The organism is Bradyrhizobium sp. SZCCT0231 (assembly GCF_018130245.1).
Lineage (GTDB): Bacteria > Pseudomonadota > Alphaproteobacteria > Rhizobiales > Xanthobacteraceae > Bradyrhizobium > Bradyrhizobium japonicum_F.
Genome location: NZ_JAFCKP010000001.1, coordinates 1,364,989 through 1,422,074, shown reverse-complemented (window position 1 = coordinate 1,422,074; position 57,086 = coordinate 1,364,989). Strand labels below are relative to the sequence as shown.

Annotated in this window: 51 protein-coding genes (2 of these 51 only partly in view); 27 read left to right on the top strand and 24 right to left on the bottom strand. The window is 65.9% G+C overall.

Annotated features, from left to right (window positions below):
• Window positions 1–1,082, bottom strand: the 5' portion of a protein-coding gene (locus JQ566_RS06450; protein WP_212371092.1) for a leucyl aminopeptidase. Its footprint begins 418 nt before the window's first position; 1,082 of the gene's 1,500 nt are visible here — the first part of the coding sequence; it begins with the start codon at window positions 1,080–1,082; the stop codon falls past the left edge of the window.
• Between the two features lie 339 nt (window positions 1,083–1,421).
• On the opposite strand from JQ566_RS06450, the gene lptF reads away from it, so the two are divergent.
• From lptF to JQ566_RS06390, 12 genes are all read left to right on the top strand, one after another.
• The gene (lptF, locus tag JQ566_RS06445) at window positions 1,422–2,591 is read left to right on the top strand and encodes an LPS export ABC transporter permease LptF (RefSeq protein ID WP_212371091.1); all 1,170 of its coding nucleotides are present in this window, start codon (window positions 1,422–1,424) and stop codon (window positions 2,589–2,591) included.
• Entirely contained in the window at window positions 2,588–3,685 is a 1,098-nt protein-coding gene (gene lptG / locus JQ566_RS06440) for an LPS export ABC transporter permease LptG (RefSeq protein ID WP_212371089.1), read from the top strand. The genes lptF and lptG overlap by 4 nt, the downstream gene beginning before the upstream one ends.
• Entirely contained in the window at window positions 3,685–6,171 is a 2,487-nt protein-coding gene (locus JQ566_RS06435) for an LPS-assembly protein LptD (protein ID WP_212371087.1), read from the top strand. The genes lptG and JQ566_RS06435 overlap by 1 nt, the downstream gene beginning before the upstream one ends.
• Before the next feature lie 61 nt (window positions 6,172–6,232).
• Entirely contained in the window at window positions 6,233–7,168 is a 936-nt protein-coding gene (locus JQ566_RS06430) for a peptidylprolyl isomerase (protein ID WP_212371085.1), read from the top strand.
• Window positions 7,168–8,193: a 4-hydroxythreonine-4-phosphate dehydrogenase PdxA gene (pdxA, locus tag JQ566_RS06425; RefSeq protein ID WP_212371083.1), complete on the top strand. Its 1,026-nt coding sequence runs from the start codon at window positions 7,168–7,170 to the stop codon at window positions 8,191–8,193. The genes JQ566_RS06430 and pdxA overlap by 1 nt, the downstream gene beginning before the upstream one ends.
• Window positions 8,193–9,053 carry a 16S rRNA (adenine(1518)-N(6)/adenine(1519)-N(6))-dimethyltransferase RsmA gene (gene rsmA / locus JQ566_RS06420; protein ID WP_212371081.1) on the top strand — a complete coding sequence of 287 codons (861 nt, stop codon included), beginning with the start codon at window positions 8,193–8,195 and terminating at the stop codon, window positions 9,051–9,053. Before pdxA ends, rsmA begins: the two co-directional genes overlap by 1 nt.
• 16 nt (window positions 9,054–9,069) lie before the next feature.
• Window positions 9,070–10,128, top strand: coding sequence for an alcohol dehydrogenase (locus JQ566_RS06415; RefSeq protein ID WP_212371079.1), 1,059 nt, complete (start codon window positions 9,070–9,072; stop codon window positions 10,126–10,128).
• A 76-nt stretch (window positions 10,129–10,204) separates the two neighbouring features.
• Complete coding sequence (locus JQ566_RS06410; RefSeq protein ID WP_212371077.1) at window positions 10,205–10,444, top strand: hypothetical protein; 240 nt, start codon at window positions 10,205–10,207, stop codon at window positions 10,442–10,444.
• Window positions 10,445–10,807: 363 nt separating this feature from the next.
• Window positions 10,808–14,053, top strand: coding sequence for an autotransporter domain-containing protein (locus tag JQ566_RS06405; RefSeq protein ID WP_212371075.1), 3,246 nt, complete (start codon window positions 10,808–10,810; stop codon window positions 14,051–14,053).
• A gap of 559 nt (window positions 14,054–14,612) precedes the next feature.
• Complete coding sequence (locus tag JQ566_RS06400) at window positions 14,613–15,956, top strand: caspase family protein (RefSeq protein ID WP_212371073.1); 1,344 nt, start codon at window positions 14,613–14,615, stop codon at window positions 15,954–15,956.
• Between the two features lie 25 nt (window positions 15,957–15,981).
• Window positions 15,982–16,458, top strand: coding sequence for a hypothetical protein (locus JQ566_RS06395; RefSeq protein WP_212371071.1), 477 nt, complete (start codon window positions 15,982–15,984; stop codon window positions 16,456–16,458).
• A gap of 129 nt (window positions 16,459–16,587) precedes the next feature.
• Complete coding sequence (locus JQ566_RS06390; protein WP_249139208.1) at window positions 16,588–17,838, top strand: hypothetical protein; 1,251 nt, start codon at window positions 16,588–16,590, stop codon at window positions 17,836–17,838.
• Here the strand turns inward: JQ566_RS06390 and gmk are convergent.
• The 9 genes from gmk to JQ566_RS06345 form a co-directional block, all read right to left on the bottom strand.
• A complete protein-coding gene (gene gmk, locus JQ566_RS06385) occupies window positions 17,771–18,430 on the bottom strand; it encodes a guanylate kinase (protein WP_100234218.1) in 660 nt (219 codons plus the stop codon). The two genes, JQ566_RS06390 and gmk, sit on opposite strands and share 68 nt — an antisense overlap.
• Before the next feature lie 3 nt (window positions 18,431–18,433).
• The gene (locus JQ566_RS06380) at window positions 18,434–19,321 is read right to left on the bottom strand and encodes a YicC/YloC family endoribonuclease (protein ID WP_212371069.1); all 888 of its coding nucleotides are present in this window, start codon (window positions 19,319–19,321) and stop codon (window positions 18,434–18,436) included.
• A 114-nt stretch (window positions 19,322–19,435) separates the two neighbouring features.
• Window positions 19,436–20,719, bottom strand: a complete 1,284-nt coding sequence (mltG, locus tag JQ566_RS06375; protein ID WP_212371067.1) for an endolytic transglycosylase MltG — start codon at window positions 20,717–20,719, stop codon at window positions 19,436–19,438.
• Between the two features lie 126 nt (window positions 20,720–20,845).
• Window positions 20,846–22,111: a beta-ketoacyl-ACP synthase II gene (fabF, locus tag JQ566_RS06370; protein WP_212371065.1), complete on the bottom strand. Its 1,266-nt coding sequence runs from the start codon at window positions 22,109–22,111 to the stop codon at window positions 20,846–20,848.
• A gap of 107 nt (window positions 22,112–22,218) precedes the next feature.
• Window positions 22,219–22,458: an acyl carrier protein gene (locus JQ566_RS06365; RefSeq protein ID WP_008551805.1), complete on the bottom strand. Its 240-nt coding sequence runs from the start codon at window positions 22,456–22,458 to the stop codon at window positions 22,219–22,221.
• Between the two features lie 309 nt (window positions 22,459–22,767).
• Complete coding sequence (fabG, locus tag JQ566_RS06360) at window positions 22,768–23,505, bottom strand: 3-oxoacyl-[acyl-carrier-protein] reductase (RefSeq protein WP_027574176.1); 738 nt, start codon at window positions 23,503–23,505, stop codon at window positions 22,768–22,770.
• Window positions 23,506–23,516: 11 nt separating this feature from the next.
• Window positions 23,517–24,476, bottom strand: coding sequence for an ACP S-malonyltransferase (gene fabD / locus JQ566_RS06355; RefSeq protein ID WP_212371514.1), 960 nt, complete (start codon window positions 24,474–24,476; stop codon window positions 23,517–23,519).
• Between the two features lie 173 nt (window positions 24,477–24,649).
• Complete coding sequence (locus JQ566_RS06350) at window positions 24,650–25,675, bottom strand: fatty acid desaturase family protein (RefSeq protein ID WP_212371063.1); 1,026 nt, start codon at window positions 25,673–25,675, stop codon at window positions 24,650–24,652.
• A 3-nt stretch (window positions 25,676–25,678) separates the two neighbouring features.
• Window positions 25,679–26,380 carry a TetR/AcrR family transcriptional regulator C-terminal domain-containing protein gene (locus JQ566_RS06345; protein ID WP_212371061.1) on the bottom strand — a complete coding sequence of 234 codons (702 nt, stop codon included), beginning with the start codon at window positions 26,378–26,380 and terminating at the stop codon, window positions 25,679–25,681.
• Window positions 26,381–26,725: 345 nt separating this feature from the next.
• Between JQ566_RS06345 and rpsF the strand changes: the two genes are divergently transcribed.
• From rpsF to rplI, 4 genes are all read left to right on the top strand, one after another.
• Complete coding sequence (gene rpsF / locus JQ566_RS06340) at window positions 26,726–27,193, top strand: 30S ribosomal protein S6 (protein ID WP_025035823.1); 468 nt, start codon at window positions 26,726–26,728, stop codon at window positions 27,191–27,193.
• Window positions 27,194–27,198: 5 nt separating this feature from the next.
• Complete coding sequence (rpsR, locus tag JQ566_RS06335; RefSeq protein WP_212371059.1) at window positions 27,199–27,438, top strand: 30S ribosomal protein S18; 240 nt, start codon at window positions 27,199–27,201, stop codon at window positions 27,436–27,438.
• Window positions 27,439–27,571: 133 nt separating this feature from the next.
• A complete protein-coding gene (locus JQ566_RS06330; protein WP_212371057.1) occupies window positions 27,572–28,552 on the top strand; it encodes a DUF2232 domain-containing protein in 981 nt (326 codons plus the stop codon).
• Between the two features lie 47 nt (window positions 28,553–28,599).
• The gene (gene rplI, locus JQ566_RS06325) at window positions 28,600–29,199 is read left to right on the top strand and encodes a 50S ribosomal protein L9 (RefSeq protein WP_212371055.1); all 600 of its coding nucleotides are present in this window, start codon (window positions 28,600–28,602) and stop codon (window positions 29,197–29,199) included.
• Window positions 29,200–29,315: 116 nt separating this feature from the next.
• Here the strand turns inward: rplI and JQ566_RS06320 are convergent, their stop codons facing one another.
• From JQ566_RS06320 to JQ566_RS06310, 3 genes are all read right to left on the bottom strand, one after another.
• On the bottom strand, window positions 29,316–29,783 hold the full coding sequence (locus JQ566_RS06320; RefSeq protein WP_212371052.1) for a PaaI family thioesterase: 468 nt from the start codon (window positions 29,781–29,783) through the stop codon (window positions 29,316–29,318).
• Between the two features lie 12 nt (window positions 29,784–29,795).
• Complete coding sequence (locus JQ566_RS06315) at window positions 29,796–30,392, bottom strand: TetR/AcrR family transcriptional regulator (RefSeq protein WP_212371050.1); 597 nt, start codon at window positions 30,390–30,392, stop codon at window positions 29,796–29,798.
• Window positions 30,393–30,502: 110 nt separating this feature from the next.
• Window positions 30,503–31,402 (bottom strand): hypothetical protein, encoded by a 900-nt coding sequence (locus tag JQ566_RS06310; RefSeq protein WP_212371049.1) that lies wholly within the window; start codon window positions 31,400–31,402, stop codon window positions 30,503–30,505.
• A gap of 277 nt (window positions 31,403–31,679) precedes the next feature.
• Between JQ566_RS06310 and JQ566_RS06305 the strand changes: the two genes are divergently transcribed.
• The 3 genes from JQ566_RS06305 (at window position 31,680) to alr (ending at window position 36,517) form a co-directional block, all read left to right on the top strand.
• The gene (locus JQ566_RS06305) at window positions 31,680–32,930 is read left to right on the top strand and encodes a cyclopropane fatty acid synthase (protein WP_212371048.1); all 1,251 of its coding nucleotides are present in this window, start codon (window positions 31,680–31,682) and stop codon (window positions 32,928–32,930) included.
• Window positions 32,931–33,693: 763 nt separating this feature from the next.
• Window positions 33,694–35,205: a replicative DNA helicase gene (locus JQ566_RS06300; RefSeq protein ID WP_212371047.1), complete on the top strand. Its 1,512-nt coding sequence runs from the start codon at window positions 33,694–33,696 to the stop codon at window positions 35,203–35,205.
• 46 nt (window positions 35,206–35,251) lie between these two features.
• Entirely contained in the window at window positions 35,252–36,517 is a 1,266-nt protein-coding gene (gene alr, locus JQ566_RS06295; RefSeq protein ID WP_212371513.1) for an alanine racemase, read from the top strand.
• A gap of 160 nt (window positions 36,518–36,677) precedes the next feature.
• On the opposite strand, the gene JQ566_RS06290 is transcribed toward alr, so the two are convergent.
• Window positions 36,678–36,896 (bottom strand): cysteine rich repeat-containing protein, encoded by a 219-nt coding sequence (locus tag JQ566_RS06290; protein WP_212371046.1) that lies wholly within the window; start codon window positions 36,894–36,896, stop codon window positions 36,678–36,680.
• Window positions 36,897–36,936: 40 nt separating this feature from the next.
• Here JQ566_RS06290 and JQ566_RS06285 point away from each other — a divergent pair, with 40 nt between their 5' ends.
• Window positions 36,937–37,707, top strand: a complete 771-nt coding sequence (locus JQ566_RS06285; protein ID WP_212371045.1) for an exodeoxyribonuclease III — start codon at window positions 36,937–36,939, stop codon at window positions 37,705–37,707.
• A 256-nt stretch (window positions 37,708–37,963) separates the two neighbouring features.
• A complete protein-coding gene (locus JQ566_RS06280) occupies window positions 37,964–38,689 on the top strand; it encodes a sulfite exporter TauE/SafE family protein (protein WP_212371044.1) in 726 nt (241 codons plus the stop codon).
• A 12-nt stretch (window positions 38,690–38,701) separates the two neighbouring features.
• Here the strand turns inward: JQ566_RS06280 and JQ566_RS06275 are convergent, their stop codons facing one another.
• Both JQ566_RS06275 and JQ566_RS06270 read right to left on the bottom strand, forming a co-directional pair.
• Complete coding sequence (locus JQ566_RS06275) at window positions 38,702–40,768, bottom strand: putative bifunctional diguanylate cyclase/phosphodiesterase (RefSeq protein WP_212371042.1); 2,067 nt, start codon at window positions 40,766–40,768, stop codon at window positions 38,702–38,704.
• Window positions 40,768–41,916 carry an ABC transporter substrate-binding protein gene (locus JQ566_RS06270; RefSeq protein WP_212371040.1) on the bottom strand — a complete coding sequence of 383 codons (1,149 nt, stop codon included), beginning with the start codon at window positions 41,914–41,916 and terminating at the stop codon, window positions 40,768–40,770. Before JQ566_RS06270 ends, JQ566_RS06275 begins: the two co-directional genes overlap by 1 nt.
• Before the next feature lie 197 nt (window positions 41,917–42,113).
• On the opposite strand from JQ566_RS06270, the gene radA reads away from it, so the two are divergent.
• From radA to JQ566_RS06245, 5 genes are all read left to right on the top strand, one after another.
• Window positions 42,114–43,559, top strand: a complete 1,446-nt coding sequence (gene radA, locus JQ566_RS06265; protein ID WP_212371038.1) for a DNA repair protein RadA — start codon at window positions 42,114–42,116, stop codon at window positions 43,557–43,559.
• A 167-nt stretch (window positions 43,560–43,726) separates the two neighbouring features.
• Window positions 43,727–44,356 carry a CvpA family protein gene (locus JQ566_RS06260; protein WP_158668178.1) on the top strand — a complete coding sequence of 210 codons (630 nt, stop codon included), beginning with the start codon at window positions 43,727–43,729 and terminating at the stop codon, window positions 44,354–44,356.
• Window positions 44,357–44,385: 29 nt separating this feature from the next.
• Window positions 44,386–45,909 carry an amidophosphoribosyltransferase gene (gene purF / locus JQ566_RS06255; RefSeq protein WP_212371036.1) on the top strand — a complete coding sequence of 508 codons (1,524 nt, stop codon included), beginning with the start codon at window positions 44,386–44,388 and terminating at the stop codon, window positions 45,907–45,909.
• 141 nt (window positions 45,910–46,050) lie between these two features.
• Window positions 46,051–46,791, top strand: a complete 741-nt coding sequence (locus JQ566_RS06250) for an SDR family NAD(P)-dependent oxidoreductase (RefSeq protein WP_212371034.1) — start codon at window positions 46,051–46,053, stop codon at window positions 46,789–46,791.
• Window positions 46,792–47,170: 379 nt separating this feature from the next.
• Window positions 47,171–48,397, top strand: coding sequence for an ABC transporter substrate-binding protein (locus JQ566_RS06245; RefSeq protein WP_212371032.1), 1,227 nt, complete (start codon window positions 47,171–47,173; stop codon window positions 48,395–48,397).
• A 117-nt stretch (window positions 48,398–48,514) separates the two neighbouring features.
• Here the strand turns inward: JQ566_RS06245 and JQ566_RS06240 are convergent, their stop codons facing one another.
• From JQ566_RS06240 to JQ566_RS06210, 7 genes are all read right to left on the bottom strand, one after another.
• On the bottom strand, window positions 48,515–49,771 hold the full coding sequence (locus tag JQ566_RS06240) for a TCR/Tet family MFS transporter (protein ID WP_212371030.1): 1,257 nt from the start codon (window positions 49,769–49,771) through the stop codon (window positions 48,515–48,517).
• Window positions 49,768–51,150: a ribosome biogenesis GTPase Der gene (der, locus tag JQ566_RS06235; protein WP_212371028.1), complete on the bottom strand. Its 1,383-nt coding sequence runs from the start codon at window positions 51,148–51,150 to the stop codon at window positions 49,768–49,770. The genes JQ566_RS06240 and der overlap by 4 nt, the downstream gene beginning before the upstream one ends.
• 50 nt (window positions 51,151–51,200) lie before the next feature.
• The gene (locus tag JQ566_RS06230; RefSeq protein ID WP_212371026.1) at window positions 51,201–51,755 is read right to left on the bottom strand and encodes a hypothetical protein; all 555 of its coding nucleotides are present in this window, start codon (window positions 51,753–51,755) and stop codon (window positions 51,201–51,203) included.
• Window positions 51,756–51,787: 32 nt separating this feature from the next.
• Window positions 51,788–52,441, bottom strand: a complete 654-nt coding sequence (locus JQ566_RS06225; protein ID WP_212371024.1) for a tetratricopeptide repeat protein — start codon at window positions 52,439–52,441, stop codon at window positions 51,788–51,790.
• Window positions 52,442–52,610: 169 nt separating this feature from the next.
• Complete coding sequence (locus JQ566_RS06220; RefSeq protein WP_212371022.1) at window positions 52,611–54,203, bottom strand: class I adenylate-forming enzyme family protein; 1,593 nt, start codon at window positions 54,201–54,203, stop codon at window positions 52,611–52,613.
• Between the two features lie 155 nt (window positions 54,204–54,358).
• Window positions 54,359–54,943, bottom strand: coding sequence for an NnrU family protein (locus tag JQ566_RS06215; RefSeq protein ID WP_212371020.1), 585 nt, complete (start codon window positions 54,941–54,943; stop codon window positions 54,359–54,361).
• A 65-nt stretch (window positions 54,944–55,008) separates the two neighbouring features.
• Entirely contained in the window at window positions 55,009–55,806 is a 798-nt protein-coding gene (locus JQ566_RS06210; RefSeq protein ID WP_212371019.1) for a queuosine precursor transporter, read from the bottom strand.
• 1 nt (window position 55,807) lies between these two features.
• Here JQ566_RS06210 and JQ566_RS06205 point away from each other — a divergent pair, with 1 nt between their 5' ends.
• Entirely contained in the window at window positions 55,808–56,764 is a 957-nt protein-coding gene (locus JQ566_RS06205; protein WP_212371017.1) for a TIR domain-containing protein, read from the top strand.
• Between the two features lie 50 nt (window positions 56,765–56,814).
• Here JQ566_RS06205 and JQ566_RS06200 read toward each other — a convergent pair whose 3' ends face one another.
• Window positions 56,815–57,086, bottom strand: the 3' portion of a protein-coding gene (locus JQ566_RS06200; RefSeq protein WP_212371015.1) for a hypothetical protein. The gene runs 307 nt beyond the window's last position; the window shows 272 of its 579 coding nt (coding positions 308–579); the start codon falls outside the window, past its right edge; it ends in the stop codon at window positions 56,815–56,817.

The following is a 57,086-nucleotide window of genomic DNA, read 5'->3' as shown; positions in this document are numbered from 1 at the left end:
GCGACGTACCAGAGCACATCGGCCAGCACGAGGCGGCCCTCCGCGTCGGTATTGATGATCTCGATGGTCTGGCCGGACATCGAGGTGACGATGTCGCCCGGCCGCTGCGCGTTGCCGTCGGGCATGTTCTCGACGAGGCCGATGGCGCCGACCGCGTTGACCTTCGCCTTGCGCGCGGCGAGCGCATGCATCAGGCCGACGACGCAGGCCGCACCTCCCATGTCGCCCTTCATGTCCTCCATGCTGCCGGCCGGCTTGATCGAGATGCCGCCGGTGTCGAAACAGACGCCCTTGCCGACGAAGGCGACCGGTGCCTCGCCCTTCTTAGCCCCGTCCCAGCGCATGATCACGGTGCGGCTCGGCCGCGCCGAGCCCTGACCGACGCCGAGCAGCGCGCCCATGCCGAGCTTCTGCATCGCCCTGACGTCGAGCACCTCGACCTTGACCCCGAGCTTGCGGAGCTGACCGGCGCGACGCGCGAATTCCTCGGGGAAGAGCACGTTCGGCGGCTCGTTGACGAGGTCGCGCGCAATGACCACGCCGTCGATGACGTGGCCGGCCGAGGCAAACGCCTTCTTCGCAGCACCAGCATCGCCGACCGCAAGCGAGACGTCGGCGCGCAAGCCGTTCTCCTCGCCATCCTTCTTCTTGGTCTTGTAGCGGTCGAACTTGTAGGTGCGTAAGCGAAGGCCGGAGGCGAGCGCAACCGCCTGCTCGCTCGTCATGGCGCCACCGGGCAGCTCCGCCATGACGGTCATGGCGCTGGTGCCGGCGGGCAGCTTGCTCGCGGCCACCCCGCCGAATTTGAGGAAATCGTTCGCCTTCAGGCCGGTCGCCTTGCCGGCGCCGATCACGATCAGCCGGGTCGCCTTCACGCTTTCCGGCGCCAGAATGTCCAGCGCGGCCCCGCTTTTGCCTTTGAAGGCGGCGGCGGCCGCCGCGCGCTTCACGATGTCGACAGCGCCGCCCAGCGCCTTGGCCGTCGCCGGACCGAGCTTCAGGCCATCGTCGCAGAACACGACCAGGATGCCACGGGAGGCGGCAGACAACGGGACAAAGCCGACCTTGATGGCATCGGACATGGATAACTCCTCCAAAACATGGGGTTTTTCGTCGTTCGGAAGTTCCAGCTACGAACCGGAGCTGAACGGCGATTCACTGAGGCTTCCCCCACTATGGGCCAGCGGCCGGCCCGATGCCAAGCGCCGCCGTGGCCGCGAGGCCACAACGACCGAAATATTAACCATATATTGAGGGTGCCATGGGGCAGCCATTTTGTTGACGGATCAAAGGGATGGTAGTGAGAGAATGAACCGCTGGAAGAGCTGTTGGCCGACCTTGGGGATCCCCTGACGGGGGATTGGTTGGACCGCCGGAATTCTGGCCGACATTGGGGACTTGGTGGGTACGTGCGGTAGCGCATGGGGTCGATCGATAGGTATATCTTCCGCACGACGCTGGCGTCGTTTGCGCTGGTCCTGGTCAGCCTCACCGGCGTGATCTGGATTACGCAGGCGTTGCGCGGCATCGACCTGATGACGAGCCAGGGTCAGACCATCCTCACCTTCCTCGGCATCACCAGCCTCGTGATCCCGGCCCTGGTCCTGATCATCTCGCCGATCGCGCTGATGATCGCGATCTCGCACACGCTGAACAAGCTCGCGACCGATTCCGAGATCATCGTGATGAATGCCGCCGGCTTCTCGCCGTTCCGGCTGTTCTATCCGTTCTTCTACGCCACCTGCGTGGTGGCGCTGCTGGTCGCCTTCATCGCGGCCTATCTCGCTCCCGACGGCATGCGGCGCATCAAGCAGTGGGACGCCGAGATCACCGCCGACGTGCTGACCAACATCCTGCAGCCCGGCCGCTTCGCCCAGCTCGACAGGAACCTGACGATCCGGATCCGCGAGCGCCTGCCCGGCGGCATCCTCGCCGGCATCTTCATCGACGACCGCCGCGATCCGAACGAGCGCGTCTCGATCGTCGCCGAGCACGGCGAGGTCGTGAAGAACGAGACCGGCTCGTTCCTGGTGCTGGAGACCGGCAATCTCCAGCGCTTCGAGGCGGGCAAGCGCGATCCCGCGCTGGTGGCGTTCGGCCGCTACGGCTTCGACATGTCGAAGTTCTCGGGCCAGGGCCGCGACGTCACCCTCGGCATCCGCGAGCGCTATCTCTGGGAGCTGTTCTCGCCGGCCGAGGACGATCCCGTCTATAAGCAGATTCCCGGCCAATTCCGCTCAGCCCTGCATGATAGCCTGTTGGCACCGGTCTATCCCTTTGCCTTTGCCGTGCTGACCTTCGCCTTCCTGGGTGCGCCCCGCACCACCCGCCAGAGCCGCAACTTCTCGATCGCCTCCTCGATCATTGCGGTGTTCGGCCTGCGCATGGCCGGCTTCGCCTGCTCGGTGATGGCGGTGAAATCGCCGGGCGCGGTGCTGGTCCAATATGCGATGGTCGTGGGCGCCATCGGCATCGGGCTGTGGATGATCATCGGTGGCGTCGTGGTCGAGCCGCCTCCTGGCCTGATGGAGGCCATCAACAGGTCGAACGCACGGATCGCGCGGCTGTTCGGACGTCCGGCCACCGCATGAGCATGCTCACCAATACGCTCGGGCGCTATTTCGCCGGCCGCTTCGTGGTCGCGGCGCTCGGCGTCTTCGGCGGCATATTCCTGCTGCTGGTGCTGGTCGACTACATCGAGATGGTGCGCAAGACCTCGGGGCTCGCATCCGCTTCCGCGATCATGGTGGCCGAGACCTCGCTGTTCCGGGTGCCGCAGCTCTTGGAGAAGCTGACGCCGTTCTGCATGCTGATCGGGGCGATGACCTGCTATCTCGCCCTCTCCCGCCGGCTCGAGCTCGTGGTGGCGCGCGCTGCCGGCATCTCCGCCTGGCAGTTCATCTCGCCGGCGCTCGGCAGCGCGCTGCTGATCGGGGTGATCGCCACCGTCGCCTACAATCCGATGTCCGCCAATTTGCGCGAGCTGTCCAAGCGCATGGAAGCCGAGCTGTTCGGCTCGGCGCCCGGCGGCGGCATCCAGGACGCCTCCGGCTTCTGGCTCAATCAGCTCACCAGCGACGGCCAGACCATCATCAATGCGGCGCGGAGCGAGCAGCAGGGCATCCGGCTCACGGGACTGACACTGTTCCGGTTCGACCCGGACCAGCACTTCAAGGAGCGGGTCGAGGCGCGCGAGGCGACGCTCGAGGCCGGCCGCTGGCTGTTTAAGGGCGTCCGCCGCTTCTCGCTGGACGCACCGCCGATCGACCAGGCCAGCCTGGAGATTCCGACCACGCTGACCGAGGCGCAGGTCCGCAACAGCTTTTCCACACCCGAGACTGTGTCCTTTTGGCAACTACCGAGCTACATCCGCTCTTCCGAAAGCTCGGGCTTCGCGACAGCCGGATACCGACTCCAGTATCAGAAGCTTCTGGCACAGCCGTTTTTGCTCGCAGCCATGGTGATGCTCGCGGCCTCCGTGTCGTTGCGCTTCTTCCGGATGGGCGGCGTGCAAAAGATGGTTTTGAGTGGCGTGGGCGCAGGCTTTCTGCTCTACGTTCTGTCGAAAGTAACTGAGGATTTGAGCAAGGCTGAGTTGATGCATCCGATCGCTGCGGCGTGGTTGCCCGTTGTAGTGGGCGGCCTCACCGGCTTTTTGGCCTTGCTCTATCAGGAGGACGGTTAGTGACTGCCGTCCAACGAGGGCTCGTGTCTCGTTTGACGCGGCGCACGTTGGTGCGCGCGAACGGGTGCGGCTGGTCCGTCCGCAGGATTCTGCTCGCTGTCGCCGCTGCCGCCTCGCTCGGCGGGCTGATCGACGTTGCCGCAGTCGCGCCCGCCTCCGCCCAGTACACCTATAATCCGCTGCCGCCGCGTCCGAAGCCGCCGAAGGCCGCCAACGACAACCAGATGCTGGTTCAGGCGACCGAGGTCGACTACGACTACAACAATTCGCGCGTCTCCGCGGTCGGTAACGTCCAGCTGTTCTACAACGGCACCAGCGTCGAGGCCGACCGGGTCATCTACGACCAGAAGACCAAGCGGCTGCATGCCGAAGGCAACATCCGCATGACGGATGCCGACGGCAAGATCACCTATGCCGAGATCATGGATCTCTCCGACGATTACCGCGACGGTTTCGTCGATTCGCTGCGCGTGGACACCGCCGACCAGACCCGCATGGCCGCGAGCCGCGCCGACCGCTCCAGCGGCAACTACACGGTGTTCGAGAACGGCGTCTACACCGCCTGCGCGCCGTGTAAGGACGATCCGAAGAAGCCGCCGCTGTGGCAGGTCAAGGGTGCACGCATCATCCACGACCAGCAGGAGAAGATGCTGTATTTCGAGACGGCGCAGCTCGAATTCTTCGGCGTGCCGCTCGCCTACATGCCCTATTTCTCGACCCCCGACCCGACCGTGAAGCGCAAGTCCGGCTTCCTGATGCCTGGCTACTTCCCGGGCACGACGAACACGGGCTTCGGCGCCGAAGTTCCCTATTATTGGGCGATCGCGCCCGACATGGACGCAACCATCACCCCCCGCTTCATGACGCGGCAAGGGGTCATGCTGCAGGGCGAATTCCGCCAGCGCCTGATCGACGGCGCCTACCAGATCCGTGCTTATGGCATCGACCAGCTCGATCCCGGAGCATTTGCCGGACAGCCCGGCGACCGCCAGTTCCGCGGCGCCGTCGACACCAAGGGTCAGTTCGCGCTGAACGACAAATGGGTCTGGGGCTGGGACGGCGTCCTGATGTCCGACTACTATTTCTTCTCGGACTACCGGCTCTATCAGTACCGTGATCCGCTCGGCTCGTTCCTGTTGCTGCCGACGGAAGCGCTGTCGCAGCTCTATCTGACCGGCGTCGGCAACCGCAGCTTCTTCGATGCGCGCACGATGTACTGGCTGAGCTATTCGGGCAACCAGAGCCAGGTGCCGATCGTCTATCCGGTGATCGACTACTCCAACGTGCTCAACTATCCCGTGTTCGGCGGCGAGTTCAGCTACAAGACCAATTTCGTGAACCTGTCGCGTGACGATGCGGTGTTCGATCCGATCACGACAGTCGCCAACACCAACGGCCTGTGCACCACGGCGTCGGCCGATCCGCTGGCGCGTATGCCGTCGCAGTGCCTGCTGCGCGGCTTCCCGGGCACTTACACGCGCCTCACGGCGGAAGCGCAGTGGCGCAAATCCTTCACCGATCCGTTCGGCCAGATCTGGACGCCGTTCGCGAGCCTGCGCGCCGACGCGATCAACTCCTCGGTCTCCAACCAGCCCGGCGTGTCGAACTACCTGCCCGTCGGCGACACCCAGGCGTTCCGCCTGATGCCGACCGTAGGCCTGGAGTACCGCTATCCGTTCATCAACATCCAGCCCTGGGGCTCGACCACCGTCGAGCCGATCGCGCAGATCATCATCCGCCCGAACGAGACCTATGCCGGCAAGCTGCCGAACGAGGACGCCCAGAGCCTGGTGTTCGACGCCTCGAACCTGTTCAGCGTGGACAAGTTCTCCGGCTACGACCGCGTCGAGGGCGGCGGCCGCGCCAATGTCGGCGTGCAGTCCACGACGCAGTTCGACAGGGGCGGCGCCGTCAAGGTGCTGTTCGGCCAATCCTACCAACTGTTCGGCCTGAACTCCTTCGCGGTCCAGGACACCATCAATACCGGCCTGGATTCCGGTCTGGACAAGCCGCGCTCCGATTACGTCGCGGGCGCCAGCTACTCGCCCAACAGCACCTACACGTTCAGCGTCCGCTCCCGCATGGACGAGCAGACCTGGAACGTGCAGCGCTTCGAGGCCGAAGGCCGCGCCAACTTCAATCGCTGGTCGGTCGCCGTGCTGTACGGCAATTACGCAGCCCAGCCGGAGCTCGGCTATCTGACGCGCCGCGAGGGCATCCTGACCTCGGGCTCGATCAAGATCGCGACCAACTGGGTGGTCTCGGGCTCGGCGCGCTGGGACCTCGAGGCCAACAAGATCAACCAGTATGTGCTCGGTGCCGGCTATGTCGACGATTGCTTCGTGCTGGCGGCGAACTATGTAACTTCGTATAGCTATTCCGCGGGCACCGCACCGCCCACGCTGAGCCACGCGTTCATGTTCCAAATCGGCCTGCGCACGCTGGCGACCTCGTCGACGACCAGCGGTTCCTCCGGCCTCCAGTGAACGGTTTGAAGTGCCGGCCGCGCTTGCCCCATCACGACGCGGTTGACATGCGAGCGACATCATGACGACCCCATTGCCTGTCTTCCGCCTCCTTCTCGCCATCGGTGCCGGGCTGATGCTGACCGCGCTGCCCTCGCCGTCGCGCGCGCAGAACATCGCCGTCATGGTCAATGGCGATCCGATCACCGATTTCGACATCGAGCAGCGCTCCAAGCTCGACCAGCTGACGACGCAGAAGACCCCGAGCCGGCAGGAGGTCATCAACGAGCTGATCGACGACAAGGTGAAGCTCAAGGAAGGCAAGAAGTACGGCGTCGATCCCGGCATCTCCGACGTCAACCAGTCCTATGAAGGCATGGCGCAGCGCATGCGCATCACGCCGGATCAGCTCACCAAGTCGCTCGAATCCAAGGGCGTCCGCCCCGAGACGCTGAAGGGCCGCATGAAGGCCGAGATGGTCTGGACCAGCCTCGTGCGCGGCCGCTTCAAGGAGAAGCTGCTGGTCGGCGAGCGCGACGTCGCGCAGGCCGTGCAGGCCCAGACCGGCGACAAGCTCCAGATCGAGGGCACCGAATACAAGATGCAGCCGATCGTGCTGATCGTGCCGCGCGGCTCGTCCGCGGCGTTCGTGGAGACACGGAAGAAGGAAGCCGAGACCTATCGCTCGCGCGTCGGAAGCTGCGAGGAAGCCAACTCGCTGTTCCGCTCGACGCCGAACGCCACCATCCGCGACAGCGTCACCAAGACCACCGCGGAACTGCCCGAGCCGCTGCGCAAGGTGCTCGACGACACGCCGATCGGCCACCTGACGGCGCCCGAGGTGACCAAGGCGGGCATCGAGATGGTGGTGCTGTGCTCGCGCAAGCCGACCATGATCGACACGCCGAAGAAGCGCGAGGTTCGCGAGAAGATGTATCAGGAGAAGTACGAGAAGACGCAGAAGGCCTATCTCGACGAGCTCCGCAAGGCGGCGATGATCGAATATCGCAACCGCTGATGGCCAAGCCTTCCGCAGCGCGCCCGGCAAAACCCCTCGCCCTGACCCTGGGAGAGCCCGCCGGCATCGGCCCCGACATCACGATCGCAGCCTGGCTCAGGCGCCGCGAGCTGAACCTGCCCGCCTTCTACCTGCTCGGCGACGAGGCGCTGATCGCGCGCCGCGCCAAGGCGCTCGGCGCCGACATCGGGATCGCCGCGGTCAGCCCCGGTGAGGCCGCGTCCGCCTTCACCGATGCCCTGCCCGTGGTCGCGACCGGCGAGCGCGCGAGCGCCGAGCCCGGCAAGCCCGACGCATCCAGCGCGCCGGCCGCGCTCGCCTCGATCCGTCAGGCGGTCATCGACGTGCGCACAGGCCGCGCCGGCGCCGTCGTCACCAACCCGATCGCCAAGAGCGTGCTCTACCGCGCCGGCTTCCGCCATCCCGGCCACACCGAATTCCTCGCCGAGCTTGCCGCGGAGAACGGCCGCGTGCCGCAGCCGGTGATGATGCTGTGGTCGCCACAGCTCGCCGTGGTGCCCGTGACCATTCACGTCTCGATGCGCGATGCGCTGGGAGAGCTCACCAGCGAGCTGATCGTCTCGACCGTCCGCATCGTCGCCGCCGAACTGAAGTCCCGCTTCGGCATCGCAAAGCCGCGCATCGCGATCTCCGGCCTCAATCCGCATGCCGGCGAGGATGGATCGCTCGGCCACGAGGAGCAGACAATCATCGCCCCGGCGCTGAAAGTGCTGCGCAATGACGGCATCGAGGCCAGGGGCCCGCTGCCCGCCGACACCATGTTCCACGAGGCCGCGCGACAGACCTATGACTGCGCGGTCTGCATGTATCACGACCAGGCGCTGATCCCGATCAAGACGGTCGCCTTCGACGACGCCGTCAACGTCACGCTCGGCCTGCCCTTCATCCGCACCTCGCCCGATCACGGTACCGCCTTCGACATCGCCGGGACGGGTAAGGCCAATCCGGCGAGCCTGATCGCGGCGCTGCAGCTTGCAAGCCGCATGGCGGCTGCAACAAGCTGATGAGCGCGATCGACGACCTCCCGCCGCTGCGCGAGGTCATTCGCCAGCATGCGCTGTCGGCCAGGAAATCGCTCGGCCAGAATTTCCTGCTCGATCTCAATCTCACCGCGCGCATCGCGCGCGCGGCCGCGCCGCTCGAGGACTCCACCATCGTCGAGATCGGCCCCGGCCCGGGCGGGCTGACGCGGGCGCTGCTCGCGCTCGGCGCCCGCCGCGTCATCGCCATCGAGCACGACGAGCGGGCGATCCCGGCCTTGCAAGATATTTCCGCGCGCTATCCTGACAGGCTGGAGATCGTGCATGGCGATGCCATGACCTTCGACCCGCGCCCGCTGCTCGCGGGCGAACGCGCAAAGATCGTCGCCAACCTGCCCTACAACATCGCGACCCAGCTTCTCATCAACTGGCTCACCATCGAGCCCTGGCCGCCCTGGTACGAGATGATGGTCCTGATGTTCCAGCGCGAGGTCGGCGAGCGCATCGTCGCGCGCGAGGACGAGGAGGCCTATGGCCGGCTCGGCGTGCTCGCCAACTGGCGCTGCGAGACCAAGATCCTGTTCGACATTGCGCCGTCCGCCTTCGTGCCGCCGCCGAAGGTCACCTCCTCCGTCGTGCGCCTCAAGCCGCGCGCAGAGCCGCTCCCCTGCGATCGCAGGCTGCTCGAGCAGGTCGCGGCCGCCGCGTTCGGCCAGCGCCGCAAGATGCTGCGGCAAAGCCTGAAGTCGCTGGGCGTCGATCCCGCGCGACTTGCCGCGGCCGCCGGCGTCGATGCGACGCGGCGCGCGGAGACCATTCCGATTTCCGGCTTTGTTGCCATGGCCTGCGAATTGGCCAATATACGAAACGAAGCAGAGCGATAATTTCGGAGGAAAGAATATGGCGCTGATGCGCAGGCAGTCCCTGGTCAAGTTCGACGCGCCGTTGTGCGAGACCATCGTCGACACGCCGAAGCCGCAAGGACGCGAAGTGCTGGTGCGCATCGAGCGCTGCGGCCTCTGCCATTCCGACCTGCACATCCAGGACGGCTATGCCGATCTCGGCGGCGGCAAGAAGCTCGACACCACGCGCGGCATGACGCTGCCCTTCACGCTCGGCCACGAGATCGCGGGCGTCGTCGACGAAGTCGGCCCCGATGTAGAAACCGGCCTCGTCGGCGCCAAGAAGGCCGTGTTTCCGTGGATCGGCTGCGGCCAGTGCCGCGACTGCGCCAATGGCGACGAGAACCTCTGCATCAAGCAGCGCTTCCTCGGCGTCTCCATCGACGGCGGCTTCGCCAGCCACGTGCTGGTGCCCGACGCGAAATACCTGCTCGACTACGATCCCCTTCCCGTCAACCAGGCCGCGACCTTGATGTGCTCCGGCGTCACCGCCTATGGCGCGCTCAAGCGCCTGGTCGACCGTCCGCGCCAGCGCAACCTCTTGCTGATCGGCCTCGGCGGCGTCGGCATGATGGGCCTGTCGTTCGCGCAGGCGATGTTCAAGCAGCCGATCACGGTCGCCGACCTTTCACCGGCCGCGCGCGAGACCGCGCTCAAGAATGGCGCCGCCGTCGCCTACGATCCGGCCGAGCCTGATGTCATCAAGCGCATCCTCAAGGAGACCGAAGGCGGCTTCGACGAGATCGTCGATTTCGCCGGCAACGAGAAGTCGATGGCGTTCGCGGTCGCGGTCGCCGCGCGCGGCGGCAAGATCGTGGTGTCCGGCCTGATGGGCGGCCAGTTCACGCTGCCGATGGTGCAATGGGTCTACAAGCGCATGACCATCGAAGGTTTCATGGTCGGCACGCTGGCCGAGGCCCACGAGCTGATGGCGCTCGCACGCACCGGCAAGATCAAGCCGACGCCGATGCGCGAGGAGCCGATGGGCGACGTGCAGAAATGGATCGACGAGCTTCGCGCCGGCAAGGTCGTCGGCCGCATCGTGCTGAAGAACTGATCCACGCCAGCGGCGGGCCCGACGCAAGTCTCGCCCGCCGCACGGAACGCCTGCGGCCGCGCCGCGTTGGCAGCGTATGTCGATCCGATGCACCGTTGAAAGCGCATTCTTCATCGCCTGGAGCTGCCTGGAGAGGAGCGGCGAGCTCGTCGGCCAGCCTGACGAGAGCGCGAATTTCCTGCTCGACGCCATCGAAGCCCAGATTCGAGCCGGCGAACGCCGGCAGTTGATGCTCGCCAACAGAGCGATCGACGCTTACCGCGCGCATGCGGCGAACAACCCATCCGCGCATGACTGCGAAGCGCGCTTCGGGTGACGATATCGACGCCGGGCGCTGTCGTTGGTGATGGCCTCGCGAAAGGTCGCGGCATCGCGTAGCGTCTCGCGCCAGGCGATACGGCAAGATCGCGCCACGTCTCCATGACCTGGTCAGCCAAATTTCCCGGCGGCTACCGGTGAGAAGCATTGACAAGTTCCAGCCCGCAGTGATGGTGGTTCCATTACTGAGGGGGGACGCAACCGGGCTGACGCGAGCTGCCCGAATTGCTCGCGTCCGCGGAAGGCTGGTGAGATGTCGTTTGCGACGCTCGGTGCCCGGCCAAGAGGGGCACTGGGAATGTCGCAGGGAGCGAGGGCTCTGAGCCGAAGCGCGAAACGCGGTCGAATCAGCATCACATCATTGGCCGCGCTTGCACTGTCCCTCGCGACATTGACATGGACGGCAACGACACAAGTGCAGGCGCAGAGCTGGAACGGCGCGACACCGGACTGGTTCACCGCCGGCAACTGGACACCCAGCGGCGTCCCGACCAACGCCACCAACGCGTTCATCGACACCACCTCGCCCAATGCCGCCATCATCTCGTCCGGCAATGCGCAGGCGCAGAGCGCCATCGTCGGCGTTTCTGCGACCGGAGCCCTGACCATCCAGAACGGGGGAACGCTGTCCAATGCGGGCGGTGCTCTCGGCCTCAATCTCGGCTCGACCGGCACGGTCACGGTTGACGGCGCGGGCTCGTCCTGGAGCAACTCCGCCGACCTCTCCGTCGGCTATTCCGGCGCCGGCACGCTGACGATCCAGAGCGGCGGCGCGGTGAGCAACCAGTCCGGGCGTGTCGGCCGCGTTGCCGGTTCGAGCGGCACCGTGACGGTCGATGGCGCGGGCTCGTCCTGGACCAACAACATCGCGCTCTGGGTCGGCAATTCCGGCACGGGGACGCTGACGGTCCGGAACGGCGGCACCGCGAGCAATGGCGCCGACGGGTATATCGGCGCCAATGCCGGCGCCACCGGCACGGTGACCGTCGACGGCGCCGGCTCGTCCTGGACCGATGCCGGCAATCTTTTTGTCGGCCAGACCGGCATCGGCACGCTGATGGTCAGCAACGGGGGCACTGTGAGCAACGGTGCCAACGGGTATATCGGCGCCAACTCCGGCGCGACCGGCACGGTGACCGTCACCGGCACAGGCTCATCATGGACCAATGCCGGCACGGTTGCGGTCGGCGAATCCGGCACCGGCACGCTGACGATCGCCAATGGCGGCACGGTCAGCAATTCGACCGCGGTGATCGGCACCAATGCCGGCGCGACCGGCACCGTGACCGTCACCGGTGCCGGCTCATCCTGGAGCAATGCAGGCGACCTGACCGTCGGCCAGGACGGCACCGGCACACTGACGATCGCGAGCGGCGGCGTGGTGAGCAACGCGGTCGGAGCTATCGGCGCCAATGCCGGCGCGACCGGCACCGTGACGATTAGCGGCGCCGGTTCGTCCTGGACCAATTCCAGCATCCTCTATGTCGGCCAGACCGGCACCGGCACGCTGACGATCTCGGGCGGTGGCGCGGTGAGCAGCTTGATCGGGCTTATCGGCGCCGATTTCTTCACGACCGGCACAGTAACGGTCACCGGCACCGGATCGTCCTGGGCCAACTCCCTCAATCTCGATGTCGGCCAAGACGGCACCGGCGTGCTGACGATCGCCAATGGCGCCGTCGTCTCGGCTTCCAACGTGACGGTTGGCTATTGGCCCCTGTCCAAGGGAACGCTGAATATCGGTGCCGCGTCCGGCCAGACCGCTGTTGCGCCTGGCACGCTGAACACAGCGATCGTCAGGTTCAGGAGCGGCATCGGCAGCAGCATCGTGTTCAATCACACCTCCTCGAACTACGTCTTTGCGCCGGTCATTCAAAGCAGCGTCGCCAATGGCTCCGTCATTGTCGAGGCCGGCACGACCATCTTCACCGCCGCCAGCACCTACACCGGCGCGACCACAATCAACGGCGGCACGCTTGCGGTGAACGGCTCGATCGTGTCGAGCCCGACGGTGAACAGTGGCGGCACGCTGTCAGGCACCGGCACGGTCGGATCGGTGACCGTGAACAGCGGCGGCATGCTCAGGCCAGGCTCTAGCGTGGCCGGCTCGGCGCTGACCATTTCCGGCAGCCTCGCCATGCAGTCAGGGGCGCTCTATCTCGTGCAGGTCGGCTCGGTGTCGGCCACGCACGCCAATGTCACGGGCACGGCGACGCTCACCGGCGCCGACGTGCAGGTGACGGTGGCTTCGGGCGGCACGATCGCAAAACAGTCCACCATCCTGCACGCGGCCGGCGGTTTCGGCGGCACTACCTTCGCAAGCGCCAGCGCGACGAATTTCGTCGCCAGCCTGAGCTACACGCCGACCGACGTGCTGCTCGATCTCTCGGCCGCGCTCGGCGCCGGCACCGGGCTGAACGTGAACCAGCAGAACGTCGCCGATACGCTCAACAACGCCTTCAACAATGGTGGCGCACTGCCGGCGAATTTCGCCGCAATCTTCGGCCTCACCGGCAGCAATCTTCGCACCGCGCTGTCGCAGCTGTCCGGCGAACCCGCGACCGGCGCGCAGCAGGGCGCCTTCCAGTTCATGGGCCAGTTCATGGAATTGATGCTCGACCCGTCTGTCGGCGGGCGCGACGCCGCGAGCGGCGCCGGAGATCAGGCGTTCGGCTTCGCACCGGAGCGCGCAGCCTTGCCCGACGACATCGCCCTCGCCTATGCCAAGGCGACGAAGACGCCGCTCGACAAAGCTCAGCCCGCGTTCGAGCCGCGCTGGAGCGTGTGGGGCAGCGGCTTCGGCGGCACCAGCAAGACCGGCGGCGATGCAGTTATCGGCAGCAACGATCTCGCCGCCCGAACCGCGGGCGGCGCTGCGGGGCTCGACTATCACCTGACTCGCGACGCGACCGTCGGCTTTGCGCTCGCCGGTGGCGGCACCCGCTGGGATCTCGCGCAAGGCCTCGGCGGCGGCAAGAGCGACGCCTTCCAGGGCGGCGTCTATGCGGCCGTGCGCTCCGGGCCGGCCTATGTCGCGGCTTCGCTGGTGGCGGCCAATCACTGGATGTCGACCGACCGCTTCGCCGCCTTCGGCGACCATCTCGCCGCCAGCTTCAATGCGCAGAGTTATGGCGGGCGCATCGAAGGCGGCTATCGCATCGCGACGCCGCTCGTCGCCATCACGCCTTACGCAGCGCTGCAGGCGCAGAGCTTCCGCACGCCGGCCTATAGCGAGACCGATCTCACCGGCGGCGGTTTTGGTCTTGCCTACAACGCCCGCAGCGCGACCGACACGCGCGGCGAACTCGGCGCCCGCTTCGACCGCGCCATGCTGGTTGCGCCCGGCACCGCGTTGACGCTGCGCGGCCGTCTCGCCTTCGCGCATGACTGGGTCAGCAATCCCGCACTGTCGGCAGTGTTCCAGACGCTGCCGGGCGCGAGCTTCGTCGTCAACGGCGCAGCGCCCGCGAAAGACACCGCGCTCGTCTCCACCGGGGCCGATCTGCACCTCGCGCGCGGCATCACGCTCTCGGCCAAATTCGACGGCGCGTTCGCCGACCGCGCACAGACCTACACGGGCACCGGCACGCTGCGTTACCGCTGGTAAGCTCGCGGCTCGTGGGGTGATGGGGATTCACACCCATGTCCCGTAGGATGGGTCGAGTCCTTGCGAAACCCATCACCTCCCCTATCGTCTTTCGCCATTTTCATGGGTGTCCACGGAATAATCGCCCGCCCAATCCATCGGGTGACTTCCAAGTCTCGCGTGGCGATGAAACGCGACGATGCCCAGTCGCACACCCGCGTGACGAGGCGATGCTTGACGGGATTGATTTGTACACATGTCAGGACGAAGTCGTCTTCGTCCTGACGAGATGGGTTTCGCAAGGGCTCAACCCATCCTACGAATTCGCAATGACGGCGGGGCGAGAGCGTCAGCTCTCGTGCCCCGGACGCAGCGCAGCGCCCCTTGGCGGCGGTGCGCTGCAGAGCCGGGGCCCATGCCGCAAACGGATTCCAGCGCGCTGGGTCCCGGCTCTCCGCAGCAGCGTAAGAACGCTGCAGCGCGTCCGGGACACGAGGGGGAGTTAGGCCACCCTCTCTCGCGCCGCTTTTCGCCGGCAGGCCGGGCTGGTAGACTGGCGCCATTGCTTTGGGGATTTTTAATGCGCGCGAGAATTTTCAATCGCGTCGTGAAGCTGGCAGCACTGGTCGCCGCCACGCTCGCCGCCGCACAACCGGCATCGGCCGAGAAGCGCATCGCGCTCGTGGTCGGCAACTCCGCCTACAAGAACATCACGCCGCTGGACAACCCGTCGAAGGACGCGAGCCTGATGGCGGAGACGCTCGGCTCGCTCGGCTTCACGCTGGTCGGCGGCCGCGCACAGCTCGATCTCGACAAGAGCGCGATGGACATCGCGGTGCAGAGCTTTGGCCGGCAGGTGCAGGGCGCCGACGTTGCGCTGTTCTATTATGCCGGCCACGGCGTGCAGGTCTCGGGCTCCAACTATCTCGTGCCTGTCGGCGCCAATCCGACGCGCGAGGCCGATGTCGATTTCCAGATGACCGACGTCAATCTCGTGCTGCGCCAGATGCAGGGCTCCGGCACGCGGCTCAACCTCGTGATCCTCGATGCCTGTCGCAACAACCCGTTTGGCTCACGCGGCCTGCGCGCCTCCGACGGCGGCCTGGCACAGATGCGTGCGCCCGAGGGCACGCTGATCTCCTACGCGACCCAGCCCGGCAACGTCGCGCAAGATGGCAGCGACGGCCACAGCCCCTATACCAAGGCGCTCGCCACCACGATCCGGGTCGCCGGCCTCGACGTGTTTCAGACCTTCAACCAGGTCGGCCTTGCCGTGAAGCGCGCCACCGCAGGCGCGCAGCAGCCCTGGGTCTCGTCCTCGCCGATCGACGGCACGTTCTATTTCGTGCCGCCGACGCAAACCGCGCCGCCGCAGGTCGCGGCCGTGCAGCCCGATCCCCTGCCCGCCGAGCGCCTGCGCGCCGACCCCGACCGCGTCCCCTTGCGCGATGCCGCGCTGCTCAGCGAACTCAGCGAGCGGCTCTACGAGCTCAATTTCGATCCTGACACGCCCGATGGCCTGACGCGCGCCATCACGAAGCTCCAGCAGCGCATTGCCATGGCGCCGACGGGCGAAGCGACCGAAGGCCTGCTGCTGCGAATGCGCAAGATGGAGGATCTGAAGCCGTGGGGCTCGATCGTCTACGGGCCCGACGGCAGCAAATGGGGCATGTCGTGGAATCACGCCTCGCGGCGCGCGGCGGTGGCGGATGCGCGCGGCAATTGCGCCGGCACCAAATGTCCGATCGAGCTCTCGTTCTACGGCCGAAGCTGCGGCGCCTTCGCCATCTCCGACAAGTCCTGGTCGCTGGTGCAGCGCGACAGCGTGCAGCGCGCCAGGGACGCCGCGCTTGACGAATGCGGCAAGGCTGGCAAAGCTTGCCGCATTATCGGATCCGTCTGCGCCGACGGCTCCGGCCGCTGATACCTTTTCATTCGGATTTTTCCTCATGCCCAACGCCGTCACCCGTGCGACCGCCCTCGCCTTCCTCCTCAACCTCGCCTCGTCGCCCGCCTTCGCGCAATCCGGCAGCGCCGGCGGCTCGATCGGCAATGACGAGAAGTCGCTGTCGGGCTCGCGTTCGGACCGCTCGGCCGAACCGGCTCCGTCCGCACGCCGGAGCAAGCCCGTCGAGGAATCGCGCTCGTCGTCACGGCGAAGCGGTGGCGGAAGCTTCGACGGCGCCTGGATGGTCACCAGCATCGGCTGCGGCGGCTCGACCACCGGTGCGGTGGTCGTCACCTCCGGCCGCGTCATCGGCGAAGGCGTCAGCGGAACCGTCAGCCCGAGCGGCTCGGTCTCTACGCGCGGACAAGGCCAGGGCGTGACCTTCACCGGCGCGGGCCGCCTCTCCGGCCGCAGCGGGTCCGGGACCTGGCGTCGCTCCGACGGCTGCGGCGGAACCTGGACCTCGGCCAAGCAGTAAGGCGGAAAAAGCCCGACATCGCGGCGGAACGAACGCGCCGCAGGCCCGATTCAAGCCACATCCTCTCCGGATTTGCGGCTCATTGCCACCCAAGTCTTTGATGACAAAGGGGTGGTTAAGAGTTGCGTCATGCGTAACCGGGAGACCAGGATGGGCAACCGCGCCGCAAAGTTCATTTCGACCCTCGTCGCCAGCATCATTGCGGGCGCGCCATTGGCCGCGGTGTCGCAGAATGCGCCAACCGCATCGAGCACGGCCAACGCAGCCCCCGACTGCCTGGCAGCGCCGAAGGACGCCGCGCCGCAGGGCCAGCACTGGTACTATCGCCTCGATCGCACGACCAAGCGGAAATGCTGGTATCTGCGCGCCGCCGGCGACAAGGACAGCGCGAAGACCGCGCAGGCCGCGAGCGATACACCGACCGCAGATGCGCCGCCCCCGCAGCAGCACCCGGTGCAGGACGCGCGCGCCGAATATCTGACGCCGCGGAGCGGCGCCGCCCTCAAGACGCCGAACGCTCCGGCGCAAGCCGCCGCCGCGACACCGCTACAACAATCCGCGGACCAGCCCACTGACGGCAACGCGCAGCAACCCGCTGGCGCCGCGCCCTGGCCCGATGTCTCCGCAGCGTCCGCTCCACCCGCGCCGCCGCCGGCACCGGCCGTTGTCGCGGCAGCCGCACAGCCGAGCGCAAAGCCGTCAAAATCCCCGGCGCCCGTGGCGCCCGCTGCGGCAGACAACAGCACGACCGACAAGCCGACCGGCTCGCTCCAGATGCTGGTGCTCGTGATCGGCGGCGCGCTGGCGCTCGCCGGTCTCCTCGCCAGCCTCATCTACCGCTTCGCCGGCGCGCGCGTCCGACTTGAGTCCGCCGACCGTCACGGACATTGGGACGATTGGCAGGCACAGAACCAGGACGGAAGCCGTGCGCCCTGGCTCGCTTCAAAGCCGGCCGACGCCCGGCCGCCGCTGCACCCCATCGACTTCGACGCGGCGCGTCCGCAACCGACAAGACACGTGACGAAACTTGCCGCGATCGGCCGCGAGATCGAGCTGATCGACGCGCGCAGGCGGCGTGCCGCCGCCCCGGCCGCAGAACCGGTCGAGACCAGAAGCGACAAGGTCGAGATCAAGATGGTCGAGAAGAAATTCGAGCCCGTCGCCGCTGCGCCACAGCTCGCCGCCAGCGAGATCGGCAAGGATCGCGATGACGCGCCGGCAGGCCGTGACGCCGATGCCGATGCCGTCGACGTCGACGTCATCACGTCGATGCTGGAGCAGCTGGCGAAGGAAGGGCCGCGCCTGTCGCGGCCTAACCTTGAAGCTGACCTTGCAAACTTCGCACGAAGCCTACGAGGCCAATCCGCCGCTCGCGCTTGAGGCGTTCGGCCTTCAGGATCGACTGCACCTCGGCGAAGGCCTGGCCTACATCGTGGTTGATCACGATGTAGTCGTACTCGGCCCAGTGGCTCATCTCGTGGCTGGCGCGGCTCATCCGCTTGCGGATGACCTCGTCGGAGTCCTGCGCGCGCGAGTGCAGGCGCTTCTCGAGGTCCGCCGCCGAAGGCGGCAGGATGAAGACGCGAACCACGTCGACGCTCGCCTTCTGGTGCAGTTGCTGTGTGCCCTGCCAATCGATGTCGAACAGCACGTCCTGCCCGGCCGACAATGCCGCCTCCACCGGAGCACGCGGCGTCCCGTAGAGATTGTCAAACACGGTGGCCCATTCGAGCAGTTCGCCCTGCTCCACCATCGTCTCGAATCTGCCTTTGCTCACGAAGAAATAGTCGCGCCCCTCGACCTCTCCCGGCCGCATCGCACGCGTGGTCGCCGACACCGACATCTTCAGGCCGGGCTCCCGCTCCAGCAACATCCGCGACAGCGTCGTCTTGCCCGCACCCGAGGGCGAAGACAGCACGAACATCAATCCGCGCCGCTCGACACCGTCAGCTCCGTGACCGCCCGTCGTCATCGATCACTCCAGATTCTGGACCTGCTCGCGGAACTGCTCGACCACGTTCTTCATGGCCAGCCCCGTGTTGGTCAGCTCGATGTCGTTCGACTTCGAGCAGCAGGTGTTGACCTCGCGGTGAAACTCCTGCGCCAGGAAGTCGAGCTTGCGCCCGATCGGGCCGCCCTTGCCGATCAGCTCGCGCGCCTGCGCGATATGCGAGGCGATGCGGTCGAGCTCCTCGCGGATGTCGGCCTTGGTCGCGATCAGGATCGCCTCCTGCATCAGGCGGTCGGAATCGAAACGATCGGAGGTGTCGAGCAGGGTTGCGATCTGCTCAGAGAGCCTGGCCTTGATCGCCTCCGGCTTGCGGCCGGGCGAGCCTTCCGCCTTCTTCGCCAGCTGCTCGATCTCATCGACGCGCTGGGTCAGGATCTGCCCGAGCGAAGTGCCCTCGCGCTTGCGCATCGCGACGAGTTCGTTGAGCGCCTTGTCGAAGGCCTCGGCCGCAGCGGCCCGCGCCGCCTTGTCCTCCTCCTCGTCGCCCTCGGGCTCGGCGATCTCGACGACGCCCTTGATGGCAAGCAGGCCGTCGATGCTCGGCGCCACCGCGTCGACCTTGCCGGAAATCAGCGCGGCGGCCTTCAGCACGGCGTTGAGCACGTCCTCGTTGACGCGCACCGTGGCGGCGGCATTGGTGCGCTTGACATTGAGATTGGCGTAGACGGTGCCGCGCGAGAGCAGCTCGCCGGCGCGCTTCTTGGCATGAGCCTCGAGCTCGTCAAACCCCTGCGGCAGCCGCACCCTGAGGTCAAAGCCCTTGGCGTTGACCGATTTCAATTCCCATTCGAACGTGTACGGCCCGCTCGCGCCGTGGCTTCGGGCAAAGCCGGTCATGGACGACAGCGCCATCAGGTCAGATTCTCCAGGAACAAAAGGATTCGCGAGGCATCAAGCCACGCGAATCTTAAGACTATTTTGCCGGAAAGTGGAATCCGCAATGTCCGCAGGCAAGGTCCGCGACGCCTAGCGCTGGACCACCGGTGGCGAGGACTGCACCGCGCCCTGCCGGGCCGGCGCGGGATTGGCTGGACCAGCCGGGCGCGCCGCCGGCGGCTTCTTCTGCTGATTGGGCCGCGCCGGCGTGGTCGCAGTCGGTGTGTCGGCAGGTCCGGGCGCGGCGGCGGCCGGCGGCTGCGCGTCCTCGGCCGGCTCGACCGTGTCGTTCTGGATCTGCTTCTCCATCGCGCGGAGTTTCGCGACGTTCTTCTGGTGCGCGTCGTAGGTCTCGGTGAAGGCGTGCCCGCCGGTGCCGTCCGCGACGAAATAGAGGTCGCGGGTGCGGGCCGGGTTGGCGGCGGCCTCGAGCGAGGCGCGGCCCGGATTGGAGATCGGGCCCGGCGGCAGGCCCTCGATCACATAGGTGTTGTACGGCGAGGGCTGCGTGATCTCGCTGCGCTTGATCGGCCGGCCCAGCGTGCCCTTGCCGCCGACGAGCCCGTAGATGATCGTGGGATCGGACTGCAGCTTGATCCTCTGCTTCAGGCGGTTGACGAACACCGCGGCGACGCGGCTGCGCTCATCGGGCTTACCGGTTTCCTTCTCGATGATGGACGCCAGCGTGACCAGCTGCTCCGGCGTCCTGACCGGAATGTCCTGGCTGCGGCGTTCCCAGATCTCGGCCAGCACGCGCTTGTGCGCCTGCTGCATGCGCTGGATCACCTGCTCGCGCGTGGTGCCGCGTGGGAATTTGTAGGTCTCCGGCAACAGCGTGCCTTCGCGCGGCAGCTCGCGCACGCTGCCGGTGAAGATGTCGTTGTCGGACAGCCGCGCCACGATCTGCTCGGAGGTCAGGCCTTCCGGAATCGTGACGGCATGCTGCACCACCTTGCCCTCGACGATGGTGGCGATGACGTCGCGCAGCGAGGCGTTCTTCTGGAAGGAATATTCACCCGGCTTGAGGTCCGAACTCGCCTTCAACGCGGCGACGCTGGCGATGAACACCCAGGGATTGACGTCGGTCACGCCCTCCCGGTTCAGCGTCTCGGCGATGTCGCGCTTGCCCGCACGCTGCGGGATGTTGACGATCTTGTCGTCCTTCAGCGGTCCGGGCGCCTCGAGCACCTGCCGGCCGTAATAGTAGACGCCGCCGGCGCCGAGCATGGCGATCAGCAGAAGGGTGATGATGGCGTTGCCGACGATCACGATGGGACTGCGGGCGCGGTCCGACCGCTTGGGCGGCGGCGGGAGCTGCTCGGGCTCGAGCGCGGCCCGCGGACTCCGGGGTGAAATGGGCGGCCTTTCACTCATCGAAACAACCTGAATCCTGCCGGTTCAATCACGGCCCGGCAATCGCTTGCCCTGCCAAAATGCACGCGCCCACGTCCATGACTATCGCCGATTACGGCAAAACGGTGGATTCGTCTCAAACGCAAACTAACTGGCCAAACGCCGGACGATCACCGACGCATTGGTACCGCCAAAACCAAAAGAGTTCGACAATGCGACGTTGACCTCACGCTTCTTTGCCTTGTGCGGCACGAGATCGATCGCAGTCTCGACCGACGGATTGTCGAGATTGATCGTCGGCGGCACGACATTATCGCGAATCGCGAGAATGGCGAAGATCGCTTCGATCGCACCGGCCGCGCCGAGGAGATGGCCGGTCGACGATTTGGTCGAGGACATCGCAACCTTGGAGGCGGCATTGCCGAGCAGACGCTCGACCGCACCGAGCTCGATCTCGTCGCCGAGCGGCGTCGAGGTGCCGTGCGCGTTGATGTAGTCGAGATCGGACGGCGTCAGGCCGGCGCGCTTCAGCGCCGCCGACATGCTGCGGAAACCGCCATTGCCGTCGGGCGACGGCGAGGTGATGTGGTAGGCGTCGCCGGAGAGGCCATAGCCGATCACCTCGGCGTAGATCCTGGCACCGCGGCGCCTGGCGTGATCGAGTTCTTCCAGCACGAGGACGCCGGCGCCCTCTCCCATCACGAAGCCGTCGCGGTCCTTGTCATAGGGACGCGAGGCCTTCTCGGGCGTGTCGTTGAAACCGGTCGAGAGCGCACGCGCGGCGTTGAATCCGGCAATGCCGATACGGCTGATCGGCGACTCGGCGCCGCCTGCGACCATCACGTCGGCATCGCCGAGCGCGATCAGGCGGGCGGCATCGCCGACCGCATGCGCGCCGGTCGAGCAGGCCGTGACCACCGCATGGTTCGGACCCTTCAGCCCGTGCGCGATCGAGACGTAGCCGGAGGCGAGATTGATCAGGCGGCCCGGAATGAAGAACGGCGACACCCGGCGCGGCCCGCGCTCCTTCAGGAGGATCGCGGTGTCGGCGATGCCGGTGAGGCCGCCGATGCCCGACCCGATCATGGTGCCGGTCGCACACTTGTCCTCTTCAGTCTCGGGATGCCAGTTGGCGTCGTCGAGCGCCTGGCCGGCCGCGGCCATGCCGAAGATGATGAAGTCGTCGACCTTGCGCTGGTCCTTCGGCTCCATCCACTTGTCGGGATTGAAGCTGTCGTTCGACCCGTCGCCGCGCACGACCGTGCAGGCGTATTTGGTCTGAAGATCGGAGACATCGAAGCTCTCGATCCTGCGCGCACCGCTCTCGCCGTTGAGGATGCGTTTCCAGGTCGGCTCGACGCCACAGCCGAGTGGCGTGACCATGCCGAGACCCGTGACGACAACCCGCCTCATATCCGAAAACTCCGCATCGAAAGATTCACGGCCAATAACAAGAAACCGGCTGACCGCTGCGAAGCGGCCCGTCCGGTTTCAATGTTGTCCCCGCGAAAATGAAGAGCTTAGCTCTTCGCGTTCTTCTCGAGAAACTTCGTGGCGTCGCCGACGGTGAGAATCGTTTCCGCAGCGTCGTCCGGAATCTCGCAACCGAATTCCTCTTCGAACGCCATCACCAGCTCGACGGTGTCCAGACTGTCGGCGCCGAGGTCGTCGATGAAGCTCGCGTTGTCGACAACCTTCTCGGGTTCAACACCAAGGTGTTCGACCACGATCTTCTTAACCCGCTCGCCAATGTCACTCATTGCTTAACCTCGTGTTGTTCCCTGTAGACCCGACCCCCCGGGACGATACGAGCCGTCGTGGTCGTTTGACTGCCTTCGCTTACGAACTTGATTTGGCCCATCCTAACCGATGCAGGCCCGGCGAACGACGGCCAAAGGCTCCGCATCGCCAATATACAGGGTTTCAAAAACCTGCAATGGCGTTCTTTGCCCATCCGTTGAAGGTCCGGTTATCATACTTCAATTGCCTTGACTACAAGCCTCATTTCGCTCCGGAAACGGCCGTTTGCCGCATGCCGCGCCGCCTTGACGGCAGTGCGGCAGGAGGCGTCAGATCATGGCCATGCCGCCGTTGACGTGGATGGTCTGCCCGGTGACGTAGGATGCTTCGTTCGAACTCAGGTAGACGGCGGCCGCTGCGATGTCCTCGGGCGTCCCCAGGCGGGCGGCCGGAACCTTGGTTAGAATCGTTTCACGCTGCTTGTCGTTGAGCGCATCCGTCATCGGCGTCTTGATGAAGCCGGGCGCGATGCAGTTCGCGGTGACGCCACGCTTGGCGTATTCGGCGCCGAGCGTCTTGATCATGCCGATCAGGCCTGCCTTCGACGCAGTATAATTGCCCTGCCCCGGATTGCCGGTGACACCGACCACCGAGGTGATGGCGATGATGCGGCCGAAGCGCTTGCGCATCATCAGCTTGGTCGCGGCGCGCGCCAGGCGGAAGGTCGCGGTCAGATTGACGTTGATGACCTCGTCCCAGTCCTCGTCACGGAGCTGCACGAAGAGATTGTCGCGCGTGATGCCGGCATTGGCGACGAGGATGTCGACCTGGCCCATCGCGGCTTCCGCGGCGGGCACCAGCGCCTCGACCTCGTCGGCCTTGGAGAGATTGCAGGGCAGCACATGGGCGCGCTCGCCGAGCTTGCCGGCAAGCTCGTCCAGCACCTCCTTCCGCGTCCCCGATATCGCGACGGTGGCGCCCTGCGCGTGCAGCGCCTGCGCGATCGCGCCGCCGATGCCTCCGGTCGCGCCGGTGACGAGCGCCTTTCGGCCAGTCAGATCGAACATTGATGACTCCTTTAGGCCTGCTTCGCAGTGGCCAATGCATCCTTGGCGGCGGCAATATCGTTCGGACCGCCGACCGCGACGCCGACGGCACCGTCGGCAATGCGCTTGACCAGACCCGTCAGCACCTTGCCGGCGCCGATCTCGAAGAAGCGGGTGACGCCCTGCCCGGCCATATAAGCCACCGACTCGCGCCAGCGCACCGTGCCGGTGACCTGCTCGACCAGGCGGCGGCGAATCTCGTCGGGATCGGTGATGGCGCTCGCCAGCACGTTCGACACCAGCGGCGCCGCCGGCGCCTTGATCGTGACCTTCGCGAGCGCCTCCGCCATGGCATCCGCAGCCGGCTGCATCAGCTTGCAATGGAACGGCGCGGACACCGGCAGCAGCATCGCGCGCTTGGCGCCCTTGGCCTTGGCAATCTCGACGGCGCGATCGACCGCGGCCTTGTCGCCTGAGACGACCACCTGCCCGCCGCCATTGTCGTTGGCGGCCTGGCAGACCTGGCCCTGCGCCGCCTCGCCCGCGACCTCCATGGCGGCCTCATAGTCGAGACCGAGCAGCGCAGCCATCGCGCCGGCGCCGACCGGGACGGCCTTTTGCATTGCGAGACCGCGCGTGCGAAGCAGGCGGGCGGTATCCGAAACCGTCAGGCTGCCGGCCGCGGCCAGCGCCGAATATTCACCGAGCGAGTGGCCGGCAACGAAGGCCGCGTCTCGTCCCACGGAAAAACCAGCCTCAGCCTCGAGCACGCGCAGGGTGGCGATAGACACCGCCATCAGCGCCGGCTGGGCGTTCTCGGTGAGCTGAAGGGTTTCGGCCGGACCTTCCCAGATGATGGCCGTCAGCTTCTCGGAAAGCGCGGCATCGACCTCGTCGAACACGGCGCGCGCCACCGGAAAGGCGTCAGCCAGGGCCTTGCCCATGCCGACCGCCTGGGACCCCTGCCCCGGAAATGTGAATGCAGCCGTCATCGGCGCTCCCTGCTTGTCAGGCATGATCCCTCTCAAGAACCGGCAGCCGATTACGCACGGCCTCGGGCCATGGTTCCGGATCATGCTCCAGAGGGGGCCGTAGACACCGTCCGGGGCCGTACTGTCAAGCCGAGACGGGAACTTGGACCAGCATTCAACGGGGAATGCGCCCCTCAGAACCCGCCGGCCGTCTGGTTGGCATCGACGTCCGCCCCGGCCCGCGCACGGCGCGCACTGTTGACAAGTTGCCCCGGCCGGTCCTCGCGGTTCGGCTTTGCCGTCGCCAGCCGCAGCACCGCCGCGTAATTCGGCTGGACTTCCATGCGGCCGGCGTACCGGCTGGCGCTCAGCAGGCGATGCACCTTCGGCAGATTGTAGCAAGGCACGTAGAACAAGAGATGATGCTCGAGGTGATAGTTCACGTAGTACGGCGCGATGAACAGGCGCTCGAGAAAATTGGCATGCGTGGTGCGGGTGTTGCGCAAGGGGTCGCTGCTATCGGGAACGACGGCGTGCTCGGCGATGTTGCGGATGCGGGTGATGACCATCATCCAGGTCAGCAGCGGCACCAGCCAGAGCAGCGGATAGGCCCACCACACGCCGGCCGCGGCGAGCGCCACAAACATGATCACATTGACCACACATTGCGGACCGAGCTTCTCCCAGAAATGCGCCGCGCGCTGCCGCCATGACCAGTCCTTTGGCCCGAGCGCGTTGAGCAGCTGCGCCTTGCGCTGCTGGTAGCCGGTCTGCCCGGTGATGTCGCGAATGAACTTGCGGCGGTAACTCAGCCTGGTGATCGGAAACGGCGCCGACAGCACGAGATCGGGATCGTCCTCCTGCTGGGTCCGCGCATGGTGCTGCAGGTGATAGCGCCGGTAGCTGCGCGTCTCCGCGAACAGTGGATAGGCGCAGAACCACTGGCTCAGCGCCAGATTGGTTTTCTCGTCGGCGGCCAGGCAGCCATGGGCACCGTCGTGCATCAGGATCGCTAGCCCGAGCTGGCGCGAGCCGACGATGGCGACGGCGAAGATATAGGTGATCGGATTGGGCCACCACGCGACCAAGGCGATTGCTGCAATGATCAGCGCCCAGGCGTGCGCGATCAGCGCAGCGCCCTTCCACGTCACGCGCTGGCGCACGTCGGCCAATTGATCATTGGTCAGGAAATCGCGGGCACGCATGCGAAGCGCAGTCATGGCCTACCCCTCTCCATTCGAATTGCCTGATGCCTCGCGCGCCTCGACGAGACGCAAGCGCCCGGTGTCTTCAGTGGATTTCGCCTGCTCGCCCAGCACGCGCAGCATCTCGGCGCAGAGCTCCTCGGGCGAGCGGCCCATCGCGTAGCCTTCGAGGATGACGCCGATGGCGACGGCCCAGAAGCGCCGCGAGCTTTCGTCGGGCGCACGCAGCGAGCGCCAGCCGTGCCGCTCGACCTGGCCCGCATAAGCGCGCGCACCCTCGCTGTGCAGGCGCTCGATGGTGCGCTCGACCAGCGGCGCGAGATCCTGGCGACGCCGCGTCAATGTCAGCGCTTCGGCGAAGAAGGCGACCGAATCGCTCGCCGTCACGGTCTCGGCCAGTGCGTGGGTGTATTCCCGGGGCGTGCGCGCCTTGAGCGCCGCCTGCTCGGTGGCGCGCGCCAAGTATAAGAGATCGCGGCAGGCGCATTCGACGAACAGCGCCTCCTTGGTGCGGAAGTAATAGGTGATCTGGCTCGGGAACGCGTCCGCGGCGGCCGCGATCTCGGCGATCGCCGTGCCAGACAGACCCCGCTCCCGAAACAGCGGGCTCGCAGCATCCAGGAGCAGCGACCGCATCTTGCGGCCGGCCGAGCGCGTGGCGCGCGCCGCATGCTTGGGGTCGCCCGCCTCGAGCGGCGCATCGGCCGACGTTTCCGCCATGGGATCCTCTTCGTTGGTTTATTTGTATGTCATACAAACAAATAGATCAAGCTGGATGTGGTATGGGAGGATGGGTCTGGCCCCCGCTGGGACGACCGGGTTCGAGCCGAAAACGCCCGTCCAACCTTGCAAAGCCGGTCAAAATCCGTATAAGGCGCGCATCCGCAGACCCCGGCCGGGAGCTGAACGGACGGTCTCAGCAAATCATTCGTGATTTTGGTGTGGCAGGGCCAGTCGGCCCGTCGTCCCGTGTTTCCGCCTTCTGAGCTTGATCCCAGAGTCCTTTCCGAAGGTCTCTTAAGGGTTTGACGCCGGGCGATGCGCCAACATGAGGAAAGGACGTCCATGCCTCTTTACGAGCATGTTTTTCTCGCGCGTCAGGACGCGAGCCCGCAGCAGGTCGAAGAGCTGACTGCACAGATGACCGGTATCGTCGAAGGTCTCGGCGGCAAGATCACCAAGACCGAGAATTGGGGCGTGCGCTCCCTCACCTACCGCATGAACAAGAACCGCAAGGCGCACTTCGTGCTGCTCAACATCGACGCGCCGTCCGCGGCGATCGCCGAGATCGAGCGCCAGGAGCGCATCAGCGAGGACGTGATCCGCTATCTCAGCGTCCGCGTCGAGGAGCTCGAGGAAGGCCCGTCCGCGATGATGCGCAAGGCCGACCGCGACCGCGAGCGTGACGACCGCGGCGGTGGCTTCCGCGGCGAGCGTGAAGGCGGCTTCCGTGGCGACCGCGAGGGCGGTTTCCGCGGCGATCGCGGTCCGCGCCGTCCGCGCGATGAAGCTGAAACCACGGATGGGGAGTAAGACCAATGGCTGAAGCTGGTGCACGTCGCCCGTTTTTCCGTCGTCGCAAGAGCTGCCCGTTCACGGGCACCAATGCTCCGAAGATCGACTACAAGGACTCCAAGCTCCTGATGCGTTACGTCTCCGAGCGCGGCAAGATCGTGCCGAGCCGCATCACCGCGGTGTCCGCGAAGAAGCAGCGTGAGCTCGCCCGCGCCATCAAGCGCGCGCGCTTCCTGGGCCTGTTGCCCTACGTTATTCGCTGATACGACCAGTTCGATCGGCGGCCGCTGGGCCGCCGGTCGTCACTATCTGAACTCATAAGGCTTCCGGATCGTCCGGTCGCCGATGGTTGGGGCAAACGACGCCTCTAACCGCTCGAAGGGAGCGGGACAGCTGATGATGGCATTTGTGCTCATTGCCCTGATCGCCGGCGCCGCGTCGGCCCTGATGTTCGCCTCGATCATCTCGGGCGCGCTGATCTCGCTCGTCCTGTTCTATCTCGCACCGCTGCCGCTGATGGTCGCCGCGATCGGCTGGGGACCGCTTTGCGCAAGCCTCGGCGGCATTGCCGCCGCGATCGGCCTCGGCGCCCTGTTCGGCCTGCCCTACTGCATCGCCTTTGCCGTCACCGTCGCGTTGCCGGCCTGGTGGCTCGGCCATCTCGTCCTGCTCGGCCGGCAGGTCGGAGCTGTCGCGCCGGATGCCACCGCCGCCGAACCGCCGGCCGAGCCCGAGTTCGAGTGGTATCCGGTCGGCCGCATCCTGCTCTGGATCGCAGGCTTCGCCACGCTGACCACGATCGCCGCTCTGCTCACGCTCGGCACCGACGCCGAAACCATCACCGGCACGCTGCGGCGCGGCCTGATGCGCCTCCTCCGCGCCACCGACCCGCAGACCTCGGGCGAAGCCGCTCAGTTCGTCGACGCGCTGGTGCGCATCGCGCCAGCCGCCGCCACCATCATCGCGATGATGACGCTGACTCTCAACCTCTGGCTCAGCGCCAAGGTGACCGCGACGTCGGGTCGGCTGCGCCGTCCCTGGCCGGATCTGAAGACGGCCGAGCTGCCGCCGATGACGCTGGTGGCGCTCTGCATCGCCCTCGCCTTCTGCTTCACCGGCGGGCTGCTCGCCATCGCCGCGCAAATCGCCACCGCCGCACTGATGATTGGCTATGCGCTGACCGGTTTCGCCGTGCTGCATACGCTCACGCTCGCGCTGAAGAGCCGCACGTTCTGGCTCGGCTCGACCTACGCCGTCGTCGTCGTGTTCGGATGGCCCGTGATCGCGATGGTGATCCTCGGCCTTGCGGATGCCGTGTTCGGCTTCCGCGAGCGCTTCCTGCGCAGCCGGCAGCCGCCACCGCTGCCAACCCCTTAAGTCACCCGAAACTGAAACCTACAGAGCACTTCAAAAGGAGAACGAATATGGAAGTCATTTTGCTGGAACGCGTCAACAAGCTCGGCCAGATGGGCGAAGTCGTGAAGGTTCGCGACGGCTACGCGCGCAATTTCCTGCTCAAGCGCGGCAAGGCGCTGCGCGCCACCGCCGACAACCGGGCCAAGTATGACGGCATGAAGGCCGATCTCGAGGCGCGCAACCTCGCCTCGAAGGCCGAGGCGTCCAAGGTCGCCGAGAAGATCGAAGGCAAGAACATCATCGTGATCCGTCAGGCGTCGGAAGCCGGCCAGCTGTTCGGCTCGGTCAACGTGCGTGACATCGTGATCGCGTTCGAAGCCGACGGCGTTTCGCTCGCCCGTCCGCAGATCCAGCTGGACGCGCCGATCAAGACCATCGGCAAGCACTCGATCACCGTTGCCGTTCATCCCGAGGTCGAGATCGAGATCACCGTCACGGTTGCCCGCAGCCAGGACGAGGCCGAGCGCATCAACCGCGGCGAGGACATCTCGACCCGCAACGAGGATCGCGATGCGGCCGCCGAGGCGATCGCAGCCGCCGGCGAGTTCTTCGATCCGGAAGCCCAGCACGACGAGGTCGCACCGGCCCCGGCTGCAGAAGAGAAGTAAGCCACACGCCGTCATTCCGGGGCGGTCCGCAGGACCGAACCTGGAATCTCAAGGTTCCGGGTCTGGCGCTTGCGCGCCATCCCGGAATGACGAACACAATCAGAAGCCCGGTCGCCTCAGGCGGCCGGGCTTTTCGTTTTGGCGGCGACGTCCTCGCTCAGCATCGCGATCGAGGCGAGCGCGGTGGCCGTATGCTTCTCGACGCCATCGCTGATGCAGAACACATCGGCCGCGACCACGGAGACCTGACGGCCCGGCTTGATCACCCTGGCACGGCAGATCAGCTTCTCGCCGACCGCGGGCGACAACAGATTGAGCTTGTATTCCGCGGTCAGCGCCGGCTGGCCGCGCGAGGTGGCGGCTGCGATCGTCGTGGCATTGTCGACCAGAAAGGCAGTCACGCCGCCATGAAAGAAGCCGTGCTGCTGTAAGAGCTCCGGCCGGCGCTCCACGGCGATGGTGCAGGTGCCGCGCGACAATTCGGACAGCTCGGCGCCGACCAGGTTCATAAAACCCTGCCGGCCGACATTGGTGTGGATGCGCTCGGCAATCGGCGCGAATTCCGGATCAGCTTCGGCTCGCATGCAGTCCTCTCCTTATTGCTTGTTGATGCGGTCGCATGGCCTCAGCGCACGGTTGGCGCAGGCGATCAGCGTGTCGGCCTCAATCCGCGGATCGGCGCGATCACGCCCCGACAGGAAGGCGCGGCAGAAGATCTGCGCCGGACCGATCAGCTGGCTGACGAACATCGCGGGCGTCATCGGCAGGAGCTCGCCGCTTGCAACCAGCGGCGCGCGCCAGCGCTCGATGCCTTCGGCAAGCCGCGCATTCTGTGCGCGCTGGGCGGCGCGCACGTCCTCACCCCATTCACCGCGCGAGATCTCGAAGAGGTAGCGCGCCTCGCGCCGGCTGGTGACGACCCAGCCGAGATGCGCCCGGATCAGACAATCGATGCCTTGCTCCGCGTCGGGGACGGGATCGAGCGCGGCCAGCACCGCGGCGTGATAGTGGCGCAAGACCTCCAGAAACAGCGCACCGGCGAGCTCCTTCTTCGAGCCGAAGACGTGAAAGAAGCTGCCATTGGAGGCGCGCGCCCGGGTGCGGATCGCGGCCACCGTCGCGGCTTCGAAGCCGACGCGGTCGAACACCATCAGCCCGGCTGCCAACAGATCGTCTCGCACACTCGTGGCCATCGACGCCCCCTAGAGAGATACTCTAGAGTGTTACTCTAGTCCTGGTCAATACGACGCGGAGGCCGCGATGAAGGCGGCCTCCGCATGTCGGTCCAAAGAACGTGGCGGGCTTAGCGCGAGATCGGCGGTGCCGGCGGCCCGGATGACCCGGCTGGTGCCGCGGGCGGGGCTGCAGCCGCGGCCGCGGGGGATGCCGGCTCCTGCCGCAGCTTGGCCGCCGGCTCGGAGCTGGCCGCAGACGCGGCCGGCTTGGAAGCAGCCTCCTCCGCCGGCTTGGGCGCCGCCGGCTCGGCGGGCTTCGCGGCGGCAGGTACAGGCGGCGTCACCTGCGGGACGGGGTCGGGTCGCAATGCCGGGGCCTCGCCGCCGCGCGGCTCGACCTTCGCGCTATCAGGCCTGGTCTCGACGGGCTTCTCGGATGCCTTGCCGCTATCGGGCTCGGCCTTGGCGGTGTCAGGCTTGGCAGTGTCAGGCTTGGCGGTGTCAGGCTTCGGCTCGCTCTTCTTCTCCTCGGTAGCCGGGGCGGCGGCATCGACCTTCGGGGCTTCCTCAGTCCCGGGTTTAGCGCGCCGCTTGCCTTTGCGTGCCTCGGGCGCGGCCTGTCCCTCCGGCTTCGCGCCGTCCTCGGCGGGCCGCGCAGCACGCTTCTGGCGCGCGCCCTCGGCGGCCGGAATGGCGCCCTCGCCCTCAGGCTTGGCGCCGTCCTTCTTGCCGTCCTTGGCCTGATAGCGGGTGTCGGTGGCACCATTCGAGACCAGGTAGGAGGCGAGGACGCCCGCCATGTCCGAGCTCGTGGTATAGTGCTGGCGCAGGAACCCCGGCAGCGAGCCCGGCGCCACGGATTTCAAAAGTCCGCGCGGGCTCTTGTGGCAGGCATTGCAGGTCTGCGCGAAGAGCTGGGACGGGGTCTTGCCGGCCTCGAGGTTCGTCGCCTGCGCCAGAACGGAATCGGCCGAACCGAAGCCGATCAGAAGCAATACCGTCGCGAGGCTGAGCGCTCGGCTCGACATTCCCAATATCTCCGTTGAATTTACGCGAATGCCGCCGGCATCCGGCGCGGCGGCGGTCACCTTTTAACCGATTGGGCCGCGAATGGAAGCAGGCTCCATGCGCAAGGATGTGATTAAGCGATTTTCGAATATCGGCTTTGAATACAGTGCAATAGCGCAGCCGGAACCGGCTCGCTAGATTTGGATGCAAACGCATAGGAACCGCTGCGGCGCCTGGGCGTCAGATCTGAAGGCCGGGTTAGTCGCATCTTTCGGGTTCGCTCGAGAGGAAGTGCCGATGGACCGCTTGTTGCGCAGATTCCTGTCTCAATTCATCCGCCGCGGGTCGATGACGGTGACCAGCGCGAGTGGATCGAAGTTCACCGTCGGCGACGGCTCCGGCGGGCCGGTCGCGGTGCGCTTCGTCACCGCGGAGGCGGAGCGGAAGATCCTCATCAATCCCGAGCTGGGGCTTGGCGAGGCCTATATGGACGGCGAGTTCCTGGTCGAGCACGGCACCATAGCCGATGCCCTCGCGATCCTGCTCGATCAACCCGACCTGTTGCCGCAATGGGCAAAGCCGTGGTGGCACCTGCGCTACCTGACCCGGCACCTGAAGCAGTTCAATCCCCGCACCCGCTCCCGCCACAACGTCGCTCATCACTACGATCTCGACGGCCGACTCTATTCGCTCTTTCTCGATGCCGACAAGCAATATAGCTGCGCCTATTTCGAAACGCCCGAGATGCCGCTGGACGACGCTCAGCTTGCCAAGAAACGGCACATTGCGGCGAAGCTTCTCATCAAGGACGGCCAGCGGGTGCTCGACATCGGCTCCGGCTGGGGCGGCCTCGGGCTCTATCTCGCCGAGGTCGCGGGCGCCGATGTCACCGGCGTCACGCTGTCGACCGAGCAGCTGCAGGTCGCCAATGCGCGCGCGGCCGAAAAGGGCCTGACGGCCTCGGCCAGATTCCTGCTCGAGGATTACCGCGACATTGACGGTAAGTTCGACCGTATCGTCTCGGTCGGCATGTTCGAGCATGTCGGCGCCCGCTTCTACGACGCCTATTTCCAGCGCTGCGCCGAACTGCTGAGCGAGGACGGCGTCATGCTGCTGCATTCGATCGGCCGTTCGCAGGGCCCGGATTCGACCAATCCCTGGATCGCCAAATACATCTTCCCCGGCGGCTACATCCCCGCCCTCTCGGAGGTGCTGCCGGCGATCGAGCGCGCCGGCCTCCTGGTCTGCGACATCGAGATTCTGCGCCTGCACTACGCCGAGACGCTGAAGGCCTGGCGGGAGCGCTTCATGGCGCGGCGCGAGGAGGCCGTGCAGCTCTACGACGAGCGCTTCGCCATGATGTGGGAATTCTATCTGGCGGCCTGCGAGATGACGTTCCGCAAGCAGGCCATGATGAACTTCCAGATCCAGCTCACCCATCGCCAGGGCGTGGTGCCGATGATCCGCGACTACGTCCCGCAGGAGGAAGCCCGGCTGCGGGCTCGCGAAGGGGCGACCAAGCCCAGGCTCAAGCTGGCGGGTGAATAGGTCCAGATCTTAGTGACGCGGGGTCGAAGTCCGAAAGGTCGGGACAGAGGCCGGTAACGCCAGTTGCGCCCGCAATTCCAGCAGGATCTCGGGTGCGACCGGCTGGCGACGCACGTCAGGCCGCTCAGCGTGCTTCATGGCCGCGATCAACCCGGACAGCCAAAGCCGGCTGCCCGCCTCGCTGCGCCAGTTCTGGTGCTGCCGTTCTGGCCGCATCGCTCGCCTCGTGTCCCTGTTGGCGGGAAATGGGACAATCTCCCGCCCGCCTGCCTGTTCCGGCATTACCCCCGAAAGAATCCGGGGAGATGTGATCTGCTTCACATAAGTCGGGTCGGGCCTGGCTTAGACCGTCGCCATGAGCAAAGAGACCCGAACCTCATTCGACGTGCAGGACGACCTCCGCACCGATTACGCCTTGATCGCCACCGGCGTCGGGGCGGCCTTGGTTGCGCTGGTCTACCTCCTGCTGGTCTGAAGCCGAGCCGAAGCCGGCCAGCGTGCGTCAATTTCGCGCGCTTCTCGATAGGTCTGCGCACCAGTCGAGGGGGTTCATGGGTTTCCGGATTTTTCCATGGCGCGGCCGCTTCCAGCGCGCACCGGTTCCGCGAAAATCCGTCAAGCGCGGGGCGCGGCGCGCCTGCCAATCATCCACCATTTTAACTGAGCGGTTGATAGCGGCCAGCTTTCGCTTCCGCTTTGGCCTGAGGCGGCGCTTTATCCCGGCCCCGCATCCGCCCAACAAAATTGCTAAGCACGTCCGACCATGGCCCTGACTGATTCGAACGTCCTCAAACTCGCACCCGAGCCCGGCACTCCCGCCTACCGGAGCGCGCCGCACAATATCGAAGCGGAACAGAGCCTTCTGGGCGCGATCCTGGTCAACAACGATGCGTTCTACCGTGTCTCCGACTTCCTCGAGCCGAAGCATTATTTCGAGCCGCTGCACCAGACCATCTACGAGACCGCCGGCAGCCTGATCCGGATGGGCAAGATCGCCACGCCCGTGACGCTGAAGACGTTCCTGCCCGCCGATACCGATGTCGGCGGCATGACCATCGGGCAGTATCTGGCGCGGCTCGCGGCCGAAGCGACCACCATCATCAACGCCCAGGACTACGGCCGCACCATCTATGACCTAGCGCTGCGTCGCGACCTCATCGGCATCGGCGAGGACATGGTCAATGTCGCCTATGACGCCCCGGTCGATTTCGCGCCGCGGGCGCAGATCGAGGACGCCGAGCGCCGCCTCTACGAACTCGCCGAATCCGGCCGCTATGACGGCGGCTTCCAGAAATTCTCGCAGGCGCTGGCGGTCGCGGTCGATCTCGCTGCAAAGGCGTTCCAGCGCGACGGCAAGCTGTCCGGCATCTCGACGGGCATGCGCGACCTCGACACCAAGATGGGCGGCCTGCAGCACTCCGACCTCATCATCGTCGCGGGACGCCCCGGCATGGGCAAGACGTCGCTGGCGACCAACATCGCCTACAACGTCGCGCAAGCCTATGTTCCGGAACTCCAGGCCGACGGCACCACGAAGGCCGCCAATGGCGGCGTCATCGGCTTCTTCTCCTGCGAAATGTCGGCCGACCAGCTCGCCACGCGTATCGTGGCCGAGCGCACCGGCGTTCCCTCCTCCCACATCCGCCGCGGCGGCATCTCGGAAGCCGATTTCGAGAAGATCCGGGAGGTCTCGATCGAGCTGCAATCGCTGCCTTTCTATGTCGACGCGACCGGCGGCCTCTCGATCGCGCAGCTGATGGCGCGCGCGCGCCGGCTGAAGCGACAGAAGGGCCTCGACCTGCTCGTGATCGACTACATCCAGCTGCTCTCGGGCTCGGGCAAGCGCGCCAGCGACAGCCGCGTGCAGGAAATCACGGAGATCACGACCAGCCTGAAGGCGCTGGCGAAGGAACTCAACGTTCCCGTGATCGCGCTGTCGCAGCTTTCACGACAGGTCGAATCCCGCGACGACAAGCGGCCGCAGCTCTCCGACCTTCGTGAATCCGGCTCGATCGAGCAGGACGCCGACGTCGTGCTGTTCGTGTATCGCGAGGAATATTACCTCGCCATGAAGGAGCCGCGCCCGGGCACGCCTGAACACGAGAAGTGGCAGCTTGACATGAGTCTTGCGCACGGAAAGGCCGAGGTCATCATCGGCAAGCAGCGTCACGGCCCGACAGGCACCGTTGACTTGGCCTTCGAAGCCTCGGTCACGCGGTTTGGCGACCTCGCCCCTGACAGCCAGCTCCCGGCTCGCAGCGGCAACGATTATTGAGTTCCTTGAACCAGACCTGCCTCTTGCGTAAAACGACGCCATGACAATGGCGTCCGCCCCGAAAACGATCCCGCAATCCAGTCCTCTCTCCGCGGAGGCCAATCAGGCTTCCGCGCTCGCTGCTTATGGCGGCGTGCTCACCGTCGATCTCGACGCGATCGTCGCCAACTGGCGCAAGCTCGAGAAGACGGCGGTGCCGGCCGAATGCTCGGCGGTGATCAAGGCCGACGCCTATGGCTGCGGCGCCGAGCAGGTCGCGCGCGCACTGAGCAAGGCCGGCTGCAAGACCTTCTTCGTCGCCACCATCGAGGAAGCGCGCAGGGTGCGCGCAGCCGTTCCGGAGCCCACGATCTACGTGCTCGGCGGCTATTTCCAGAACACCGGCGAGCACTACGCCAGGATCAACTGCCGGCCCGTGATCGGCGATCTCAACGAGCTCGCCGAATGGGACGTGTTCTGCCGCCGCACCGGTTGGACCGGGGGCGCGGCTGTTCACATCGACACCGGCATGAACCGGCTCGGCCTGACGTTATCGGATGCGCAGGCCATCATCCCCCGCATCAATGCTGGCGATCACGGCATCACGCTGGTGATGAGCCATCTGGTCTCGGCCGAGCAGCTCAACAGCCCGGTCAATGCAAGACAGCTCGCGGCCTTCCGCAGCATTGCCAGTGAATTCTCAGGCGTGCCGGCGGCCCTCGCCAATTCCTCCGGCATCTTCCTCGGCGCGCCCTTCCAGTTCGACCTCGTGCGGCCGGGAGCTGCGCTCTACGGCGTCAACCCGACGCCGGAGGCCGACAATCCCATGCAGCAGGTGGTCGACCTCAAGGCGCGCATCGTGCAGATCCGCACCATCGAGCGCGGCGAGACCGTCGGCTATGGCGGCACCTGGACCGCGCGGCGGCCGACCAAGCTTGCGATCATCGCGGTCGGCTATGCCGACGGCTATTTCCGCGCCGCGAGCTCAAATGACGGCACCCGCGGCGCCGAGGTCATCGTGGCCGGCAAGCGCTGCCCCGTCGCTGGCCGCATCTCGATGGACCTGATCGCGATCGACATCACCGATCTGCCGCCGAACGCGGCGCGGCGCGGCCACATGGTGACGCTGCTCGGCGAGGGCATCACCGTCGACGAGCTCGCGCACCATTTCGGCACGATCGGATATGAAGTGCTGACCAGCCTCGGCCACCGCTATGCCCGCGTCTACAAGGGTGGCAATGTGGAGGAGCCGCTGGTCAAGCCGGCCGCCGAACAACCTCCTTCGCCGCCACGAGTCGAGCAGCCGGCGAGCCCGCCGCCGCTGCCGAGCTAGTCCCGATAGAAACTCTCGTGCCCCGGACGCAGTGCGCCGCGCTTCGCGGCGTCGTGCGCTGCAGAGCCGGGGCCCATTGCAGCAGCGCGTTGCGCGGCCTGCTGGGTCCCGGCTCTGCGCCGCATCGCTTTCGCGCTGCGGCTTGTCCGGGACATGAGACCTACTTCTTCCTGCTGTCGATCGCCGTCTTGCAGGCAGCGCTGAGCTCGTCGCGCTTGCCGTTGAGGCAGGCAACGACGCGGCCGCCTCCCGGCGCGATGCCGGCGCAGAATTTGTCATAGTCCGCCTTGCACGCGCCGCGCGGATCGGACGATTGTGCCGATACGCCTCCGGAGAACGCGACGACGAGTGCGATGGCAACAAAGCTCAACTTGGACATTGTATCTCCGGTGACGGAAGGCAGGAGCCGCTAGCTCTACATGAAGATCGCGACATTCAACATCAACAACATCAATCGCCGCCTGCCCAATCTGTTGGCATGGATGCGCGTCGCGAAGCCCGATGTCGTCGCGCTTCAAGAGTTGAAGGCAAGTGATGGCGAATTTCCGGCGGCCGCCATCGAAAAGGCCGGCTACGGCGCAGTGTGGTGTGGACAAAAGACCTGGAACGGCGTCGCCATTCTCGCCCGCAACGCCGCACCCATTCTCACCCGCGACCGCTTGCCGGGAAAGCCTGGCGATCTCGAAGCCCGCTACATCGAGGCCGCCGTGCGCGGCATCATCGTCACCAGCATCTACCTGCCGAACGGCAATCCGCAGCCGGGGCCGAAATTCGACTACAAGCTCGACTGGTTCGCGCGGCTGAGGCGCCACGCGAAAACCTTCATCAAGCAGGACCTGCCCGTGGTGCTCGCCGGCGACTACAACGTCGCGCCGACGGGAATTGACATCTACCCGACGCGCTCGTGGGACAAGGATGCGCTGATCCAGCCGAAGAGCCGCGCGGCGTTTGCCTCGCTGGTCGAACAAGGCTGGTGCGACGCGGTGCGCGAGCTGCACCCGGACCAGCGCATCTACACGTTCTGGGACTACAAGCGAAACCGCTGGCTGCGCGATGCGGGCCTGCGGCTCGATCATCTCCTGCTCAGCCCGGCCCTTGCCCCGCGTCTGGCCAAGGCCGGCGTCGACAAGAAGATCCGCGGCGAGGACGGCGCAAGCGATCACGCACCGGCGTGGGTGGTGTTGCGGTGAACGGTCCAGCCGTCGTGCTCGAAGGCACCCCACCTCGAACACCGTCGCACCGCAATGGCAAGCCTGCCTCGATCGGCCCAAACAGAAATTGGAAAACAACCCCATGCACAGTAGCCGACCCCTGCCCGCTCAATGACTTACGCATATTCCGAAATCCGGTTTGACTTGTCGGGCAAAACACTGGCAGGATGTCATCATCGAAGAACTCCCGGGGCCCCTGCCCGCGGCTAAAATCTCCCGATTCGTGGAGACCGCCTTGGCCTTCCTGTTCGTCCTCACCGTCGGCCTCATCGCCGGCACCATCTCCGGCATCGTCGGCACCGGCTCGTCGATCATGCTGATGCCGGTGCTGGTCTATGCCTATGGGCCGAAAGAGGCCGTGCCGATCATGGCGGTCGCCTCCGTGATGGCGAACTTCTCGCGGATCCTGGCCTGGTGGCGTGAGGTCGATTGGCGGGCCTGCGCGGCCTATTCGGTCACGGGCATTCCGGCGGCTGCGCTCGGCGCGCGGACGTTGCTGGCGCTGCCTTCGCATGCCGTCGATCTTGCCATCGGCATCTTCCTGATTGCGATGGTGCCGGTGCGGCACTGGCTGGCGCGGCATGACCTCAAGGCCAATCTCTGGCATCTCGCCATCGGCGGCGCGGTGATCGGCTATCTCACCGGCATCGTGGTCTCGACCGGACCGCTCAGCGTGCCGCTGTTCCTGTTCTATGGCCTGTCCAAGGGCGCGTTCCTCGCCACCGAAGCGGCCTCCTCGCTCGGCCTCTACTTCGCAAAATCAGTGACCTTCGAGCGTTTCGGGGCGCTGACCGGCGACGTCTTCATCAAGGGCCTGATCGCGGGGGCCTCGCTGATGTCGGGCGCCTTCGTCGCAAAACGCTTCGTGCTGCATCTGAGGCCTGATGTTTTCCGCCTCTTGATGGACGCGATCATGATCGCGGCCGGGCTCTCGATGCTCTGGAACGCGGCGCAGCCGTGACACGGCCGCGGCTCAGACGGTGAATTCCGGGGTGATCGAAGGGCTGTCGGTGACGACGCGGCTCGCCGCCGCCTGCCCGTCGAGCCATTGCAGCACGGCCTCGAACGGCTGCGGCCGGTGGTAGAGGAACCCCTGCCCAAGCGTCACGCCCATCTCGCGCATGGCCTCGGCCTGCTCGGCGCGCTCGATGCCTTCTGCGACCAGGGTCAGCCCCAGCGTGCCGGCGAGCGATGCGATGACGCCGACGATGGCCTTGTCTTCGGCGCTATCGGGAATCTCGTTGATGAACGCCTTGTCGATCTTGACCTTGTCGAGCGGGAAGCGCCTGAGATGCGCGAGCGAGCTGTAGCCGGTGCCGAAATCGTCGAGCGCGATCGTGGCCCCCAGGCGCCGCAGGCGATGCAACGTCTCGGACGCGCTGGCGATGTTGTTGATCAGCGATCCCTCGGTGATCTCGAGCTCGAGCATCGATGCCGCGACACCGAAGCGCGCACAGGTCGCGCGCAGCTCGGCGGCGAGCGAATGGTCGGCAAGTTCGGACGGCGGCAGATTGATCGCGATCCTGATATCAGCCCTGCCGGCGGCGGCCAACCGCTGCAAGGCCCAGCAGGCATCGGTCAGCACGTAACGGGTGAGCCGCGCATTGTTGCCGCTGCGCTCGATCAGCGGCAGGAATTCGCCGGGGCCGATCACGCCATGGTCGGGATGGCGCCAGCGGATCAGCGCTTCCAGGCCGATGACCTCGTGGCTTTCGAGATCGACCTGGCTCTGGTACCAGACCTCGAACTGCCCCTCGGCAAAGCCGGTGGGAATGGCGAGCTCGAGATCCCTGCGGCGGCGATAGTCGCGCTGAAGCGCTTCGTCCAGCACGGCGACCGTGCCGGGCGCCTTGCTCTTGGCATGATAGAGCGCGATGTCGGCGAGCGTCGGCAGATGCGACAGCTCCGGATCGTCGGCGTGGCGCACGGCAAGGCCGATGCTGGCGCGCGGCACCACCTGCTTGTCGTGAAGCCGGATCGGTTCGGAAATGACGTCGAGCACCTGCTGTGCGAATGCGTGCGCGGCCTGTTCGTGGCTCACCTCGGGACGAATGACGACGAACTCGTCGCCGCCGAGCCGGGCAACCCAGTCCTCCGCTTCGACCGCGCGACGAAGACGCTGCGAAATCTGAACCAGGAACGCGTCGCCGGCCTCATGACCGAAAGTGTCGTTGATGCCCTTGAAGTCGTCGAGATCGATGAAGCAGAACGCGACCAGCGTGTCCGGCGAGCCCCCGTCCCGGCTTGCCACGGCCAGGCGCTCAGTCAGGGAACGCCGGTTCGGCAGCCCGGTGAGCGGATCGTGCGTCGCCATGTGCCCGAGCCGGTCCAGCGCGCCCGACGTCGTGTGCTGCATGGCGTTGAAGGCGCGCGCGAGCTGACCGAATTCGTTCGAGGACGTGACGTCCGCCGGATAGGCGCGGCCGTCCTGCTTACTGCGCTGGATCGCCGACATCATGGCCGCGAGCGGCCTGCCGATGAAGATGTTGGCGGAGATGCGCATGGCGATCAGGGTCGCAAACGTCGCGAGCAGGCCGACGACCAGCAGCAGCACCAGGCGGCTGCCCGCATCCGCGTACAGCGTCGAGCGGGAATAGGCGATGGCGATGCGGCCGGCCTGAACGGCCATGTTGCCGTTGCTGTAGTGGATCGGGCGCGAGACCTCCGCAACCGACTGGCCTTCGGGCCGCGCGACCACGCGGGCAATGGCGGCACCGGTATCGTCGTAGACGGCCGCCGCCGCGATGGTCTCGTCGTGCATGATCTCGTTGAGCACGCCCGTGACCTGGTCGTAGCGCATCTTCCAGAGCGGCTCGGCGATCAGCTCGGCCCGGCTCTCGGCGACGCGGGCCATGCGGGCGTCGAGCTGCCTGACCTGCGACCAGAAGCTCGATGCCTCGACGCCGGCGGAGGCGAGCAGCTGCACCAAGAGCAGAACGGGCACGGTGGCCCAGATCATCGCGTGGACGACCGAGCGCAAGCGCGGTGGCGCTGCCTGCTGGTTGCGATCCGGATCGGTCATCGCTTCATCCTTGCGCATCAGTCCGCGACGCCTTCGGCAAGCGGCAGCGACGAGACGAGCGCATTGAGGGAGAAATCATATTGTCCGCAGCGATCGGCCTTCGCCCGGAACCGCGTAAAGTCGATCCGGTCGAACGCGCGCGCCCTGATGAGGTCGCCGACCGAAGCGAGATTGTCGCGCGTGATCGCCGACGTCTTGACCTCGACGCGGGGCGAAACGGCTGCGAAATCGCAGCCATCGGCATAGTCGCGCAGGAGAACAATCGACCAGCCGCCGAGCAGGAAATGCCCACCGTCGGTCAGGAGCAGACGACCCGCCTTGATCTCGCGCAGCGCGTCCTCGGACCAGTTCAGACCCACCACCTGGATGTCCCGACCGGGCACGAGGCCGGCAGCGATCGCCGCGCGCAGCGCGCCGAGCGCCATCGGATCGTTTCCGGCCCAGATGCCGGCAGGCCGGATCCCCTTGCGAGAAGCCCAGCCCAGGTAGTTCGCGGTGACCCGCTCGGCCTCCGACTGCGTCCAATTGGCGAACAGCAACCGGTCCACCACGACGTCTGGCGCGGCATCCATGGCCAGCTTGAGACCGGCGTTGCGGGCGATCGAAGCGGGCGTGATCTCGTCGCCGCCGATGCCGAGAATGTGGATCTTGCCGTCGGGGCTCTGCCATTTCTCGGCACGCGCCACCCCGATCAGCGCATTGGCCATCCGCGCGCCGGCGGTCTGAAGATCGGTCGTGATGTCGCCGAGCCAGGTCTTGAGCTTTTGACGCGGCGGCCCGAGACGCGCCGCATCCTCGCCGATCAGCGTGTTCGAGAGCAGCAGGGTCTTGACGCCCGCAGCCTCGGCCGCCTCCAGGATCGGGACGGCGGCGGACTCCTCGTTCGACAGGATGAGGAAATCGGGCTTGTCGGGACGTGCCACCACGCGGAAGCCGAGCTCCTGCATGGTGCGGTAATTGCGCTCGCTGGTCAGCACCTCGACATGCGCGTCGAGCTTGCGGCCGGCGGCCTGCATGCTCTGCGCGACCATGTCCCAAAAGACCTCGCCGGTCTTGCCGGGATTGACGAAGACGATATCGAGGGGCTTGGCAAGGCTACGGCCGGCGGACGCGAAAACGCCGCAGGCCATGCCCGCAGCGAGCAATATTCGCAGGAATCTCGTCATTTCTCTTCGCCGTCCCCCATTGGTTCCGAGGGTGGACCCGCGTCCGCTAAGATTTGGCAAAATCCACGCGGGCACAGCGGCACAGAGCTAATGAAACGTATATCTACCGTGCCGAACTGAGATCATCGAAGCGCCGGCGGTCAGGGGCGCCATTCCGTGCTATCAGCACATCTGAAACCCGCGACTCGCTGTCCTCAATGGCCAAATCCACGCTTTCCTTCGTCTGCCAGAACTGCGGCGCCGCCTATAACCGCTGGCAGGGCAAGTGCGAGTCCTGCGGCGAGTGGAATACGCTCGCGGAAGAAGACACCAGCGGGAGCGTGCCGGTGTCGATCCGCTCCAAGCGCAAGGGACGGACGTTTGCGCTGGAGAGTCTTTCCGGCAAGAGCCCGGATGCGCCGCGCCTGTCCTCGGGGATGACCGAGCTCGACCGCGTCACCGGCGGCGGCTTCGTCCGCGGCTCGGTGCTGCTGGTCGGCGGCGATCCCGGTATCGGCAAGTCGACGCTGCTGACGCAGGCGACCAGCCTGCTGGCGCGCGCCGGCCACCGCGTCGTCTACATCTCCGGCGAAGAGGCGGTCGCCCAGGTGCGGCTGCGCGCCGAGCGGCTCGGCCTGTCGGACGCACCGGTGCAGCTCGCCGCCGAGACCTCGGTCGAGGACATCGTCTCGACGCTGTCGGAGGGCGCAGTGCCCCGGCTGATCGTGATCGACTCGATCCAGACCATGTGGACCGACACGGTGGAATCGGCGCCCGGCACGGTGACGCAGGTGCGCGCCTCGGCCCAGGCGCTGATCCGCTTTGCCAAGAAGACGGGCGCGGCCATCATCCTGGTCGGCCACGTCACCAAGGACGGCCAGATCGCAGGTCCCCGCGTGGTCGAGCACATGGTCGACGCGGTGATGTCGTTCGAAGGCGAAGGCTCGCAGCAATTCCGCATCCTGCGCGCCGTGAAGAACCGCTTCGGCCCGACCGACGAGATCGGCGTGTTCGAGATGACGGGCCTTGGCCTGCGCGAGGTCACCAACCCCTCCGAGCTGTTCCTGTCCGAGCGCGATCTCGGCACGCCGGGCACCGCAGTCTTTGCGGGCATCGAAGGCACAAGGCCCGTTCTGGTCGAATTGCAGGCGCTGGTGGCCCCGACCTCGCTCGGCACCCCGCGCCGGGCCGTGGTCGGCTGGGATCCGAGCCGGCTCTCGATGGTGCTGGCGGTGCTGGAGGCCCATTGCGGGGTCAAGCTGTCCGGCCACGACGTCTACCTGAACGTCGCAGGCGGCCTGCGCATCCACGAGCCCGCGGCCGACCTCGCCGTTGCCGCGGCGCTGGTGTCCTCCCTGGTTAATGCGCAGTTACCGACGGATGGCGTCTATTTCGGCGAGATCTCGCTCTCAGGCGTGGTGCGCCCGGTGGCGCAGACCCCGGCCCGGCTGAAGGAAGCGGCAAAACTGGGCTTTCAGCGCGCCGTGCTGCCCGAATCGGCACGGGGCGAGCCCGGCGGCGATGCCGGATTGTCGCTCAACGCGGTGAACAGCCTGACGACATTGGTCGCCGAGATCGCCGCCCGCGGCTCCCGCCGGGGCGAATCGAGCCCGCCGGCAGAGAAAAATGCCACACCGGCAAGATTCCGCCGTGGAGAGGGCTAGGCGGAGGTGACGCCGGAGGCCCTCGCCGCTATACAGCCGTCACAAAAGCAGCATGGGATTGCGTGGTTGCGGCCTTGCCGGGAACGCCGTCTGCCCTTCTTTTAGGGCGGCGGCCAAACACCGATTCGCTGAGCGCCTTTGACAGTACGAGCGGACCAGACCAGCCGATGCCAGTTACACTCCTCGACCTGATCCTGCTCGGTGTGATGCTGATCTCGGGCCTGCTCGCCATGGTCCGCGGCTTCATGCGCGAAATCCTGTCGATCGCGGCCTGGGGCGCGGCGGCGATCGTGACGCTGTATTCCTTCTCGAAGCTGCTGCCGACCGCCAAGACCTATTTCAACAACGACACGGTCGCGAGCGTCGTGGTGGTGGCCGGCGTGTTCGTCGGCACCCTGGTCGTGGTCTCCGTCATCACGGTCCGGATCTCCGACATGATCCTGGATTCGCGGATCGGCGCGCTGGATCGCACCCTCGGCTTCCTGTTCGGGCTGGCTCGCGGGCTTTTGATCGTCGTGGTCGCCTTCCTGTTCTTCACCTGGCTGGTGCCGGACAAGCAACGCCCGGACTGGGTCACGGGGGCCAAGTCCCGCGTCGTGCTCCAGGGAACCGGCGATTGGCTGATGGCCCTCTTGCCTGACGACCCCGAGAACACCATCTTGAAGAGATTCAAGAAAAACAAACCAGATGATGATCAAGCTGAATCCGAGCAGCAGCCTTCGGGCAGCGGCGACGGATACAGTAAATCTGCTCGTGACGGCATGAAGAAGCTGATCGAGAAACCTGCGGCGCGTTGATAGAGCCCCAAAAGAGAGGCGCGGACGAGATGCGACACCCTGACCAGGACGCCCAACTTGATCTCGATCCAAACGCCGGCGGGGGACCGGCCGCGCTGGAGCTTCAGGACGATCTGGAAGGCGATACGTTGCGCGAGGAATGCGGCGTCTTCGGCATCTACGGTCACCCTGATGCGGCGGCCATCACCGCGCTCGGCCTTCACGCCCTCCAGCACCGCGGCCAGGAAGCCGCCGGCATCGTCTCCTACGACGGCAACCGCTTCCATTCCGAACGCCGCCTCGGCCTCGTCGGCGATACCTTCTCCCGCCGCGAGGTGATCGACCGCCTGCCAGGCAGCGTGGCGGTCGGCCATGTCCGCTATTCCACCACCGGCGCCACCATCCTGCGCAACGTGCAGCCGTTGTTCGCCGAGCTCAATGCCGGCGGCCTCGCAGTCGCGCATAACGGCAACCTCACCAACGGCCTGACGCTGCGCCGCGAGCTCGTGAGGCATGGCGCGATGATGCAGTCGACCACCGACACCGAGGTGATCCTGCACCTGGTCGCACGCTCCAAGCGCGCCCGCTTCATCGAGCGCTATATCGACGCGCTGCGCGAGATCGAGGGCGCCTATGCGCTGGTCTCGCTGACCAACAAGAAGCTGGTCGGCGCGCGCGATCCGCGCGGCATCCGCCCGCTGGTGCTCGGCGAGCTCGACGGCTGCCCGATCCTGACCTCGGAAACCTGCGCGCTCGACATCATCGGCGCGCGTTTCGTGCGCGACATCGAGCCCGGCGAGGTCATCGTGTTCGACGAGAACGGCCAGGACATCCACAAGCCGTTCCCGCCGATGGCGCCGCGTCCCTGCATCTTCGAATACATCTACTTCTCGCGGCCGGATTCCATCGTCCACGGCCGTTCGGTCTACGAGGTGCGCAAGGCCTTCGGTGCGCAGCTCGCGCGCGAGAGCCACGTGCCGATCGACGTCGTGGTGCCGGTGCCGGATTCCGGCGTGCCGGCCGCGGTCGGCTACAGCCAGCATTCCGGCGTGCCGTTCGAGCTCGGCATCATCCGCAACCATTATGTCGGCCGCACCTTCATCCAGCCGACGCAGGCGATCCGCGAATCCGGCGTGCGCATGAAGCACTCGGCCAACCGTGCCGCGATCGAAGGCAAGCGCATCATCCTCATCGACGACTCGCTGGTGCGCGGCACCACCTCGAAGAAGATCGTGCGCATGATGCGCGATGCGGGCGCCAAGGAAGTCCACTTCCGCCTCGCTTCGCCGCCGATCCTCTACCCTGATTATTACGGCATCGACCTGCCCGACCGCGGCGGTCTTCTCGCAGCGACGCATTCGCTGGAGGAGATGCGCGAGATCATCGGCGCCGACTCGCTCGCCTTCCTGTCGATCGACGGCATGTACCGCGCCATGGGCGAGCCCGGCCGCGACCCCGCCAATCCGAAATTCTCGGACCACTGCTTCACCGGGGCCTATCCGACCCACCTCACCGACCAGACCCAGACCGAGCCGCAGCCGCGGCAATTGTCGCTGCTGGCGGAGGCGAGCTGACGGCGGATCGTCCCCGGGGGGGGCTCATCAGAGTCCCTTTTCGTCATGGCCGGGCTTGTCCCGGCCATCCACGTCTGTAATACCCGCCGCAAAGAACGTGGATGCCCGGGACGAGCCCGGGCATGACGGAAGTATTCGACGATGACAAAACCCCTCGCCAACCGCATCGCTCTCGTCACCGGCGCCTCACGCGGCATCGGATTCGCCACGGCACGCGCGCTGGCAAAGGCCGGCGCGCACATCGTTGCAGTGGCGCGCACGCAAGGCGGGCTGGAAGAGCTCGATGACGAGATCCGCAAGGACGGCGGCAGCGCCACCTTGGTGCCGCTCAACCTCACCGATTCCGACGGCATCGCGCGGCTGGGCGCCGGCCTGCACGAGCGCTACGGCAAGCTCGACATCCTGGTCGGCAATGCCGGCGTGCTCGGCCCTTCCTCACCGATCGGCCATATCGAGCTGAAAACCTTCAACGACGTGATGGCCGTCAACGTCTCCGCGAATTTCCAGCTGATCCGCTGCATGGAGCCGCTGCTGAAGCAGTCCGATGCGGGGCGCGCCGTGTTCATCACCTCGGGCGCCGCCAACAAGGCCACCGCCTATGTCAGCCCCTATGCGGCCTCCAAGGCCGCGCTGGAAACGCTGGCGCGCGCCTGGGCGCAGGAGACCGCGAACACGCCACTGCGCGTCAACCTGTTCAATCCCGGCCCGGTCCGCACCCGCATGCGCGCCACTCTGATGCCGGGCGAGGATCCTGCAACGCTCGACACGCCCGAGCAGGTCGCCGAATTCATCGTGCCGCTGTGCGCGCCCGACTGGACCGAGACCGGCAAGTTCTACGACTACAAGTCCCGCACCTTGATGAGCTTCCGCGCGCCGGCCTGATTGACTCGATTGCCTCGCCGCGATTGACGCCGGGGGTAATGCCTATACCACCGAGGTCGACACCGGAAAGCGCATCCAGAAATTCAAGCTGACATCCGACGCGCTCAAATAGCGTCTCAACGCATCTTGCCCAATAGTTAACCGTCGGATGACGCTAAAGCGCGATGAGATTGCGACGAATAGTCATCGCGCTTTAGGTTATTGTTTGAGCATGATCTTTTCGGAAAGCCGCTTCACACTTTTCCGGATCATGCTCTAGGACGCAGCGCCACCCGGCTTTAGGTGCATTGCCGCCGGCCGTGGGACAGGCTAGAGCCATCAACCGGAACGAGGCTCCGCAAGAGGGCCGTCCGCATATTTGACAATGGAGGAAACTTTCATGACGACGACGTTCGCACGCCGCTCCGCGGCCCTTCTGGCCTGCGCTGCCTTTGGTTTTGCAACATCCGCCTACGCGCAGGACAAGACCGTCAAGATCGGCGTGCTCAACGACATGTCGAGTCTCTATGCCGACATCGGCGGTCCGAACTCGGTCGCGGCGGTGAAAATGGCAGTCGAGGATTCCGGCCTGAAGGCCAAGGGCTGGACCATCGAGGTCCTCTCCGGCGATCACCAGAACAAGCCCGATATCGGCGTCAACATCGCCCGGCAATGGATCGACGCCGACAAGGTCGACGCCATCGCCGACACGCCGAGCTCCGGCGTTGCGCTCGCGGCGAGCAACCTCGTCAAGGAAAAGAACGCGGTGCTGCTCAATTCGGGTGCGGCCACCGCCGACCTCACCGGCAAGGCCTGCACGCCCAACACCGTCTCCTTCACCTACGACACCTACATGCTCGCCAACGGCACCGGCAAGGCGCTGACCAAGGCGGGCGGTGACAGCTGGTTCTTCCTCACTGCGGACTACGCCTTCGGCCACGCGTTGGAGCGTGACACCAGCAACGTCGTCACCGCCACCGGCGGCAAGGTGCTCGGCGGTGTCAAGCATCCGCTGAACACGTCCGATTTCTCGTCCTTCCTGCTGCAGGCGCAGTCCTCCAAGGCCAAGGTGATCGGCCTTGCCAATGCGGGCGGCGACACCACCAACGCGATCAAGCAGGCCGCCGAGTTCGGCATCGTCTCCGGCGGTCAGAAGCTCGCCGCGCTGCTGCTGTTCATCAACGACGTGCACTCGCTCGGCTTGAAGACCGCGCAGGGCCTGACCTTCACCGAGTCCTTCTATTGGGACCTCAACGACCAGACCCGCGAATGGTCGAAGCGCTTCCAGAAGGTCTCGCCCAAGGGCGCGATGCCGTCGATGACGGTCGCGGGCCTCTATGCCGAGATCCTGCATTACCTGAAGGCGATGGACGCGCTCGGCAGCAATCCGCATGACGGCGCCAAGGTCGTCGCCAAGATGAAGGAGCTGCCGACCGACGATCCGCTGTTCGGCAAGGGCCCGCTGCGCCAGGACGGGCGCCGCCTCATCCCGGCCTATCTGTTCGAGGTGAAGAAGCCCGAAGAGTCGAAGGGACCGTGGGATTATTACAAGCTGGTCGCCACCATCGCGCCGGAAGATGCGGCCAAGCCGCTCAAGGACAGCGACTGCCCGCTGGTGAAGAAGTAAACCAGCCAACGCTTTCGTAGGGTGGGCAAAGGCGCCCAAGCGCCGTGCCCACCTTCTCTCCGCAAATTGACGAAGCAGCGGTGGGCACGGCGCGCGAAGAGCGCGCCTTTGCCCACCCTACGAGACCGTCTTCGTCGCCCCCAGCGACCGCACCGCGATTGCCACGCACACCACCATCAGCACCGCGGCGAGCAGGAACGGCGCGCCGGGCAGATGCAGCGGCGCGCCGGCGCCGATGAAATAGGAAAACGTCAGCGTGAACAGGAACGGGCCGACGAGCTGCGAGACGCTCTGCACGCTCGCGGTCGCGCCCTGCAACTGGCCCTGCTGATCGGGCGCGACCAGCCGCGTCATCAGCGATTGCGAGGCGGCGCCCGAGATGCCCCACAGCGCCAGAATGGGAATGCCGAGCCAGGATAGCGGTCCGGTCGGCGCAGCGCCCAACACCACGAAGCCGAGCGCGCCGCAGCACAGGCCCATCAACAACGCGTTCCGCTCGCCGAGCGCGCGCACGATCGGCCCGATCGCAAGCCCCTGCACCACCATGGCGCAAATGCCGACCATGGCCAGCGTCAGGCCCACGGTCTTGGAATCCCAGCCGTAGCGATAGGTCGCATAGAGCACGAAGGTCGAAGGCAGCACGACATGCGCGACCTGCGCGATGAAGTTGACGACCGACAATGCGGCGAGCACCGCATTGGATCGCAACAGGTGCAGCGCCCCGATCGGATTGGCACTCTTCCAGCGGAACGGCGCGCGCTTGTCGGGCGCGAGCGACTCCGGCAGGACGAAGAGCCCATAGAGCGCATTGGCCAAGCTCAGGGCCGCCGAGGCCCAGAACGGCAGGCGCGGATCGATATCGCCGAGCAGGCCGCCGAGCGCCGGGCCTAGGATGAAGCCGGCACCGAAGGCCGCACCAATCCTGCCGAAGATCGCCGCGCGCCGCTCCGGCGGCGTGACGTCGGCGATATAGGCAAAGGCGGTCGAGATGCTGGCCGAGGTGATGCCGGAGATCACGCGGCCGATGAACAGCCAGACCAGCGACGGCGCCAGCGCCATCAGCACGTAGTCGGCCGCGAGCCCGAAATTCGACAGCAGCACCACCGGCCGCCGTCCGAAGCGGTCGGACAGCGCGCCGAGGACGGGCGAGAAAACGAACTGCATCAAGGCCCAGGCGGTGCCGAACAGGCCGAAGATGCGCGCCGCATGCGCGGTGTCGTTGTCGACGAAACTCTCGATCAGCTTCGGCAGGACCGGCATGATCACGCCGAGCGCGATCATGTCGAGCAGGATGGTGACGAAGATGAAGGCGACCGCGCCGCGCCGGGGCGGCGCAGCACTTGCCGCTAGCGCCTCGCCGGCGCCGTCGCTCACGACGGCCGCTTACGCTTGTGCGCGAAGGGATTGGCCTTCTCGCGCAAGGCGATGCGCACCGGCGTGCCCGGCAGCTCGAACGTCTCGCGCATGGAATTGGTGAGGTAGCGCAAGTAAGACTGCGGCACCGCATCCGCGCGCGAGCAGAACAGCACGAAGCTCGGTGGGCGCGCCTTGTTCTGCGTGATGTAGTTCAGCTTCAGCCTGCGGCCGGATACCGCCGGCGGCGGGTTGGCCTGGACCGCCTGCTCGAACCAGCGATTGAGCGCGGCCGTCGGCACGCGCCTGTTCCAGATCGCGTAGGCGTCCTGGATCGCCTGCATCAGGCGGTCGATGCCCTCACCCATCAGGCCCGAGACGGCGACGATGGGCACGCCCTTGACCTGCGGCAGCCAGTGATCGGCATCGCGGCGCAGGCCCGAGATCGCGCCGCCGCCCTTGGTCTCCATCAGGTCCCATTTGTTGACGGCAAGGACGACCGCCCTTCCCTCGCGCTCGATCAGATCGGCGATGCGCAGATCCTGCTCCTCGAAGCGGTTCTGCGAATCCATCATCAGCACGACGACTTCGGCAAAGCGCACCGCGCGCAGCGCATCGGCGACCGAGAGCTTTTCCAGCTTCTCCTCGATGCGCGAGCGCCGGCGCAGGCCGGCGGTGTCGAACACGCGGAAATCGCGGCCCTTCCAGTTGATCTCGACCGCGATGGAATCGCGCGTGGTGCCGGCCTCCGGGCTGGTCAGCAACCGCTCCTCGCCGAGCAGGTGGTTGATCAGCGTCGACTTGCCGGCGTTGGGCCGGCCAACGATGGCGACCCGGATCGGGCGCGTCGCGGCCTCTTCCTCCGAGAGCGGCTCGTCGTCCTCGATCTCGTCTTCGTCGACCGGCTCCGGCATCAGCTGGGCGAGCGCATCGTAGAGCTCGCCCATGCCCTCGCCATGCTCGGCCGAGATCTGGATGGGATCGCCGAGGCCGAGCGCGAATGCTTCCATCGCGCCGGCATCGCCATGCTTGCCCTCGCTCTTGTTGGCGATGAGCAGCACCGGCTTGTTGGCCTTGCGGGCGAAATCGGCGAAGGCGCGATCGGTGGGCGTGAGACCAATACGGGCGTCGACGACGAAGAACAGCGCGTCGGCCTGCGCGATCGCGGTCTCGGTCTGCTCCTGCATGCGCGCGGTCAGCGAGCCCCTGGCGCCCTCGTCGAGGCCGGCGGTATCGATGATGGTGAACTGGAGGTCGCCGAGCCTGGCCTCGCCTTCGCGGCGGTCGCGGGTGACGCCCGGCAGGTCATCGACGAGCGCGAGCTTCTGTCCGACCAGGCGGTTGAACAGCGTCGATTTGCCGACATTGGGCCGGCCGATGATGGCGATCGTGAAGGACATCGGTCATTCGTGCGCTGCCGGGGCTGCGCCTGTCAATGCAATGAGGAATATCAGCGCGAGAAGCTGCCGCTCGGCAGCGGTGCGGGGAAGGCGCTCTGCGACTGCTGCTGCTGCGGGGCCTGGGTTGGTTGCGCCTGCTGGACGGGCTGATCCGGCGGCGGCGCGGTGGTGCGCTTGCGGACGATCTTGTGCTTGGGCGGCGGCGCAGCCGTTGCCGGCGCGGCCTCCGGCTGGGCCTCGCCGTCGACTTCTCCGGCGGGCGCTTCGGCCGGCGCGGCCGCCGTGGCGGCGGGCTGCCTGGACTTCGTCGCCTTGGCTCCCTTCGCCGGCTTTGCCGGCTCGGGCGGAGGCTCCGCGGGCAGAGCCGCGACGGCGGGCGCGTTCGGATCGGGCTGCTGCTGAGCGCCCTTGTACAGCTCCTTCGGCACGCCCTGCTCGAGGCCCGGCACGCCCTCCGGGAACACCGGCTTGCGGTCACCCGGCAGCTTCTTCTTGGTGTCGAGGAAGTCGAGCATGTCGCTTGGATCGAAGCTGGAGCAGCCGCCCAGGACGCCCGTGAAGGCGATCAGGACGGCGGCTGCGATCAAGCGTGGCGTGCGGCGCATCTTGTGTCTCGTCTCAAGTCAGAGGGCCGTCGTCAGCTCTTGGCGACGGGCGGCAGCAGCGCCTGGAGCGCCTCGGCGCGCGAGCGCAGGCCGGGCGGCGTTTCGCCGTCACCGTCGATCGCGTCGAGCCATTTGCGGGCTGCGGTCATGTCGTTGTTACGCCAGGCCGACAGCGCCAGCATCTCGCGAGCGCTGTGGCGGAAGGTCGATTTCGGTGCCGCGGAGGCTTCCAGCCGCTGCTGCATGTCGGCGTAGCTGGCGCTGTCGAGCAGCAGGCCGGCGGCACGGATCTTCGCCAGATCATGCCACTCGCCGCCGATGCTGCGATCGGCGGCAATGTCGTCATACATCTTCGCGGCGGCCTTGGGGTCGCGGCTCGCGGCCTCGGCCGCAGCACGCAGCCGCGCCAGGGTGCGATAGCCGGACGGCGCCTTGGCGGCGAGCTCGGTGAAGGCCCTCTCGGCGTCCTCGTGCTTGGCCTGCTCGGACAGCTCGACGGCCTTCTCGAAGACTGCGCCGGCCTCGGCGGCCTTCTGGGCCTCGAAATACTGGTTGGCGCGCCAGCCACCGACGGCGGCGACGATCAGCACCATCAGGGCGATGAAGTAGATCGAATACTTGTCCCACAGCTTCTTGAGCTGTTCGCGACGTACTTCCTCGTTGACTTCGTCAAATAATTCAGACACTTATGCCAATCCCATGTCCATCCGCGTGCGCGCGCCAAGGCGTTCGCGTCAGGAATCCCGTCCCCCGTGTGGCGGCGAGGTACCCTAACGATATGGCGGTGGCAAGGCAAAGCGAGCCCGATCAAGGCGTTAACCACCCGGCAAAGGCCCGGAGAACCGCCTGCCCGGCTCAGGTTCCCGGGCGCTCCCGCAGCTGCCGTTTCAGCACCTTGCCGTTGGCATTGCGCGGCAGCGGCTCCGATGTGACCGTCATGGTCTCGGGGACCTTGTAGTCGGACAGCCGCTCGGCGCACCAGGCGCGCAAGTCGGCGTCGGCAACGGGTGTGCGCGCCACTACCACGGCGTGGACGCGCTCACCGAGCACCGGGCAGGCCCTGGCGACGATCGCGCTCTCGATCACCGCGGGATGGCCGGCCAGCACGGATTCGACCTCGGCCGAATAGATCTTCAGGCCGCCACGATTGATCATGTCCTTTTGCCGGTCGAACACGCGGACAAACCCCTCCGCGTCGACCGAGCCGAGGTCGCCGGAGTGCCAGAACCCACCGGTGAAGCTTTCGGCCGTGGCTTGGGGGTTATTCCAGTAACCCTTGATGATGGAGGCGCTCTGGATCCAGAGCTCGCCGATCTCGCCCCGGGGCAGCTCGCGCCCGTCCGTCCCCATCGCGACGATGCGCGCGCCGGGGCACGGCAGGCCCACGCTGTCGATGTGGCTCTCGGTCAGCTCGCCCGGCATGATGGTCGAGGGCGACGTCGTCTCGGTCGCGCCGTAGCAGTTCATCAGCTTCAGGCCCGGAATCTTCGCCTTGAGCTTCTCGATGGTGGCAACCGGCATCGGCGCGCCGCCAAAGCCGCCGATGCGCCAGCTCGACAGATCGTAGCGGTCGAAATCCGGCTGCAGCAGGCAGAGATTGTACATCGCCGGCACCATCACGGTGTAGGTGACGCGCTCGCGCGCGGCGAGCTTGATGTAATCGGCCGCCTTGAACTCCGGCATGATGATCAGCGCACCGCCGCAGCGGATCATCGTCGTGATGTTGGCGACGACGCCGGTGACATGGCCGAGCGGCACCGCCGCGATCGAGCGGTCGGTTTGCGTCAATTGCAGGCAGGACACGAAGACCATCGAGGAATGCACGATGTTGCAATGGGCCAGCATCGCGCCCTTCGGCTTGCCTGTCGTCCCCGAGGTGTAGAGGATCATCGCAGTGTCCTCCTCGCCGGTCTCGACCGGCGCCAAAGCCAGCGGGTTGTCGGCGAGCACCGCGAAACGCGACAGAGCCCGATCATCGTCGATGGCAATGCGGTGGATCACATCGGGCACATCCTGCGCATCGGGCAGCCGCTCGGCGAGCCCGGCTTCGTGGATCAGGATCTTGGCGCCGCAATCGGTCAGCACATAAGCGATTTCCGGCTTCTGCTGGCGCGTGCTGAGCAGCACCGTCACCAGCCCTTCATGCGCGGCGGCAAACAGCAGCAGCGGAAATTCAATACGGTTGCCGAGCAGGATGGCGACGCGGTCGCCGCGCTGCAAGCCGAGCTTGCGAAATCCCGCTGCAATCCGTGCGGCCTGCTCCACGGCCTGCCGCCAGCTCAGGCGGATTTTGCCTGCGATCAGCGCTTCACCGTCGGGATTGCGGGCGCAGGCATTGGCGATCATCGCCCAGAGACTCGTCGGCCGGTCGCAGAACGCCGGCACCACCCGATCGCCAAAGCGCGCCTCGAGCCGCATCGGCGGAATCTGAGATTGCGACCAGTTCATCGGAATGCCCTGAGCTTGTTGCTTTGTCAGCTTTCGCGCATGCGCAGGCGGAGCTGTCTTGCGCTGATCGGCTGTCCTTAGCTTTGGCGCATGATCTTGTCGGAAAACCGCTCAACACTTTGCGCTGGCGCGGCCCTTCGGGTCCGGATCATGCGCTACACGCCCACGACGGGAACACCGATCACCACCGGATGGAACGCAAAGGCCAGCGCCAGATAGGCAACGACCCCGACTGCGACTGCGATCAGATCGTTGGTGACGCCGCCGACCGGAATCGGCGGGCCGCCGGCGTCGGTGCGAGCTTTAAGCGAAATCCGGTCATAGATCGCCCAGCCCAGGAACGAGCCGAACAGGATGATGGAGCCGAGATCGCCATTGGCCAAGAGATGCGCCGCCGCCCACAGCTTGATGCCGGCCAGCATCGGATGCTTCAACGTCGCGTAGATGCGGCCGCGCAAATACGAGGCGACCACCAGGATCACCGCGGGCAGCATCAGCGCGACCGTGATGTGCTTCATCGCCTTCGGCGGATACCAGACGTCGATCCAGCCGGAGCTGCGATAGTGGGCAAAGCCCCAGATGATCAGCGCCAGCCCCGCAAGCGAAACCACCGAGTAGAGGAGCTTGTAGGTCCCCTCGCCCAGCTTCGCGATCGCCTGCGCGCGCGCCTCGCGTTTCGTCGTGAAAGTATGGGCCGCGAAGAACAGCACCAGCCCCAGGACCATGACCAGCAGACCCACGACATCCCCTTGCGTAAGACCCGTGCTCCATCAGGTATCATCTTCACCCTGCGAAGCGCAATGCATCAGTCCTTCTCAGCCAGCTTTCCGCTGCGGGCTTCGATCCAGTCCCGTCCCATCGAGATGCTCAACTTCACCAGAGGCGCGGCAACCGTGGAGAAGAGCAGCTTGATCAGGTACTGACCAACGATCGTCGGCAGGACGACGCCGGTCCCGTAGAACGCGATCGACACGAATATCGCGGTGTCCAGCAGCTGGGCCAGCATCAGGCTGAGCCAGGCCGACAACACCACGGACCTCCTGCCGAACGCCGTCTCGCGCAGCAGGAGGAAGAACGACAGATCGAAGTGCTGACTGACCATGTAGGCGATCCAGCCTCCGATCCAGATGCGAACCGAAGAGCTGACGACCGTTTCGAAATCCTGCTGGTGTTGCCAGCCCGAAGCTGCCGGAAGATAGGCGGCAAACTCGAAATAGGCGGCGGACAAGGCCATGCTGAGCAGGCCGAGATTGATCACCCGCCTGGAATACTCCCTGCCGAACAATTCGGCGATCGTGTCGAGAATGATGAATGTCAGCAGATAGCTGAAGACGGTCGCGCTGGCGTCCAGGCCGAAAGGCAGCGCGAACAGCTTCGAGCCCGCGATCGTGCTGGTGATCAGCAGCGAGGAATGGAGTGTGAGCAGAAATAGGAAATAGCTGATCCTGGCATCCATCGGCTCACGGCCCCCGGGGCGGTCTGGCGTTGATAGGTCAAGGCTACGAGCCAAAACCCAGAAAGACAACTTGTTGTTGAATTCGGTATCCGGCGGAATATGATCCAGGCATTGCAGATAAATTGGCAGATGGATTGGACGGTTCATTATGGCCGACAAAATCAGTTTCGACCCGAGAATACTGGATTTTCTTCGTGCCTCCCACGGCCGCTCGCAGGAGGCGATCATCGTGGAATTCCTGCAGACGGCGATTGCGATCAGCCCGGCAGCCGATGCGGGATCGGTCCTGATCGACCATCCCAAAATGGAGAGGCTGGTCCTCTTCAACGAGGACGACTTCCTGTTTCGCGAGAGATTACTGGATTCTCGTGCACGGGCCAAGTTTCCCACCCAGCTAGGCTACTTCGGAACCATCGCGGGCAATTGCTTCCGCACGGGTACACCGACCATCTTTCCGCATGCACAAAGCGGCGAGTTGTTTGGCGATAGCCCGATCCAGAACATGGTCTGCTTCCCGATCAAATTAGGACGTGGCCGCAACCCATTTGGAGTGGCTTGCTTCCACAATAACATCCCGGACAAGGCGTTCTCACCCGAGGATCAGCGCGTTCTTGAGGCTTACACCGATATTCTAGCGCTGGCCTTGCATACGCCGCATCCGGAGCTTCAGCTCGACCGCAACGTCTTCATCGTGCATGGACGGGACGACAGGAGCCGGCAGAAACTGGAGTCGATCTTGCGCGACAACAGGGTCAATCCGAAGGTGCTGCTGCGGGAAGACAAGAATGCAGCGATGATCCTGTCGGCGCTGGAGGAACTGATCCGAACGTGCAAGGCAGGCTTTATCCTTGCCACTCCCGACGACGTGGGGCGTTTGGGACAAACCGACGATGAACTCACGGCGCGCGCGCGCGAGAATGTCATCTTCGAAATGGGGATGCTCTTCGCCAAATTCCGCGCGTTCGACCGGGTGGCCATCCTGCTGAAGAAACCACTGAAGCTGCCATCGGATCTCCATGGGGTCACCTATGAGGAATTCGATCAGATCGACGACATTGAAGCCACGATCGTGCGCAAGCTAAGCAACTGGAAATTACTGAACTGAGAATACCTCTCACGGTGATTGAACCGCTCGGGCTGAACGCGATAACTGGCTCAGTTCGGGGATTGCCGATTGTCGACATAGCGGATCGCGATCGGCCTGCCCGCCAGCGCGCTGCCAAGGCCGCTGGTGAACTTCAGCGGCAGACATGCGTTCAGCGATGCGTTGATGGCGTTGAGATAGGTCGTACGGGTATCGGCCGGCACGCCCGCGGTCGCGTATGTGAGGCGCGGCGGGCCGATCAGGCCACCCGCCTTGTTGAGGCTGAAGCGCACCGACATCTGCATGCCCTCACGCGCATTGTTCGATGGCGGCGACCAGCAGC

Excerpts from the sequence above, each read along its gene's own strand:
- lptF (WP_212371091.1), top strand. The coding sequence starts at position 1,422 with ATGGGGTCGATCGATAGGTATATCTTCCGCACGACGCTGGCGTCGTTT.
- lptG (WP_212371089.1), top strand. The coding sequence starts at position 2,588 with ATGAGCATGCTCACCAATACGCTCGGGCGCTATTTCGCCGGCCGCTTC.
- JQ566_RS06430 (WP_212371085.1), top strand. The coding sequence starts at position 6,233 with ATGACGACCCCATTGCCTGTCTTCCGCCTCCTTCTCGCCATCGGTGCC.
- pdxA (WP_212371083.1), top strand. The coding sequence starts at position 7,168 with ATGGCCAAGCCTTCCGCAGCGCGCCCGGCAAAACCCCTCGCCCTGACC.
- rsmA (WP_212371081.1), top strand. The coding sequence starts at position 8,193 with ATGAGCGCGATCGACGACCTCCCGCCGCTGCGCGAGGTCATTCGCCAG.
- JQ566_RS06415 (WP_212371079.1), top strand. The coding sequence starts at position 9,070 with ATGGCGCTGATGCGCAGGCAGTCCCTGGTCAAGTTCGACGCGCCGTTG.
- JQ566_RS06410 (WP_212371077.1), top strand. The coding sequence starts at position 10,205 with ATGTCGATCCGATGCACCGTTGAAAGCGCATTCTTCATCGCCTGGAGC.
- JQ566_RS06400 (WP_212371073.1), top strand. The coding sequence starts at position 14,613 with ATGCGCGCGAGAATTTTCAATCGCGTCGTGAAGCTGGCAGCACTGGTC.
- JQ566_RS06395 (WP_212371071.1), top strand. The coding sequence starts at position 15,982 with ATGCCCAACGCCGTCACCCGTGCGACCGCCCTCGCCTTCCTCCTCAAC.
- JQ566_RS06390 (WP_249139208.1), top strand. The coding sequence starts at position 16,588 with ATGCGTAACCGGGAGACCAGGATGGGCAACCGCGCCGCAAAGTTCATT.
- gmk (WP_100234218.1), bottom strand. The coding sequence starts at position 18,430 with ATGACGACGGGCGGTCACGGAGCTGACGGTGTCGAGCGGCGCGGATTG.
- JQ566_RS06380 (WP_212371069.1), bottom strand. The coding sequence starts at position 19,321 with ATGGCGCTGTCGTCCATGACCGGCTTTGCCCGAAGCCACGGCGCGAGC.
- mltG (WP_212371067.1), bottom strand. The coding sequence starts at position 20,719 with ATGAGTGAAAGGCCGCCCATTTCACCCCGGAGTCCGCGGGCCGCGCTC.
- fabF (WP_212371065.1), bottom strand. The coding sequence starts at position 22,111 with ATGAGGCGGGTTGTCGTCACGGGTCTCGGCATGGTCACGCCACTCGGC.
- JQ566_RS06365 (WP_008551805.1), bottom strand. The coding sequence starts at position 22,458 with ATGAGTGACATTGGCGAGCGGGTTAAGAAGATCGTGGTCGAACACCTT.
- fabG (WP_027574176.1), bottom strand. The coding sequence starts at position 23,505 with ATGTTCGATCTGACTGGCCGAAAGGCGCTCGTCACCGGCGCGACCGGA.
- fabD (WP_212371514.1), bottom strand. The coding sequence starts at position 24,476 with ATGACGGCTGCATTCACATTTCCGGGGCAGGGGTCCCAGGCGGTCGGC.
- JQ566_RS06350 (WP_212371063.1), bottom strand. The coding sequence starts at position 25,675 with ATGACTGCGCTTCGCATGCGTGCCCGCGATTTCCTGACCAATGATCAA.
- JQ566_RS06345 (WP_212371061.1), bottom strand. The coding sequence starts at position 26,380 with ATGGCGGAAACGTCGGCCGATGCGCCGCTCGAGGCGGGCGACCCCAAG.
- rpsF (WP_025035823.1), top strand. The coding sequence starts at position 26,726 with ATGCCTCTTTACGAGCATGTTTTTCTCGCGCGTCAGGACGCGAGCCCG.
- rpsR (WP_212371059.1), top strand. The coding sequence starts at position 27,199 with ATGGCTGAAGCTGGTGCACGTCGCCCGTTTTTCCGTCGTCGCAAGAGC.
- JQ566_RS06330 (WP_212371057.1), top strand. The coding sequence starts at position 27,572 with ATGATGGCATTTGTGCTCATTGCCCTGATCGCCGGCGCCGCGTCGGCC.
- rplI (WP_212371055.1), top strand. The coding sequence starts at position 28,600 with ATGGAAGTCATTTTGCTGGAACGCGTCAACAAGCTCGGCCAGATGGGC.
- JQ566_RS06320 (WP_212371052.1), bottom strand. The coding sequence starts at position 29,783 with ATGCGAGCCGAAGCTGATCCGGAATTCGCGCCGATTGCCGAGCGCATC.
- JQ566_RS06315 (WP_212371050.1), bottom strand. The coding sequence starts at position 30,392 with ATGGCCACGAGTGTGCGAGACGATCTGTTGGCAGCCGGGCTGATGGTG.
- JQ566_RS06310 (WP_212371049.1), bottom strand. The coding sequence starts at position 31,402 with ATGTCGAGCCGAGCGCTCAGCCTCGCGACGGTATTGCTTCTGATCGGC.
- JQ566_RS06305 (WP_212371048.1), top strand. The coding sequence starts at position 31,680 with ATGGACCGCTTGTTGCGCAGATTCCTGTCTCAATTCATCCGCCGCGGG.
- JQ566_RS06300 (WP_212371047.1), top strand. The coding sequence starts at position 33,694 with ATGGCCCTGACTGATTCGAACGTCCTCAAACTCGCACCCGAGCCCGGC.
- alr (WP_212371513.1), top strand. The coding sequence starts at position 35,252 with ATGGCGTCCGCCCCGAAAACGATCCCGCAATCCAGTCCTCTCTCCGCG.
- JQ566_RS06290 (WP_212371046.1), bottom strand. The coding sequence starts at position 36,896 with ATGTCCAAGTTGAGCTTTGTTGCCATCGCACTCGTCGTCGCGTTCTCC.
- JQ566_RS06285 (WP_212371045.1), top strand. The coding sequence starts at position 36,937 with ATGAAGATCGCGACATTCAACATCAACAACATCAATCGCCGCCTGCCC.
- JQ566_RS06275 (WP_212371042.1), bottom strand. The coding sequence starts at position 40,768 with ATGCGCAAGGATGAAGCGATGACCGATCCGGATCGCAACCAGCAGGCA.
- JQ566_RS06270 (WP_212371040.1), bottom strand. The coding sequence starts at position 41,916 with ATGACGAGATTCCTGCGAATATTGCTCGCTGCGGGCATGGCCTGCGGC.
- radA (WP_212371038.1), top strand. The coding sequence starts at position 42,114 with ATGGCCAAATCCACGCTTTCCTTCGTCTGCCAGAACTGCGGCGCCGCC.
- JQ566_RS06260 (WP_158668178.1), top strand. The coding sequence starts at position 43,727 with ATGCCAGTTACACTCCTCGACCTGATCCTGCTCGGTGTGATGCTGATC.
- purF (WP_212371036.1), top strand. The coding sequence starts at position 44,386 with ATGCGACACCCTGACCAGGACGCCCAACTTGATCTCGATCCAAACGCC.
- JQ566_RS06250 (WP_212371034.1), top strand. The coding sequence starts at position 46,051 with ATGACAAAACCCCTCGCCAACCGCATCGCTCTCGTCACCGGCGCCTCA.
- JQ566_RS06245 (WP_212371032.1), top strand. The coding sequence starts at position 47,171 with ATGACGACGACGTTCGCACGCCGCTCCGCGGCCCTTCTGGCCTGCGCT.
- der (WP_212371028.1), bottom strand. The coding sequence starts at position 51,150 with ATGTCCTTCACGATCGCCATCATCGGCCGGCCCAATGTCGGCAAATCG.
- JQ566_RS06230 (WP_212371026.1), bottom strand. The coding sequence starts at position 51,755 with ATGCGCCGCACGCCACGCTTGATCGCAGCCGCCGTCCTGATCGCCTTC.
- JQ566_RS06220 (WP_212371022.1), bottom strand. The coding sequence starts at position 54,203 with ATGAACTGGTCGCAATCTCAGATTCCGCCGATGCGGCTCGAGGCGCGC.
- JQ566_RS06210 (WP_212371019.1), bottom strand. The coding sequence starts at position 55,806 with ATGAACCGTCCAATCCATCTGCCAATTTATCTGCAATGCCTGGATCAT.
- JQ566_RS06205 (WP_212371017.1), top strand. The coding sequence starts at position 55,808 with ATGGCCGACAAAATCAGTTTCGACCCGAGAATACTGGATTTTCTTCGT.